The 57,671-nt window shown below is 63.2% G+C and carries 38 protein-coding genes and 6 pseudogenes (1 of these 44 running past the window's edge); 27 read left to right on the top strand and 17 right to left on the bottom strand.

Features of this window, described 5'->3' with window-relative positions:
* The 10 genes from IAE38_RS13370 to IAE38_RS13415 form a co-directional block, all read left to right on the top strand.
* The coding region (locus tag IAE38_RS13370) for a BapA/Bap/LapF family large adhesin (protein ID WP_201217948.1) at window positions 1-12,142 on the top strand (12,142 nt) is incomplete at its 5' end.
* Window positions 12,143-12,206: 64 nt separating this feature from the next.
* A complete protein-coding gene (locus tag IAE38_RS13375) occupies window positions 12,207-13,643 on the top strand; it encodes a TolC family outer membrane protein (RefSeq protein WP_201217949.1) in 1,437 nt (478 codons plus the stop codon).
* Window positions 13,640-15,802, top strand: a complete 2,163-nt coding sequence (locus tag IAE38_RS13380) for a type I secretion system permease/ATPase (protein WP_201217951.1) — start codon at window positions 13,640-13,642, stop codon at window positions 15,800-15,802. Before IAE38_RS13375 ends, IAE38_RS13380 begins: the two co-directional genes overlap by 4 nt.
* A complete protein-coding gene (locus IAE38_RS13385) occupies window positions 15,799-16,983 on the top strand; it encodes an HlyD family type I secretion periplasmic adaptor subunit (protein ID WP_201213837.1) in 1,185 nt (394 codons plus the stop codon). The genes IAE38_RS13380 and IAE38_RS13385 overlap by 4 nt, the downstream gene beginning before the upstream one ends.
* 72 nt (window positions 16,984-17,055) lie before the next feature.
* Window positions 17,056-17,955: a chemotaxis protein gene (locus tag IAE38_RS13390; RefSeq protein WP_028631630.1), complete on the top strand. Its 900-nt coding sequence runs from the start codon at window positions 17,056-17,058 to the stop codon at window positions 17,953-17,955.
* 83 nt (window positions 17,956-18,038) lie between these two features.
* Window positions 18,039-18,350: a hypothetical protein gene (locus IAE38_RS13395; protein ID WP_201217952.1), complete on the top strand. Its 312-nt coding sequence runs from the start codon at window positions 18,039-18,041 to the stop codon at window positions 18,348-18,350.
* Window positions 18,347-19,081, top strand: a complete 735-nt coding sequence (locus tag IAE38_RS13400) for a YkgJ family cysteine cluster protein (protein WP_201213835.1) — start codon at window positions 18,347-18,349, stop codon at window positions 19,079-19,081. The genes IAE38_RS13395 and IAE38_RS13400 overlap by 4 nt, the downstream gene beginning before the upstream one ends.
* Window positions 19,082-19,301: 220 nt before the next feature.
* Window positions 19,302-19,526, top strand: coding sequence for a hypothetical protein (locus IAE38_RS13405; RefSeq protein ID WP_201217954.1), 225 nt, complete (start codon window positions 19,302-19,304; stop codon window positions 19,524-19,526).
* Window positions 19,527-19,721: 195 nt separating this feature from the next.
* Complete coding sequence (locus IAE38_RS13410) at window positions 19,722-21,056, top strand: OprD family porin (protein WP_201217955.1); 1,335 nt, start codon at window positions 19,722-19,724, stop codon at window positions 21,054-21,056.
* Between the two features lie 143 nt (window positions 21,057-21,199).
* On the top strand, window positions 21,200-22,696 hold the full coding sequence (locus tag IAE38_RS13415) for a sensor domain-containing diguanylate cyclase (protein ID WP_201217957.1): 1,497 nt from the start codon (window positions 21,200-21,202) through the stop codon (window positions 22,694-22,696).
* On the opposite strand, the gene IAE38_RS13420 is transcribed toward IAE38_RS13415, so the two are convergent.
* Window positions 22,693-23,169: a ferritin-like domain-containing protein gene (locus IAE38_RS13420; protein ID WP_201217959.1), complete on the bottom strand. Its 477-nt coding sequence runs from the start codon at window positions 23,167-23,169 to the stop codon at window positions 22,693-22,695. The genes IAE38_RS13415 and IAE38_RS13420 overlap by 4 nt on opposite strands.
* 201 nt (window positions 23,170-23,370) lie before the next feature.
* On the opposite strand from IAE38_RS13420, the gene IAE38_RS13425 reads away from it, so the two are divergent.
* Window positions 23,371-23,595, top strand: coding sequence for a DUF3820 family protein (locus tag IAE38_RS13425; protein WP_201217960.1), 225 nt, complete (start codon window positions 23,371-23,373; stop codon window positions 23,593-23,595).
* Window positions 23,596-23,653: 58 nt separating this feature from the next.
* Here the strand turns inward: IAE38_RS13425 and IAE38_RS13430 are convergent, their stop codons facing one another.
* From IAE38_RS13430 to ptsP, 3 genes are read right to left on the bottom strand one after another with little or no spacing between them, the layout of a single operon-like run.
* A complete protein-coding gene (locus IAE38_RS13430; RefSeq protein WP_201217962.1) occupies window positions 23,654-25,390 on the bottom strand; it encodes a PTS fructose-like transporter subunit IIB in 1,737 nt (578 codons plus the stop codon).
* Window positions 25,387-26,334, bottom strand: coding sequence for a 1-phosphofructokinase (gene pfkB, locus IAE38_RS13435; RefSeq protein WP_201217963.1), 948 nt, complete (start codon window positions 26,332-26,334; stop codon window positions 25,387-25,389). Before pfkB ends, IAE38_RS13430 begins: the two co-directional genes overlap by 4 nt.
* Window positions 26,335-29,187: a phosphoenolpyruvate--protein phosphotransferase gene (gene ptsP / locus IAE38_RS13440; RefSeq protein WP_201163760.1), complete on the bottom strand. Its 2,853-nt coding sequence runs from the start codon at window positions 29,185-29,187 to the stop codon at window positions 26,335-26,337.
* 285 nt (window positions 29,188-29,472) lie between these two features.
* Here ptsP and cra point away from each other — a divergent pair, with 285 nt between their 5' ends.
* Together cra and IAE38_RS13450 are read left to right on the top strand one after the other, a co-directional pair.
* Complete coding sequence (cra, locus tag IAE38_RS13445; protein WP_201217965.1) at window positions 29,473-30,468, top strand: catabolite repressor/activator; 996 nt, start codon at window positions 29,473-29,475, stop codon at window positions 30,466-30,468.
* 2 nt (window positions 30,469-30,470) lie between these two features.
* Window positions 30,471-31,259 (top strand): TatD family hydrolase, encoded by a 789-nt coding sequence (locus tag IAE38_RS13450; protein ID WP_201213817.1) that lies wholly within the window; start codon window positions 30,471-30,473, stop codon window positions 31,257-31,259.
* Between the two features lie 25 nt (window positions 31,260-31,284).
* Here IAE38_RS13450 and ampE read toward each other — a convergent pair whose 3' ends face one another.
* The 3 genes from ampE to IAE38_RS13465 all read right to left on the bottom strand — a co-directional run bounded on the left by ampE (window position 31,285) and on the right by IAE38_RS13465 (window position 34,895).
* Complete coding sequence (gene ampE / locus IAE38_RS13455) at window positions 31,285-32,115, bottom strand: regulatory signaling modulator protein AmpE (protein WP_201217967.1); 831 nt, start codon at window positions 32,113-32,115, stop codon at window positions 31,285-31,287.
* Window positions 32,112-32,684, bottom strand: a complete 573-nt coding sequence (ampD, locus tag IAE38_RS13460) for a 1,6-anhydro-N-acetylmuramyl-L-alanine amidase AmpD (protein WP_201217969.1) — start codon at window positions 32,682-32,684, stop codon at window positions 32,112-32,114. The genes ampE and ampD overlap by 4 nt, the downstream gene beginning before the upstream one ends.
* Window positions 32,685-32,768: 84 nt before the next feature.
* Window positions 32,769-34,895: a DUF1631 domain-containing protein gene (locus tag IAE38_RS13465; protein ID WP_201217971.1), complete on the bottom strand. Its 2,127-nt coding sequence runs from the start codon at window positions 34,893-34,895 to the stop codon at window positions 32,769-32,771.
* 239 nt (window positions 34,896-35,134) lie between these two features.
* Between IAE38_RS13465 and nadC the strand changes: the two genes are divergently transcribed.
* On the top strand, window positions 35,135-35,983 hold the full coding sequence (gene nadC, locus IAE38_RS13470) for a carboxylating nicotinate-nucleotide diphosphorylase (RefSeq protein WP_201217973.1): 849 nt from the start codon (window positions 35,135-35,137) through the stop codon (window positions 35,981-35,983).
* A 33-nt stretch (window positions 35,984-36,016) separates the two neighbouring features.
* On the opposite strand, the gene trxB is transcribed toward nadC, so the two are convergent.
* The gene (trxB, locus tag IAE38_RS13475) at window positions 36,017-36,979 is read right to left on the bottom strand and encodes a thioredoxin-disulfide reductase (protein ID WP_201163755.1); all 963 of its coding nucleotides are present in this window, start codon (window positions 36,977-36,979) and stop codon (window positions 36,017-36,019) included.
* A gap of 332 nt (window positions 36,980-37,311) precedes the next feature.
* Here trxB and cysZ point away from each other — a divergent pair, with 332 nt between their 5' ends.
* Window positions 37,312-38,076 (top strand): sulfate transporter CysZ, encoded by a 765-nt coding sequence (cysZ, locus tag IAE38_RS13480; RefSeq protein WP_201217975.1) that lies wholly within the window; start codon window positions 37,312-37,314, stop codon window positions 38,074-38,076.
* Between the two features lie 21 nt (window positions 38,077-38,097).
* Here the strand turns inward: cysZ and IAE38_RS13485 are convergent.
* Window positions 38,098-38,340 (bottom strand): annotated as a pseudogene (locus IAE38_RS13485) (transposase); the annotation flags it as partial.
* Window positions 38,341-38,766: 426 nt separating this feature from the next.
* Here IAE38_RS13485 and IAE38_RS13490 point away from each other — a divergent pair.
* From IAE38_RS13490 to IAE38_RS24315, 6 genes and pseudogenes are all read left to right on the top strand, one after another.
* Window positions 38,767-40,137: a DUF2169 family type VI secretion system accessory protein gene (locus IAE38_RS13490; RefSeq protein WP_201217977.1), complete on the top strand. Its 1,371-nt coding sequence runs from the start codon at window positions 38,767-38,769 to the stop codon at window positions 40,135-40,137.
* Window positions 40,130-40,486 carry a DUF4150 domain-containing protein gene (locus IAE38_RS13495; RefSeq protein WP_201217979.1) on the top strand — a complete coding sequence of 119 codons (357 nt, stop codon included), beginning with the start codon at window positions 40,130-40,132 and terminating at the stop codon, window positions 40,484-40,486. Before IAE38_RS13490 ends, IAE38_RS13495 begins: the two co-directional genes overlap by 8 nt.
* Window positions 40,487-40,492: 6 nt before the next feature.
* Window positions 40,493-41,614 carry a hypothetical protein gene (locus IAE38_RS13500; RefSeq protein ID WP_201217981.1) on the top strand — a complete coding sequence of 374 codons (1,122 nt, stop codon included), beginning with the start codon at window positions 40,493-40,495 and terminating at the stop codon, window positions 41,612-41,614.
* Window positions 41,611-42,117, top strand: coding sequence for a hypothetical protein (locus tag IAE38_RS13505; protein WP_201217983.1), 507 nt, complete (start codon window positions 41,611-41,613; stop codon window positions 42,115-42,117). Before IAE38_RS13500 ends, IAE38_RS13505 begins: the two co-directional genes overlap by 4 nt.
* A gap of 117 nt (window positions 42,118-42,234) precedes the next feature.
* Window positions 42,235-42,697, top strand: a pseudogene (locus IAE38_RS23895) (IS3 family transposase); the annotation flags it as partial.
* A 199-nt stretch (window positions 42,698-42,896) separates the two neighbouring features.
* On the top strand, window positions 42,897-43,331 hold the full coding sequence (locus tag IAE38_RS24315) for a DUF7832 domain-containing protein (protein ID WP_442968291.1): 435 nt from the start codon (window positions 42,897-42,899) through the stop codon (window positions 43,329-43,331).
* A 325-nt stretch (window positions 43,332-43,656) separates the two neighbouring features.
* On the opposite strand, the pseudogene IAE38_RS13520 reads toward IAE38_RS24315, so the two are convergent.
* Window positions 43,657-44,176 (bottom strand): annotated as a pseudogene (locus tag IAE38_RS13520) (IS3 family transposase); the annotation flags it as partial.
* 198 nt (window positions 44,177-44,374) lie between these two features.
* On the opposite strand from IAE38_RS13520, the gene IAE38_RS13525 reads away from it, so the two are divergent.
* From IAE38_RS13525 to IAE38_RS13535, 3 genes are all read left to right on the top strand, one after another.
* Window positions 44,375-44,887, top strand: a complete 513-nt coding sequence (locus IAE38_RS13525) for a sigma-70 family RNA polymerase sigma factor (RefSeq protein ID WP_201217989.1) — start codon at window positions 44,375-44,377, stop codon at window positions 44,885-44,887.
* Entirely contained in the window at window positions 44,884-45,804 is a 921-nt protein-coding gene (locus IAE38_RS13530; protein ID WP_201217991.1) for a FecR family protein, read from the top strand. Before IAE38_RS13525 ends, IAE38_RS13530 begins: the two co-directional genes overlap by 4 nt.
* An 85-nt stretch (window positions 45,805-45,889) precedes the next feature.
* The gene (locus tag IAE38_RS13535; RefSeq protein ID WP_201217993.1) at window positions 45,890-48,310 is read left to right on the top strand and encodes a TonB-dependent siderophore receptor; all 2,421 of its coding nucleotides are present in this window, start codon (window positions 45,890-45,892) and stop codon (window positions 48,308-48,310) included.
* A gap of 89 nt (window positions 48,311-48,399) precedes the next feature.
* On the opposite strand, the gene IAE38_RS24320 is transcribed toward IAE38_RS13535, so the two are convergent.
* Together IAE38_RS24320 and IAE38_RS24325 are read right to left on the bottom strand one after the other, a co-directional pair.
* Window positions 48,400-48,831 carry a methyl-accepting chemotaxis protein gene (locus IAE38_RS24320; RefSeq protein WP_442968292.1) on the bottom strand — a complete coding sequence of 144 codons (432 nt, stop codon included), beginning with the start codon at window positions 48,829-48,831 and terminating at the stop codon, window positions 48,400-48,402.
* 108 nt (window positions 48,832-48,939) lie between these two features.
* Window positions 48,940-49,716, bottom strand: a pseudogene (locus IAE38_RS24325) (PAS domain-containing protein); the annotation flags it as partial.
* Between the two features lie 171 nt (window positions 49,717-49,887).
* On the opposite strand from IAE38_RS24325, the pseudogene IAE38_RS13545 reads away from it, so the two are divergent.
* Window positions 49,888-51,039, top strand: a pseudogene (locus IAE38_RS13545) (glycosyltransferase family 4 protein); the annotation flags it as partial.
* A 91-nt stretch (window positions 51,040-51,130) separates the two neighbouring features.
* On the opposite strand, the gene IAE38_RS13550 reads toward IAE38_RS13545, so the two are convergent.
* Both IAE38_RS13550 and IAE38_RS13555 read right to left on the bottom strand, forming a co-directional pair.
* Window positions 51,131-51,613, bottom strand: a complete 483-nt coding sequence (locus IAE38_RS13550; RefSeq protein ID WP_082428410.1) for a glutathione peroxidase — start codon at window positions 51,611-51,613, stop codon at window positions 51,131-51,133.
* A 145-nt stretch (window positions 51,614-51,758) separates the two neighbouring features.
* Window positions 51,759-52,244 (bottom strand): FKBP-type peptidyl-prolyl cis-trans isomerase, encoded by a 486-nt coding sequence (locus IAE38_RS13555; RefSeq protein WP_201163752.1) that lies wholly within the window; start codon window positions 52,242-52,244, stop codon window positions 51,759-51,761.
* Here IAE38_RS13555 and IAE38_RS23900 point away from each other — a divergent pair.
* Window positions 52,243-52,362: pseudogene (locus tag IAE38_RS23900) on the top strand (DUF3565 domain-containing protein); the annotation flags it as partial. The gene IAE38_RS13555 and the pseudogene IAE38_RS23900 sit on opposite strands and share 2 nt — an antisense overlap.
* A 94-nt stretch (window positions 52,363-52,456) precedes the next feature.
* A complete protein-coding gene (gene pta, locus IAE38_RS13560) occupies window positions 52,457-54,544 on the top strand; it encodes a phosphate acetyltransferase (protein WP_201217996.1) in 2,088 nt (695 codons plus the stop codon).
* A gap of 241 nt (window positions 54,545-54,785) precedes the next feature.
* On the opposite strand, the gene IAE38_RS13565 is transcribed toward pta, so the two are convergent.
* From IAE38_RS13565 to IAE38_RS13575, 3 genes are all read right to left on the bottom strand, one after another.
* Window positions 54,786-55,502 carry an OmpA family protein gene (locus IAE38_RS13565; protein WP_028631652.1) on the bottom strand — a complete coding sequence of 239 codons (717 nt, stop codon included), beginning with the start codon at window positions 55,500-55,502 and terminating at the stop codon, window positions 54,786-54,788.
* A gap of 102 nt (window positions 55,503-55,604) precedes the next feature.
* Window positions 55,605-56,297, bottom strand: a complete 693-nt coding sequence (locus tag IAE38_RS13570; protein ID WP_028631653.1) for a sensor histidine kinase — start codon at window positions 56,295-56,297, stop codon at window positions 55,605-55,607.
* On the bottom strand, window positions 56,294-57,671 hold the 3' portion of the coding sequence (locus IAE38_RS13575) for a response regulator (protein ID WP_201163750.1). The gene runs 230 nt beyond the window's last position; only the last 1,378 of its 1,608 coding nucleotides appear in the window; the start codon falls outside the window, past its right edge — the gene reads right to left on this strand; the stop codon is at window positions 56,294-56,296. The genes IAE38_RS13570 and IAE38_RS13575 overlap by 4 nt, the downstream gene beginning before the upstream one ends.

Consider the following 57,671-nt stretch of genomic DNA (forward strand, 5'->3'; position numbering starts at 1 on the left):
CACCTTTAGCATCACGCTGAATCCAGCCCAAGCCAACGGCGAATTGCTGGACGTAGTCGCCATCGAAAACGGCCTGTCTTCCCTGCCTGCCCAAATCACAGCCCCCGACATCACACCCCCGGCCACCCCAAGCGAACTGGCGATCAATGCAGATGGCACCCAGGTAAGTGGGCGCGGCGAGCCGGGCAGTACCATCCGAGTCCTGGCTGCCGACGGCACCACGGTGCTAGGCAGCGTCGTGGTGGGTGCCACCGGCAGCTTCAGCGTCACCCTGGCCCCGCCACAAGTGAATGGCGAGGTGTTGCAAGTGACTGCCACCGATGGCGCCGGCAACGTCTCCGGCGCAGGCAGCATCACCGCCCCGGATATCGATGGCGGCGACACCACCCCGCCGCTCGCGCCGACTGACCTGGTCATCGGCTTGGCCGGTGCCCTGCTGAGCGGCCGAGGCGAAGCCGGCGCCACGGTGCAAGTGCGTGACACCCAAGGCAACCTGCTGGTCAGCGGCAGCGTCAACGCGGATGGCACGTTCCAGCTCACTCTCGACCCTTCAGTAAGGGATGGCAGCAGCCTGCAAGTCGTGCTCACCGATGCCGCAGGCAATGTTTCGCCACCGGCAACGGTGGTCAGCCCAGACTTGCAAGCCCCGGCACAGCCAACCGACCTTGCCCTGGACGCTGGGGCCACTTTTACCGGCCGCGGTGAACCTGGCGCCACCGTAGAGGTACGCACAGCGGCCGGCGTATTGGTCGGCACCGGCAGCGTTGCAGCAGACGGCACCTTCAGCCTTACCCTGTCGCCAACTCAAGCCAAAGGTGAAGTGCTGGACGTACGCCTGGTGGACGCCGCTGGCAACCGCTCTGCGCCACTGCAGTTCGACGCCCCGGACATCACCCCGCCAGCCCCCGTCAGCAACATCGTGGTCGGCAACGCCGGCCTCACCCTGAGCGGTCGCGGCGAAGCCGGCGCGTCTATCGAAGTGCGCGATGGCAATGGTGCGCTAATCGGCAGCGGCGTGGTGGGTGTCAACGGCACATTCCTGCTCAACCTTGACACGCCTGCCCTGCCAGGCGCGCAATTGACGCTCGTGCAGACCGACCCCAGCGGCAATGCTTCTCAGGCGCTGGTGTTCGAGGTACCGACCCTGCCGACGCCTGCCAGCCCAACTGGCCTGGTCGTTGCCGAAGACGGCAGCAGCATCAGCGGCACTGCCCCTGCTGGCAGCCGCGTGCAAGTACGCGATGCCGATGGCACGCTGGTAGGCAGTGTGGTGGTTGGGGCCGAAGGCACCTTCACCGTCCCCCTTCAACCTGCCCAGGCCAACGGTCAGTTGCTGGACGTGGTGGCCGTCGACAGCAATGGCGCCGCGTCGCTGCCCGTACAGATCACAGCGCCGGACATCACCCCGCCACAGGAACCCGGTCAGCTGCTGGTCAGCGCTGACGGCAGTGTAGTGACAGGCCGCGCGGAGGCCGGCAGTACCGTACGCGTACTCGCGGCGGACGGCGTCACGGTATTGGGCTCGGCTGTGGTGGCTGCCACCGGCGCCTTCAGCATCGGCCTGACACCTGCGCAGGTGGCGGGCGAGCAATTGCAGGTCACGGCCACCGACACGGCGGGCAACACCTCCGCCCCCGGGTTGGTGACTGCGCCGACCATCGACACCGGCATCGATACCACCCCGCCCCAACCTGCAACAGACCTGGCCATCAGTGCCAACGGCGGCACCGTCTCGGGCCGTGGCGAAGCAGGCACCACCGTGCAGGTGCGCAATGATCAGGGGCAGTTGCTGGCAAGCGCGACCGTGCAGGCCGACGGCGGTTTCGTGGTGCAGCTGCAGCCGCCAGTGGTGGACGGTTCTGCGCTGCAGGTCACCCTGACCGATGCGGCAGGCAACGTGTCCACGCCGGTTTCGCTGAGCGCACCCGACCAGGTGCCGCCTGCGCAGCCAACTGACCTGGTACTCAGTGCGGGCGTCACCCTGACCGGCACAGCCGAAGCCGGCGCGCGGGTCGAGGTGCGCGACGCAGCAGGCAACCTGATCGGCAATGCCATCGTGCAAGGCTCAGGCACGTTCAGCCTCACGCTGACTCCGCCGCAGGCCAATGGCGAGGCACTGTCGATTACCGTGACCGACGCTGCCGGCAATACCTCACTGCCATTGGCCTACACCGCCCCGGACATCACCCCACCGGCCGCCATTACCGATGTGGTCGCCGGCGCCGGAAGCCTTGCCGTTGCCGGGCACGGCGAAGCGGGTGCCACGGTGCAGGTACGCAATACCAATGGCGACGTGCTGGGCACCGCCACGGTGGCTGCCAATGGCACCTTCGTCGTGAACCTGGGTACTGCGCTGATTGCAGGCGAGGCCCTGGTGCTGGTGCAAACCGACGCTGCTGGCAACACGTCCATTGCCACCAATGTGACCGTGCCACAGGCGCCGATACCAGCCAGCCCGAGTGCAATTGTGGTGGCCGCTGACGGTAGCAGCGTCAGCGGTACCGCGCCGGCCAATAGCCAAGTCGAAGTGCGCGACGCCCAGGGCACCCTGCTGGGCAGCGCCCAAGCCGGCGCCAACGGCGATTTCACCCTCGGCCTGCAACCGCCGCAGGCCAACGGTGAAACCCTGGACGTGGTAGCCATCGATAACGGTGGCAACCGCTCCCTGCCGGTGCAAGTGATTGCCCCGGACATCACCGCCCCCAGCGAGCCGACCGACCTGCAACTGAGCGCCAATGGCAGCGTGCTGACCGGCCGCGGTGAGGCCGGCACCACCGTCGAGGTCACCGATGCCCAGGGCACGCTGCTGGGTACGGCGCAGGTAGGCGCCAACGGCGTGATCAGCGTGCAACTGACCCCGCCACAAACCGATGGCCAGGTACTTGAAGTGGTGCTCCGCGATGCCGCCGGCAACAGCTCGAGCACTACTGTTACCGCACCCGACCTGGACGGCCCGCTACAGCCGTCGGGTTTGAGTATCGACACTGCCGGCCTGCACCTCACCGGGGTGGGCCAGGTTGGGTCGATCATCACCGTGCGCGCTGCAAATGGCGCTGTACTGGGTGTCACCACCGTCGGCGCCGATGGCCGCTTCGATGTCACCCTTGCAGCCGCGCAGCGCAATGGTGAAAACCTCACCGTCGAGGCGACCGACAGCCTGGGCAACAGCGCCGGGCCAGTGCCCTTCACGGCGCCCGATACCACACCACCGCTAGCCGTCACCGGTGCGGCGATCAACGGCGAAGGCAGCGTGGTCACAGGCACTGGCGAGCCAGGTGCGACAGTGAGCGTGCGCGCCCCGGACGGCACCGTACTTGGCACTGCCCAGGTGGGCGCCAACGGCGCCTTCGAAGTAGCACTGGTGCCCCCGCAGACCAACGGCCAGATGCTGAGCATCGAGCAGCGTGACCTGGCCGGCAACCTGTCTGTGGCCGTTGACCTGATGGCGCCCGACAACGAGCTACCGGCAGTGCCCGGTGAACTCACCCTGACCGCCGATGGCGTGTTCCTGGCCGGCATCGGCGAACCGGGTGCACGGGTTACCGTCACCGGCAGCGCTGGCGCGACCCTCGGTACCGCCGTGGTGCAGGCAGATGGCAGCTTCAGCGTTACCCTGTCACCGCCCCAGCTCAACGGGCAGACCCTGTCGGTGACCCAGGCGGACCCTGCTGGCAACCTCTCACCTGCAGGCACCCTCATCGCGCCAGACCTGGAGCCACCTTTGCCAGCAGATGGGCTGGCGCTGAACCTGGCTGGCACACTGTTGACCGGCCAGGGTGAAGCCGGGACTACCGTGGAAGTACGCAGTGCGAGTGGTACCTTGCTGGGCAGCGTGCAAGTAGATGCACAGGGCAACTTCGAGGTGTCACTCACCCCGCCACAAACCAACGGCGAAGTGTTGTCGGTGGTGTTGAGCGACAGCCAGGGCAATGTCTCCCCCTCGGCCACGTTCATCGCCGATGACATCACCCCACCCGCCACTGCCACCGGCCTTGCGATCAATCCGGGTGGTGACGCCCTGCAGGGCATCGGCGAGCCTGGTGCCACAGTAGAAGTGCGCAATGCCAACGGAGACGTATTGGGCAGTGTGCAGGTGCCGGCAGGTGGCAACTTCACGGTGCCGCTGTCGCCCGCCCAGCTGGATGGACAGTTGCTGAACGTGGTGTTGGTAGACGCTGCCGGCAACCCATCGCAACCTGGGCAGATCACCGCCCCCGACATCACCCCGCCTCAACTGCCTACCGGCGTGCAAGTGAGCGAAGACGGCATCGGGGTCTCCGGCAGTGCGCCGGGCGCAGCGACCGTGACCGTACGCGACAGCACCGGCCTGGAAATCACCGTGCCGGTCACTGGCGACGGCAGCTTCAGCGTCCCTCTGCCGACTCCGCTACTCAATGGTGAGCCGCTGACTGTAGTGGTCACCGACCAAGCGGGCAACGCCACCGCCCCCATCACCGTTACCGCCCCGGACACCACCCCACCGCTGCCGGCGACCGATGTCACCATCAGCCCCGATGGCGCTGTGGTAGGCGGCGGCGCCGAGCCTGGCAGCACGGTGGTTATCCGTAACCCCGATGGCAGCGAGCGCGGCAGTGAAACCGTGAGTGCAGATGGCACCTTCGTGGTACCGGTAGTGCCGCCGCTGACGGCTGGCGAAACCGTGAACGTGGTGGTGGTCGACCCGGCAGGCAACGCCTCTCCCAATGTGCCGCTGGCAGGCCCGACCGGCAATGAACTGGCCACCCCGAGCGGCCTGGCTATCAGCGCCGACGGGTTCCTGCTGACCGGCCAAGGCACCGTGGGGTCGCTGATTACCGTAACCTCGGCAGGGGCAACCCTCGGCACCGCCACAGTGGGCAGTGATGGCATCTTCCGCGTGTTCTTCCTGAATGCGCAGCTCAACGCCCAGACGTTGCACGTGACCGCTCGCGCCAGCGCAGGCGGGCAGCCTTCGGTGCCTGCCACCGTAGTGGCAGAAGACACTACGGCGCCGGACGCCCCCACCGCCATTGCAATCGACCGGATTGGCAGCACGCTGACCGGCCAAGGTGAGGTCGGCGCCACTGTCAGGGTCATGGATGGCCAGGGCAACCTGTTGGGTACGGCGACCGTGGGCGCCAACGGCTTGTTCACGGTCAACTTGGTCCCTGCGGTGGTCAACGCACAGAACCTGGTCGTGACCCAGGCCGATGCTGCCGGCAACGTGTCGCTGGCCGCTACCTTGCAGGCACCCGATCTGCAGGCCCCACCGGCCGCCAGCAACCTTAGCCTCAACAGTGCCGCCACTGTGCTCAGCGGGCAAGGCGAGGCCGGCGCCACCGTCACGGTACGTGATGCCAGCGGCGCCGTGCTGGCTACCGGTACGGTCAACCAAAGCGGGCAGTTCCAAATCACCCTGCCCAGCGCCCAAACCACCGGCAGTGCCCTGCAGGTGACCCTGAGCGATGCTGCGGGTAACGTGTCCGGCCCTGCCAGCGTGCTGACGCCCGACCGCACTCCGCCTGCGGCGGTGGGCAACCCGCAGCTGAGCCTGGATGGCCGGCAGTTGTCCGGCAGCGGTGAGCCAGGCGCCACAGTGCAGGTGCGCAACGCCTCCGGCGCCGTACTGGGCACTGCCAGCGTGGGTACCGATGGCCGCTTCACTGTGGTGTTCGATACGCCGCAGGTCAGTGGCCAGGCGATTGGGGTAACCCAGGTAGACGCAGCCGGCAATACGTCGACCGCCGTCACGCTGCTCACCCCGGACCTGACCCCGCCCGCTGCGCTGACCAACGTAGCCCTGAACAACAATGGCCTGACCCTCACCGGCCTGGGTGAAGCAGGCGCCACGGTTACCGTGCGCGGCATCGACGGCACCATCATCGGTACCGGCCTGGTCGCGGCCAATGGCAGTTTCACCCTGACCCTGGATAGCGCCCAGCTCAATGCCCAGCGCCTGAGCGTGACCCAGACCGACGCCGGCAACAACACCTCGCCCGCCGTGGCGATCACCGCACCGGACTTCACGCCACCGGCTGCGCCCGCCAATCTGCTGTTGGCGGCCAGTGGGTTGCAACTCACCGGCAGTGCCGAGGCAGGCAGCACGGTGGCCGTGCGCGATGCCACTGGCAGTGTCCTGGGCTCTGCTCGGGTGGCCAGCAACGGCACCTTCCAGATCACCCTGGATACGCCACAGACCAACGGGCAGACCTTACAGGTAACGGCGACCGATGCCGCAGGCAATGTGTCGCCCGTGGCCACCTATACGGCCCTGGACACCACGCCGCCAGCAGCGGTGACCAACCTGGCCGTGTCGGCCGACGGCACCTCCCTGGTAGGCCATGGTGAAGTGGGGGCCACGGTCAGGGTCAGCGCCGCCGACGGCACCCTGCTGGGCACTGCCCAGGTCGCAGCGGATGGCCGCTTCAGCGTCACCCTCGACCCAGCCGCGCCTGTAGGCACGCTCTTGAGCGTGGTGCAGGCCGATGCGGCGCAGAACCTCTCGGTTGCCCAGACCATCACCGCACCTGGCGTGCTTGCACCGCAGACACCCGAAAACCTGACGCTGGCCGCCAACGGCCTGTCGGTATCGGGCACGGCCGCCAGTGGCACCACGGTCAGGGTCTATGGCTCCAACGATGAATTGCTGGGCAGTGGCCAGGTAGCCAACGATGGAACCTTCACCGTCAACCTGGGCAGCGCCCAGGCCAACGGCGAGGTGCTGCGGGTAGACGCGCTCGGCACCGATGGTGCGGTATCGCTGCCTGCAACCCTGCAGGCCTCTGACACCACTGCGCCGCAACCGCTGAGTGCACTGGTGCTTTCCAACGACGGCCTGGTACTGACCGGCCTCGGTGAGCCCGGTGCAACCGTGACCATTACCGGCGCAGGCGGCGTCGACCTCGGCACCGCTGTGGTGACCGCCGATGGCCGCTTCAGCGCCACCCTGCTGGTGGCCCAACTCAACGGCGAAGTGCTGAGCGCCAGCCAGACCGACGCGGCCGGTAACGAGTCCAACAGCGTCAGCCTGGTGGTGCCTGACCGCATCGCACCCGAGCCTGCCCAAGGCCTGGCATTTGCCGGCGGCGGTTCGCTGCTCAACGGCACGGGCGAGGCAGGCGCAGCGGTACGGGTATTGGCTGCCGACGGCAGTGTGCTGGGCACCTCGACCGTGCGCGGCGACGGCACCTTCCAGGTCAGCCTGGCGGCGCCCCAGGCCAATGGGCAGCAAGTGGAAGTGCTGCTCACCGATGCGGCCGGCAACCAGTCGCTCCCCAGCGTCATAACGGCACCGGACACCACACCGCCGGCTGCCCCCGGCGAGCTCGCCATCTCCAGCAACGGTGTCACCATTACGGGCCGTGGCGAAGCCGGCGCGCTGGTCACGGTGAAAAACGCCGAGGGTGAAACCCTTGGCAGCGCCACGGTAGACGCCAGCGGCCACTTCACCCTTGACCTCAACCCCGCGCTGAGCAATGCCGAATTGCTCAGCTTCACCCAGGCAGACGCTGCCGGTAACGTATCTGCAGTGGCGACCCTGCAAACGCCGGACTTCACCCCGCCTGACGCCCTCACCCAAGTCACCATCAACGCCGACGGCAGCGTGATCACCGGCCGGGGTGAGGCCGGCGCCACGGTCACCGTCAGCAACGCGGCCGGCGTACGGCTTGGCACGGGCACGGTGCTTGCCGATGGCAGCTTCCGCGTCGAACTTTCCCCTGCGCAAATCGACAACCAGGTGCTGTCGGTGCAACAGGCCGACCCACCCGGCAACGTCAGCGAACCGGTCAGCGTAGTGGCACCAGACCTGACCCCGCCGGCCGCAGCCACGGCGTTGCAGCTGAGCGTGGCGGGTGACACGCTGGGCGGTATCGGCGAACCGGGCGCCACCGTGCGGGTATTCGTCGGCACCACCCAGATCGGTACCGGCCAGGTGACACCAGCCGGCATCTTCACCGTGCAACTGGACGCCGCCCAGCTCAACGGCCAGGTGCTGCAGGTAACCCTGACCGACGCGGCGGGCAACGTCTCCCCCATCAGCAACCTCACAGCCCTGGACATCACCCCACCGGCTGCCGTGGTAGCCACCATCAACGACAGTGGTACCCAGGTGGTGGGCACGGCCGAGGCCGGCGCGCGCGTCACTGTGCTGAACAATGCAGGCGACCTGGTCGGTCAGGCCGTGGTGGCGGCTGACGGCACCTTCGTGTTGGCATTGGTGCCGGCACAGGTCAACGGCCAGACACTCTCGGTGATTGCCCAGGATGCCACCGGCAATCCATCACCGGCCCTGGCACTTGAGGCGCCTGACCTGACACCCCCGGTACAGCCGTCAAACCTGGTGCTGGCCCCCTTGGGCGCGACACTCACCGGTACTGCCGAGGCAGGCAGCACCATTAGCGTACGCGGCCCGAACGGTGCCGAAGTCGGTACTGTGCAAGTGCCCGAGGGCGGGGCCTTCACGGTTGCGCTGAACCCTCTGCAGAACAACGGCCAGTTGCTCACTATCGTGTCTACAGACGCGGCCGGCAACGAGTCGATACCCGCAACTCTGCAGGCCCGGGATACCTCCCCGCCTGCCCCCGTCACCGACCTGGCGGTGGACAACACGTTCACCGTGATCACGGGCCGTGGCGAACCTGGCGCCACCGTCACCATCAGCAAGAACAACCAGGTGATCGGCACTGGCGAGGTAAGCGAGGCAGGTACGTTCCAGATCGTCACGCAGCCAGCCGCAGGGTCGGTGGCCAGCCTGGTGATCTACCAGACCGACGCGGCGTCCAACACCTCTGCCAGCGTGACGTACATCACCCCCTTGGCAGCGCCACCGGTGCCGCCCACCAACGTGGTGCTGGCCGGCGACGGCCTGACGCTGACGGGCAACGCGCCTACCGGTACCGGCATTCGGGTTTACGATGCCGCGGGCAATCAGATCGGCGTGGGCGGTGCCACCCTCAACGGCGCCTTCAGCCTGCAACTGAATACGCCGCAACTGAACGGTCAGCAACTGACGGTAACCGCCGTGGCGCTGGTGGGGGGCGAATCGCAGCCAACCTTCGTGGTGGCAGCGGACATCACCCCACCGGCCAGCCCGGTGGTGATCGCACTGTCGCCCAATGGCCTGGTACTGACCGGCAGCGGCGAGGCAGGTGCCAACGTCACCGTGCGTGATGCCAGCAACGCCGTGCTGGGCACTGCGGTGGTGAATACCGCCGGCAACTTCAGCGTCAACCTGAATGCTGCCCAGTTGAACGGCCAGGTGTTGAGCCTGAGCCAGGCCGACCGAGCAGGCAACGTGTCTGCCAGCACCAGCTTCACCGCTGCCGACGTGCAGCCCCCCGCCGCCCCCACCAACGTTGCCATAAACGGCACAGGTACTGTACTGACCGGCAACGGTGAGGCGGGCGCTACCGTGACCGTGCAGGGCCCTGGTGGGCAGCTGGGCAGCGGCCTGGTGCAGGCCAATGGCGCCTTCAGCATTACCCTGACCACACCACAGAACGACGGCCAGTTGCTGGTGGTGCGCCAGGCCGATGCTGCTGGCAACCTGTCGGGCAGTGTCAGCCTGGCCGCCCCGGACACCACGCCACCGGCCGCACCCGTGGCCACCATCAACGCCCTGGGTACTGCGGTAAGCGGCTCTGGCCAGGTGGGTAGTACAGCCACCGTGCGCAACAGCGCAGGCACCGTGCTGGGTACCGCGACGGTGGGCAGCAACGGGCTGTTCGTGGTCAGCCTGGCCGCTGCGCAAATCGACAACCAGGCCCTCACGGTGACGCTCACCGACGGTGCGGGTAACGTCTCGACCAGCACTGCGCTGACCGCGCCAGACCTCACCCCGCCCGCCGCTGCCGGCAACCTGCAGTTCAGCGCCGACGGCAGCAGCCTGACCGGTACCGGTGAAGTGGGTGCCACGGTCACTGTACGCAGCGCCACCGGCACAGTGCTGCAGACCGGCACGGTGCAGGCCAACGGTACCTTCACCCTCACCCTGAACCCGCCACAGGACAACGGCCAAGTGGTGTCTGTCACCCTCAGCGACCCACGCGGTAACCTGTCCGGCAATGTCACCGTAACGGCCCCTGATGTGGATGCCAACGCGCCAGTCATTGCCAGCGACAACCTGGCCACCGCCGTGGTCAACCTGGCGCCGGTGGTGAGCACGCGGGTGTACCAGGACACGTTCAGCACCTTGCTCGCGGGCTTCAGCAAAACCTTCACCTGGACCGTTGCAGCCGGGACCACGGCTGACCCTACCCTGACACTGAGCACCGACAGCGCGCTGGCACTGCTGGACAACGCCACTTTCACCCTGCAGGTGAAGAATGCCAGCGGCAACTGGGTAACCCTGGCAACCGGCAACAGCCAGGGCCTGCTCGACCTGGTGCTGCTGCCGCTGGGCCAGGGCATACGCGTGGGCATCGGCGAACTGCTGGCCGGCGACTATCGGCTGACGGTAGGCAGCGGCGGTATCGGCCTGCTGACCACCGTGACGACCGCGCTGGAGGTGCAAACCACCAGCCTGACGCAGTTCACCGGTACCGGCACTGCCGCTTCGGGCAACGTGATTACCGATGTGGGCATTGACGGCAGCGTGGACGCGCGCGGCCCGGACAGCGAAGCGGTACTGCAGGTGCTCAAGGCCGGCAGCTACATCAGCGCAGGCAGCGCCACCACCGTGCAAGGGCTATACGGCACGCTGGTGATCCGTGGGGATGGCAGCTACACCTACACCCCCAACGGCAGCCCCGCCAGCGTTGGCAAGGTGGATGTGTTCAGCTACCAGCTGGTGCACCCCAACGGCAAGTCCGACACGGCCAACCTGTATGTGCGCATCGACAGCCCGCAGGCTACCGAAACCTGGAATGACAACAACTACGCAGCGCCTGCCACCGTGGTGGATGCGGTGAACGACGTAGACAACACCAACATCAGCCTGGTCAACCTGCAGACCTCCAGCAGTACCACCTTCGCGGCGCTGTCGCTGCCAGTGCTCGGCAGCCGCTCGGCAACCTACACCACCACCGTGGCGGCCAATACCTCCGCCGACCTGCAAGTGGTGCTCAACTCCACCAACCTGTTGGGCCTGCTCAATGGCACCACGCTGGAGCTGCTCAAGCTCAACCCCACTACCGGGCAGTACGTGACCGTGCAGACCGTGGCCGGTACCTCGCTGCTCAGCCTGCTGGGCGGGGGCGCCGGGTACACCTTCCAGAACCAGGGGGCGGGTACCTACCACGTGCGCGTAACGGCCGGCGGTATCGGCCTGCTCAGCTCGCTCACTACCACCGTCAATGCCACGGCCACTCACCTCAACGAGTTCGTGGTCGGCAACTACACGCCTGTGTCAGGCAACCTGCTGACAGACGGCGCGGGGGCAGACAACCTGGGCTCGCCACTGACGGTGCTCAGCGTGCTGACCGCAGCCAACACCTTCACCCTGCCCGGCTACAACGGTGCCAGCGTGCAGGGCACTTACGGCACCTTGGTGGTGTTTGCCGACGGCAGCTACAACTACACGCTCAACGCCGGGCTGACCTCGGCGGTGGTCGGCCAGAAAGAAACCTTCACCTACGAGCTGACCCACCCCAATGGCACCACCGACACGGCCACACTCACCATCAACCTGGACCCAGTCACCGGCTTCACCACCAGCAGTGCCTTGGTGGCAGATGCCAGTGACGAAGGAGTCGCGCTGAGCACCCTGGCGGCGGCTACCGCCGGTGAGGTGGCCGTCGACAGCGATGATGGCAGCAACACGGCGGTGGCCAGCCACGCGGATACTGGCACCCAGGTCACCCTGGATAACGGCTTCGTCAGCGTGGATACCGGCACCGGCAACGATGCCCTGCTGTGGGGCGGTGGCGATGCCAGCATCGACCTGGCCAACCTGGCCGGGCAGGTGCATGACCTGGAGGTGATCGACCTCAACGCTACCAGCGCCGTGGCGCTCACCCTCAGCCTGGCTGACGTGGTGGCGGTGACCGACAGCGCCAACGACACCCTGATCATCAAGGGTGACGAGCACGACACGGTGCTGATGACCGACACCTGGAACCGCATCGGCAACCACAGCCTGGACGGTATCGACTATAACCAATACACGGCCCAGGAGGACCCGAGCCATCAATTGTGGGTACAGAACGGTATTCATGTGGTTTGAGGCCGTTGCACACCCGCCGGGTTTACCCGGCGGCATGGATGATGATCAGCAGTAAGGACACTCAGTGAAGCGAAGCAGTGCGCTGTCACCGTTGTTGCTGGGGGCCTTCGGGCTCCTGGCCATGAACCTTTACCCGGCGGCCCAAGCCGCCGATGACCTGGACCCGACGTTGCGCCAGATTGGCCCATCGCTGTTACGTGATGCGCCAGGTGCCGTACCCACCCGCCCCGCCACAGGCATAGTGCCGGTAGCCAGCGCACAGCGCCTGGGGTTGTCCGATGCGGTGCTGCAGGCCGCGCAATGGCACCCGAGCATCGCCGAGGCCATCGGCGACCTCTACAAGCAGGGCGAGGGCATCAACGTCGCCCGAGCGGGTTATTACCCGCAGATTTCCGGTGGTATCCGCACCGGCTATGACACCGGCTATGGGGGTGACCGCAACAGCCAGGCGGTAAACCTTTCGCTCAAGCAGATGCTGTACGACTTCGGCAAGGTGGACCATGCGGTCAGCGCCGCCCAGGCCGCTGCCGCCCGTGCCCAGGCCAACATCCTGCTGGTAGTGGACGACCTGGCGCGCGATACCGCCTATGCCTGGATCGAGGCCCGCCGCTACGAGCAGTTGATCGCCATCGCCCGCGAGCAGATCCGCGGGGTCGGTGACATTGCCACCATGGCCCGTCAGCGCAGCGACATGGGTGCCAGTACCCGTTCCGACGTGGTGCAGGCCGAGTCCCGGGTGCAAAGCGCCCGCGCCGTGCTGGAAGAATACCGCTCGCAATACGAACGCTGGCGTTCCACCCTGGCCGCCTTGCTGGGGCGCGTCACGCCCGTGTCCCTCACCGAGCAGCCGCCCCCGGAACTGGCCCAGGCTTGCCAGCGCCCGGCACAGGGCGACGAGCGCCTGCCCGGTGTGCTGATGGCCCTCGCCCAGCGCGCTCAGGGCCAGGCCGAACTGGCCCAGGCCAAGGCCGAGGCTTACCCGACAGTGTCGTTGCAGCCGCAGGTCAACCACTACCTGGACAACGACTACAACCGCGACAACGGCCGCCTGGACCGAACCCAGGCCGGTATCTACCTGAACGTGGAGGTGCCTATCTACCAGGGCGGGGCCATCAGCGCGCGCACCCGGGCAGCCGGCTATGCGCTCACCGCCGCCGACTCCGCCGAAGACGCCGCCCGCCTGCAGGCGCGCCGTGGGCTGGCCGAGGCCATGGCGCAAACCTCCGGCCTGGGCCGCCGCCTGGGTTCGCTGGAAGCGCGCCAGGTCAGCATTCAGGAGGCGCGCATGCTGTACGGCCGCCAATACCTGGACCTGGGCACCCGGCCACTGCTCGACCTGCTGAACGCCGAGCAGGAAATCTACCAATCACGTTTCGAGCTGGCCGGCACCCGCTCCGATCTGCTGCGCCTGGACGTAGACTGCCTGTACAACACCGGCGCCCTGCGGGCCGCCCTGGGCCTTGAGGGGCGCAATCTGCAAGGTGTGGAGATCCAGCCATGAGCGACCCGATCAACGTGACGCTGCCTGAACAGGCCGCGGCCCCGGCACCCGCACCCCGCGCAGACCTGGGCCCGTGGCTTGAGGTGATGCTGCAGGTGGCCCACCACTACCGCCTGGACGTATCGCCCCAGCGTATCCGCCTGGCGGCTGACGAGGATGCCCGCCCGCTGGACGAAATCCTGCGCCACATGGCGCGCCAGGTGGGCCTGGCGCTGCGCTTCGTGCGCTTCGATGCCAAAGGGCTGCGTCAGTGGCGCACGCCGCTGGTGCTGGAGCTGGACGATGGCCAGCTGGCGGTGGTGGAGTCGGTCACCCAGGAAGACGAACTGGCCGTGGTGTTTGCCGGCGATCAAGGCCTCGCATCACGCCTGCCACGCGATACCCTGGTGGGCAGAATCACCCGCGTCGCCCTGCTGCGCCCGGCACGCCCGCTGCGCGACGTGCGCACCGACGACTACACCGCCCCCTACGACCGCCACTGGTTCGCCCGCATCGTGCTGCGCGACCTGCGCCCCTATGGCCAGGTGATGGTCGCCTCGCTGGTGGCCAATGTGCTGGCGCTGGCGGGTGTGCTGTTTTCCATGCAGGTGTACGACCGGGTGATCCCGGCCGAATCGCTGCCCACCCTGTACGTGCTGTTTGGTGGTGTGGTGCTGGCGCTGGTCTTCGACTTCAGCATGCGCCTGTTGCGGCTGAAGGTGACCGACCTGCTGGGCAAGCGTGCAGACCTGCGGGTGAGCGACCTGGTGTACGGGCATGCCCTGCGCCTGCGCAACTCGGTACGGCCCAAATCCACCGGCTCGTTCATCTCGCAATTGCGCGAGCTGGAGTCGGTGCGTGACCTGATCACCTCCAGCACGGCCACGGCGCTGGCCGACCTGCCCTTCTTCCTGTTGTTCCTGCTGGTGTTCTGGCTGATCGGCGGCGTGCTGGTGTTCGTGCCGCTGGTGGCCTTGCTGGCCATGGTGCTGCCTGGCCTGCTGGCGCAGCGGCGCCTGGCCCGGCTGGCCAATGCGTCGATGCGCGAGTCGTCGCTGCGCAATGCCATGCTGGTGGAAAGCGTGCAAGGCCTGGACGAAATCAAGGCACTGCAGGCCGAAGCGCGCTTCGAGCGGCAATGGAACCAGTACAACGCCGCCTGCGCCCACACCAACCTGCGCCTGCGCACACTCACCAATGGCCTGGTGGCCTGGACGCAGAACGTACAGGGCGCGGTGTTCGCCGTGGTCATCGTCATCGGCGCGCCCATGGTCATTGCCGGGGACCTCACCACCGGCAGCCTGGTGGCCGCGTCCATGCTGTCTTCGCGCATGATGGCCCCGCTGGCCCAGCTTACCCATGTGCTCACCCGCTGGCAGCAGGCCAAGGTGGCCCTGCAGGGGCTGGACAAGCTGATGCAGTCGCCCGTCGACCACCCGGAGGGTGAGGCACGGGTGCACCTGCCCGCCATTCGCGGGGAGTACAGCCTGCGCCAGGCCACCTTCCGCTACAGCGAAGACACCCCACCGGTGCTCAACATCGCCCGGCTGGACATTCGCCCAGGCGAACGCATTGCCGTGCTGGGCCGCAACGGTGCAGGCAAGTCGACACTGCTGCAGGCCCTTGCCGGCGCAATGGACCTGAGCCAGGGTGAAGTCAGCCTGGATGGCATCGCCATGGCCCACCTCGATCCTGCCGACCTGCGCCGCGACGTGGGGCTGCTGGCCCAGTACGCACGGCTGTTCCACGGCACCCTGCGGGAAAACCTCACCCTGGGGGCCGGCCAGGCCAGCGACCAGGAACTGGTGGCCGCGCTGGCTGCCACCGGCGCCCTGGACTTCGTGCGGCGCCTACCCAAAGGCATGGACCACCTGATCCTGGAGGGCGGGCTGGGGTTGTCTGGCGGCCAGCGCCAGGCCCTGGTGCTGTCGCGCCTGCTGGTGCGCCAGCCGCAGGTTCTGCTGCTGGATGAGCCGACCGCCTCGCTGGACGACATCACCGAACGCCGGCTGCTGGATAACCTGGACCGCTTCTGCCAGGGCCGCACCCTGGTGATCGCCACCCACCGCCTGAGCGTGCTGCAACGGGTGGACCGCATCGTGGTCCTCGATGGCGGGCGGGTCGTCATCGATGATGCGCGCGAAGCCGCGCTGGCCAAGCTGCAAGGAGCGCAGGCATGAGCAACCATGAACTCCCCGCCTCTTACCTCGATGGGCAGGACGACCAGGCGGTGTTCCGCGCCAGCCGCCTGATCACCTTGTGCGCACTGATGCTGGCGGCGTTCCTGGCCTGGGCGGCCTGGTTCGAAGTAACCGAAGTATCCACCGGTACTGGCAAGGTCATCCCCAGTTCGCGGGAGCAGGTGATCCAGTCGTTCGAAGGCGGCATCGTCGCGCAGATGAGTGTGGCCGAAGGCGACCTGGTCGAGCGCGGCCAGGTGCTGGCCCAGCTCGACCCAACCAAGACGGCCTCCAGCGTAGGCGAGAGCGAGGCCAAGTACCGCGCGGCAAAGGCCAGCCAGGCGCGCCTGCAGGCAGAGGTCACTGGCAAGCCCCTAGTGTTCCCGCCCGGCTTGCGCGAATCGCCGGAGCTGATCGATGCCGAAACCGCGCTGTACCAGACCCGCCGCCGTGGCCTGGAGCAGACCCTGGCCGGCATCGAGGACTCGCTGCGGCTGGTGCGCAGCGAGCTGAAAATCACCGAAAACCTGGCCAAGATGGGCGCTTCCAGCCGGGTGGAGGTGATCCGCCTGAACCGCCAGCGCTCGGAACTGGAACTCAAGGCCACCGAAGCGCGGTCGGACTACCTGGTGCGCGCCAGGGAAGAACTGGCCAAGGCCAGCGCCGAGGCCGACAGTTTGTCGGAGGTCATTCGTGGGCGCAGCGATTCGCTCACCCGCCTGACGCTGCGCTCGCCGGTGCGCGGTATCGTCAAGGACATCGAGGTCAACACCTTGGGCGGCGTGGTGCAGCCGGGCGGCCAGGTGATGAAGATCGTGCCGATGGACGAACGCCTGCTGATCGAAACCCGCATCGCACCGCGCGACATCGCCTTCATCCACCCAGACCAGCAGGCCAAGGTAAAGATCAGCGCCTATGACTATTCGGTGTATGGCGGCCTGGAAGGCAAGGTGGTGGGGATCTCGCCCGATACCCTGCAGGACGAGGTAAAACCGGAAATCTACTACTACCGGGTGTTCATCCGCACCGAGCAGGACAGCCTGCAGAACAAGGCTGGCAAGCACTTTGCGATCGTGCCGGGGATGATTGCCACGGTGGATATCCGCACCGGCGAAAAGACCATCCTCGACTACCTGATCAAGCCGCTCAACCGGGCCAAGGAGGCGTTGCGCGAACGTTAGTCAATCCACCCCTAAAGCCTGCACGGAACAGGCCGATAGCCTGTTATCCCCTGTTCGCCACCGAAGGTCACCATGGCCACGCAAAATGCCCGCGCGGACGCTTTGTCCCTGCTGCTGTTCACCCTGCGCAGCGGCAAGCTGATGGCAATCAACCTGCTCAAGGTCAGCGAAATCATCCCCTGCCCGGCGCTGACCAAGCTGCCTGAATCGCACCCGCACGTGAAGGGCGTGGCCACCTTGCGTGGCCACCCGCTGTCGGTCATCGACCTGTCCCGCGCCATCGGCGAGATGCCGCTGGCCGACCCGAACGGTGGCTGCCTCATCGTCACCGAGATCAGCCGCTCGCGCCAGGGCCTGCACGTGCAGGCGGTAAGCCGCATCGTGCATTGCCTGAGCACCGACATCAAACCCCCGCCCTTCGGCTCGGGCAACCGCTCGTTCATCACCGGTGTAACGCGGGTGGATAACGCCCTGGTACAGGTACTGGACATCGAAAAAGTCATCCACGGCATCGCCCCGCCTGCGCCGGAGCCTCACCCAGGCGGGCTCAGCGAGGAAGATGCCAGCCTGCTGGCCGCTGCCAATATTCTGGTGGTGGACGACAGCAACGTGGCCCTGCAGCAGTCGGTGCATACCCTGCGCAACCTGGGCATCGAATGCCGCACCGCGCGCAGTGCCAAGGACGCCATCAACGTGCTGCTGGAACTGCAAGGCACGGCGCAGGAAATCAACATCATCGTCTCGGACATCGAGATGAGCGAAATGGACGGCTACGCGTTCACCCGCACCTTGCGCCAGACCCCGGACTTTCAACACCTCTACGTATTGCTGCACACCTCGCTGGACAGCGCCATGAGCAGCGAGAAGGCGACCCAGGCCGGGGCCAACGCCATCCTTACCAAATTTTCTTCCCCGGAGCTGACCGACTGCCTGGTGGTGGCGGCGCGGGCCGTGGTGTTCGCCGAGCGCTGACCGGCTGCGGCCACACCCGACTTGCCGTCGGGTGTGACTGGGGCATAATTCCCTCTCAGCCAGCGACCTGTGGGAAGCCATTCATGAAGTGCCTCAGCTCCATTGTGATCAGTTGCGCCCTGTTCAGCGGCGGTGCCCAAGCCTCCAGCAACGAGGCCTGGAACGAACACCGCCAGCAAATGATCAAGGCGTGCCTGGCCGCCAGCCAGTTCAAGAACGCCCATGCCCGCGGCAAGCCTGCAGAGTTCGATGACCGGGTGGCCATGAGCGCCCTGCTGATTGAAGGCGTGTACCCGCAAAAGCACATGAAGCAGCGCACCGGCACCGAGCTGTGCCTGTACGATCGCCGTCAGCAGCAGGCGTACGTCAGTGAGTGGAGCCCGCAGAGCAAGTGACCGACAGCCTACGTTTCGCCTGCACCGGTTGTGGCAAGTGCTGCACCGGGCATCACGTACCCCTGACCTTGAGCGAGGCCCGCCAGTGGGCGGATGCGGGTGGGCAGGTGGTGGTCCTGATCGAGGCGTTCGTGACGGACGGCCCAGGCATGCCGGCAGAGCAGCGCGACCATGTGCTGCGTCGCTCCCACCCGGTGCCGTGCGGCAGTGGTGAGGCCCGGGTGTCGGTGACCTTCGCCGCCTTCAACCCAGGCCGTTGTCGCAACCTGGATGACAACGACCTGTGCACCATCTACGAGCAACGGCCGCTGGTGTGCCGTATCTACCCGGTAGAGATCAACCCGCATATCCCGCTGCGGCCGGAGAGCAAGGACTGCCCACCCGAAGCCTGGCAGCAGGGCCCGCAACTGATTCACGGCACACAGTTGCTGGATGCTGGCCTGGAGGCGTTGGTGCAGGCATCGCGCCAGGCTGACCGTGACGACATCGCCGCCAAGGTTGCGGTGTGCCAGAGGCTGGGCATGACCACCAGCGCGGTGAAAGGCAATGGCTTTACCGCCTACCTGCCCGACATGGGCGCTTTCGCAACGGCCCTGGCGCAGGTTGCAGAAACCGACGGTGAGCACTGGACCTTGCATGTGGAGAATGAAGCACTGGTTTCAGACTTGCAGGCCTGGGGGATGCAAACCACCAGCGAACCGCCTGTTTATTACGCTTTTATCGGGTTCTGAACGCCCCTATTGGTCGCGCGCGCCTGCCCCAGGCGTAACGGGCGATGGGCTTGAAAGGCTCTAGCCCGCGCCTTCACGCCTTGAACGCTACCTGTTCGACGAAGATAGTTACCTTTCATGCAAGAGTGCTTATCCAACTTCGCTCTGTTTCCAAGGCCGGTGAAGGGCTAACTTCAGCCCTGTCCTCATTAACACTTGCACCGCAAGAAGGTAGTTACAAATGTCCAACAGTATGGGTATTGCCAGCGTCTTCGTCCTGTCTTCCCTGTTGTTGTCACCCCTGGCCATGGCCGAAGAATCCCCGGCGTTCGTCGCCCGCAATGCAGCATTCGCCAGCACCCACGAAGAGGCTCGCGAAGCCGTTGCCACACAACAGCTGGATACCGTGAAAGGCGCAAAACAGACCGCTGCAAAAGCTACCGTGGATGCCAATGCCGACAGCTGATGCCGCTGTGCGGAGGTGGGCCCTGGGTGACATGGCCAGGGTTTGTGTCGATATGTTAGCCTTTGAAAGCCGCTGCCGATCAGCGGCTTTTTTTATAGGCGCTGGTTTTCTGCCCGGCCCTATCGTCTCTTGATATAAAGCGCAACTATCGACAACAAAAACTGCCCCACCGACAGAAACAAGGAGCTTGTCCCGGTGCCTTCCGCGTTCCGTTTTACCCCGTTGTTCATTGCATTGACTGCAACTATTCCATGCGCCGCCCAGGCAGATGACAGCCCGGGCCAGGGTTTTGTAGAAGGCTCGTCCCTGAACCTGAACCTGCGCAATGCCTACTTCAACCGCGACAACCACAACCCCGGCGTTCGCGACAAACGTGAATGGGGCCAGGGTGCCGTGGCGCGTTTCGAATCGGGCTATACCCCCGGCACGGTCGGCTTTGGTCTCGATGCCCACGCCATGTTGGGGCTGAAGCTGGACGGCGGTGGCGGTTATGCCGGTACCAGCATCCTGCCTGCCCATGTCAAAGCTGATGGCGAACTGGGCGCCGCCCCGCGTTCATTCTCCACCGCGGGGGCTGCGGTGAAGCTCAAGGCACTGGATACGGAACTGAAAGCCGGCGACCTGTTCCTGACCAACCCGGTGATCGCCGGTGGTGAAACCCGCATGCTGCCGCAGACCTTCCGCGGCGTCAGCCTGAGCAATCACAGCATCGACGGCCTGTTGCTCGAAGGTGGCCAGGTGAGTTTCACCAAGCCATACAACCAAAGCGGGCACCGCCGCATCGACAGCTACTACGGCACCCTCGACGGCCACGACAAAAGCCGACACCTGAGCTGGGCCGGTGCCGCCTGGACCGGCACGCCAAGCATCACCACCAGCCTGTATGCCGCCGAGCTCAAGGACATCTGGAACCAGTACTACGCCGACTTCGACTACACCTACGTGGTCAACGAGCAGCTCAGCCTCAACCCCGGCGCGCACTTCTACCACACCCAGAACACCGGCAGGGCGTTGCTCGGGCGCATCGACAACAATACCTACAGCCTGCACCTGACGTTGAACGCCGGGCACCACAGCGTGACGGCGGCCTACCAGCGGGTCAACGGTGACACGCCGTTCGACTACATCAACCTGGGTGACAGCGTGTACCTGGACAACTCGCGCATGTACTCGGACTTCAACGCGCCCAACGAGCGCTCGTGGAAGCTGCAATACGGCTACGATTTCGCCGGCCTGGGCGTGCCTGGCCTGAGCACGTCGCTGTCGTACTCGCGGGGCAAGGCAGACCTGACCAAGGCCGACCAGGGCAATACCCACTACGACTACTACCGCGCCGACGGCAAGAACGCCACACACTGGGAGCGCGACCTGGATGTGAAATACGTGTTCCAGGAAGGTGACTTCAAGGACCTGTCGGTATTGCTGCGCTACGCCACCCACCGTGGCAGCCAGGGCTATGCGTCCATCGACAGCAACAGCGACAACGATGAAGTGCGGGTTATCGTCGACTACCCGTTCAACGTGTTCTGACCTTGGTCTGCCGCCCCTTGAACTGAACATGCGGCAGTGCTGAACACTGCCGCATGGGGATTCTGTCGGGCAAACTTGTCCGACAATCCACAGTTCCCTAGAATGTCGCCGCCGCGAATGGCCCTGCCCCTGCAGTAGCGAACATGCCAACCCCCTCACCGCGTTTCGCACTTCACAGGTCACACCCCGAACTGGCGCTTACCCTGGGCAGCTGCGTGGCCGTGCTGGCGATCGTAGCCATCGTCAGTTACCTGCTGGCCCGTGAGCGGGACAGCGTGGAGCTGTCGGCCGTGCGCTCGGCCAACAACATCGTGCAGCTGATCGAAAGTGACATTTTGCGCAATGCCGAGCTCTACGACCAATCCCTCAAGGGCCTGATATGGGCCGTTGGGCGTAGCGAGCTGCCGAGCATACCGGGCCCGCTGCGCCAGCGCCTGCTGTTCAACGAAGCGTTCGTCGACCGCAAGCGCGGGGACGTGCTATGGCTGGACAAGCAAGGCGATGTGGTGGGGGACTCCACCAGCACTGTGCCACGCAAGGCCAATTTCGCCGATACCGGGGTGTTTCAGGCCCACGCGCGCAACGACAGCCTGGGCTTGCTGGTTGGCCCACCGTTCAAAGCGCGGCTGGGTGGGCTGGACTGGTGCATCAGCTTCAGCCGGCGCATCACGGGGCCTGGTGGCGAATTTGCCGGTGTTGCCGCCGGTGCCCTGCGCCTGTCTTACTTCGTGGACCTGTTCCGCAGGTTGGACATTGGCGCGGACAGCAACATCAACCTGTTCAATACCGATGGCCAGCTGCTGGCGCGTCAACCCGCACGCGCGCAGGACCCACCCATCGGCAGCAATTATGCAGACCGACCGAATTTTCGCCGCATGCTCAGCCAGCAGAGCGGCAGTTTTACTGCGGCGTCGGCAACCGACGGTCGCCCGCGCATGTACACCTTCGCCAGGGTCGCGCAACTGCCCCTGATCGTGCTGGTGGTGCATTCTGCCGACGACGTATTCGCCTCGTGGCGCCGCACCGCCATCATGGTCAGTGTCGCCACGGGCCTGCTGTGTGCAGGCATCCTGTGGCTGACGCTGCTGCTGGGCCGAGAACTGCGTCGGCGCCACCAGGCTGAACAGGGCCTTGCCGCCCTGGCTGCGACCGACAGCCTGACCGGCCTGGCCAACCGCAGGCGGCTCGACCAGGTGCTGCGCCAGGAATGGGCGCGTACCCAGCGCAACCGCAAGCCACTCGCCGTGCTGATGGTGGATGTGGACCATTTCAAGGCATTCAACCAGCGCCACGGCCATGCAGGTGGCGACCATGCCCTGCGCGAGGTAGCCAAGGCCATCGAGGCGTCGATCAGGCGGCCTGCCGACCTGGCAGCACGTTACGGCGGTGAGGAATTTCAGGTGGTATTACCGGAAACCGACGAGGCGGGGGCGATGCTGCTGGCAGAGAGAATACGCGCCCAGGTTGAGCGGCTGGCGCCGTTTGGCCAGGACACACAACCTGTCACGGTGAGCATTGGCGTCAGTGCACACACGGCAAACACCCAGCATGACCTGGCAGGCCTGCTGGGTGCTGCGGATGAAGCGCTCTACAGGGCTAAAGCCAATGGCCGCAACCGTGTCGAGGGGCCTGGCCGTTAAGAGCCAGCGCGGGCGGAGTCACGCAGGGCTTTCACTTGGTCGTGGTTGCGCTGTACGCCTTGCAGTTGCTTCTCAACCAGCGCATAGGCGGTGTCGGTAGCTGCACGGCCAAGCTTGACCAGTTTTTCGCGGGCTTCTTTGTAGGCCTTCAGAGCGTGGTCTTCACCACGTTCCACTTCGTTGAGAACAGCCTTTTCGTCTTTGCCGGTGAGCATGGACTTGAAGTTTACCCAGCCACGGTGCAGGTCACCGCTGACGCTGGTGGAAGTCTCAGGGTCGCCGCCCAGGCGACGCACTTCGCTTTGCAGCTCTGCTGCTGCGTTGGCGCACTCGCCAGCACGTTGGCCGAAGAATGCCTTGAGCTCAGGGTTCTTCACATCGTCGGCCGATTCACGGAAACCCTTCTCGCCGTCTTTGCTGTACTCGATCAGGTCGTTCAGTACATCCACAACGTCTTTGTTCGGGTTGCTCATGGCAAAACTCCTTGGCAGGTGGTAGTGCTCTAGATAAGAGCAGCGATCGTGCCAACCTGACCAATAAATAAAACTCTATATATATCAATGATTTAAATGATGACCGTAAACTCTCGGCAGCGGCGTTCTGCATGATTGCGACTTTGGCGCTCGTGCAGATTGCAGTATCGTCACCGCATCAATCGGACCCCGTGAACAGACATGAACCCAGAAACCCTGGAATTACTCGTTACCCGCACCATGCCGTTCGGCAAATACCAGGGTCGCGCCATCGCTGACCTGCCGGGAGACTACCTGGCCTGGTTTGCCCGAAAGGGTTTCCCGCAGGGGGAACTGGGTGGGTTGCTGGCATTGATGCACGAAATCGACCATAACGGCCTGGGTGAGCTGCTGGTGCCATTGCGGCACAAGCATCAATCACGCTGACGCGTCCATGCCTTGGGGCGGCGGAATGGCCCCAGGGCATGGGTGAAAAGTGAACGGGTCAGCCTTTGGCGGGCGCCACGGCCAGTTCTACCTGCTCGCTCTTCTTGATTACCGCGTAAATCACTGCCGTCACCAGGCTACCCGCCACAATTGCCAGCAGATAAAGCAAGGCATGGTTGATGGCATTGGGGATCAGCAACACGAACAGGCCACCGTGGGGCGCCATCAGCTTGCAGCCAAAGTACATCGACAACGCCCCGGTGAGCGCGCCGCCCGCAATGCTGGCGGGGATCACCCGCAGCGGGTCCTTGGCGGCGAACGGAATCGCACCTTCAGAGATAAAGCACAACCCCAGCGCCAATGCAGCCTTGCCCGCCTCCCGCTCGCTTTGCGCGAACTTGCGACGCGCCAGGAAGGTGGCGATACCCAGGCCAATCGGCGGCACCATGCCCGCCGCCATGGTGGCCGCCATGGGTGCGTAGCTGGACGAAGCCAGCAGCCCGACCGAAAACGCGTAGGCCGCCTTGTTGATCGGCCCGCCCAGGTCCACGCACATCATGCCGCCCAGCAGTAGCCCCAACAGGATGGCATTGGTGGTGCCCATGCTGTCGAGGAAGTGGGTAAGGCCTTCGAGCATGGCCGCCACCGGCTGGCCAACTACGTAGATCATCACCAGGCCAGTGAAGAGGCTGGCCAGCAACGGGATGATCAGGATTGGCTTGAGCGCTTCCAGGCTGGTGGGTAGCCGCGCCCAGCGGGCAATGGCTTTTGCGCTGTAACCGGCCAGGAAACCCGCCACGATACCGCCGATAAAGCCTGCGCCCAGGGTACTGGCCAGCAGGCCGCCAATCATGCCGGGGGCCAGCCCGGGGCGGTCGGCGATGGACCAGGCGATGTAACCGGCCAACAGCGGCACCATCAACTTGAAGGCGGCTTCGCCACCGATCTGCATCAAAGCTGCAGGCAGGGTACCGGGTTCCTTGTATGCCTCGATGCCGAACACGAACGACAGTGCAATCAGCAGGCCGCCCGCCACCACCATGGGCAGCATGAAGGACACACCGGTCAGCAGGTGCTTGTACACCCCGGTTTTCTCGCCCTTGGCCGGGGCGGCAGCTGCCGCATCGGCAGCCCCTTCCACTTTCGCCTCGGCCAAGGCCTTGTCCAGGGTGGCTCGCGCCTGCTTCAAGGCGATGCCGGTACCGCAGCGGTAGATGCGCTTGCCGGCGAACCGCGCCGTGGGCACTTCGATGTCGGCGGCCAGCAGCACTACATCGGCCGCCGCGATGGCATCGGCAGACAACGGGTTGCGCGCGCCCACCGAACCTTGGGTCTCGACCGTAAGCTGGTAGCCCAGCTGCTGCGCAGCCTGCTGCAAAGCCTCCGCTGCCATGAAGGTATGCGCAACGCCGGTCGGGCAGGCGGTGACGGCCACGATGCGTACGGCGCTATGGGTGGCGAGCGCGGTTTCGGGCGCAGCGGCAGCCAACAGGCTGGCATTGGCGGCGGCTTCATCCAGAAAACCTTCGCGGTCGGCCAAGGCCTGGGACGGCGTACTCTGGTAGACACGCTTGCCCACAAAGCGGCTCAGGTCCACAGATCCGGTGCTGACCACCAGCACCCAGTCGGCCTCGGCGATCTGTGCAGCGCTGAGCTGGCGCTCCGGGTGCTCGGTGTCCTGCACCTCGACGCTGGTGCTCCAGCCGCGGCGCTGGGCAGCGGCGGACAGCAGCCGCGCACTCAGCACGCTCGACACCTGCCCGTTGGGGCAGGCGGTGACAATGGCAATGTTCATCGGCAACCCTCTTGTTGTTCTGTCAGTTGCACCCCGGCTTCCAGGTGCGCCAGTTGCGCCTGGTCGCGGATGCCGAAGCCCACCTGGGTGACGGCCTGGGCCGCGATGGCGGTGGCCCGGGCCAAGGTTCGGGCAGGGGCCTCATGCTGCAGCAGGCCGTGCACCATGCCCGCCACCAGTGAATCGCCGGCCCCGACGGTACTTGCCACCGTCACCTTGGGCGGTACAGCGGCCAGGGTTGTCCCTTGGCTGAACCAGCGCACGCCCTGCTCGCCGGCAGACACCACCACGTGCTCGATACCGGTTGCCAGCAAGCGCTGGGCAGCTTCGCCCTGCTGCGCGGGCTCATCCACGGCCAGGCCGAGCACTTCGCCCAGTTCTTCGGTATTGGGTTTAACCAGCCATGGCGCGCTCTGCAGGCCTGCACGCAGGGCCTCGCCGCTGCTGTCCAGGGCCACTTTCAGGCCCTGCGCCTTGAGCGTGTCGAGCAGTTGCCGGAACCAGTGCGGGTCTACGCCACGGGGCAGGCTGCCGGCGACCACCACCGCATCATGGCCGTGCGCCACTTGCAGCAGCAGACGCAACAGGGCGCTGCGGGCGGCGTCGTCGATTTCAGGGCCTTGGCCGTTGATGTCGGTAACCCGGCCGTCGGCTTCGACCAACTTGAGGTTGCTGCGGGTTTCACCGGGCACGCGCACGAAGCAGTCGGCAAAGCCGCGCCAGTCGATCAGGGCTTCAAAAGCCTGCAGGTTGTCCTGCCCGAGGAAGCCGGCAACAGTTACGCTGTGCCCCAGGTCGGCCAGCACCTGCGCCACATTCAGGCCCTTGCCGGCGGCGTGGCTTTGCTGGGCGAGGCTGCGGTTGACGTGCCCGGGGCGCAGGGTGTCCAGGCCAATGGTGATATCCAGTGCCGGGTTCAGGGTAAGGGTCAGTATCTTGGCCATTCAGTAACGCTCCACCAGCGCACGCACCGCTGCGGCGCTGTCTTGTTGCAAGGCCTCCTGCGCCAGGGCGCGGGCCGTCGAATAATCGGCCTGGCGCACCAGTGCCTTGACCTCGGCGATGCTGCGCGAAGCGACGCTCAGCTCGTCCACCTGCAGCCCCAGCAGCACGGCAACCGCTTGCGGGTCGGCGGCCAGTTCGCCGCATACCCCTACCCATTTGCCATGGGCATGGGCGGCGCGTACGGTCATGTCGATCAGGCTGAGCACTGCCGGGTGCAGGCCGTCGGCCTGGGCCGACAGGCTGGGGTGGCCGCGGTCGATGGCCAGGGTGTATTGGGTCAGGTCGTTGGTGCCGATGCTGAAGAAATCCACTTCGCGGGCCAGTTGCGGCGCCAGCAGCGCTGCCGACGGCACCTCGACCATGATCCCCAGCTGCAGGTCTGCCACCGGTATTTCCGCCCGCAGGCGCTCGACCATGGCCCGTGCCTCGCGCCACTCATGCACCTGGCCGACCATGGGGAACATGATGCGCAGCGGGCGGTTGTCGGCGGCACGCAACAGGGCGCGCAGCTGGTCTTCCATCACCTGTGGGCGCTGCAGGGTCAGGCGCACCCCGCGCACACCCAGGAAGGGGTTTTCTTCGGCAGCGATCGGCCAGTAGGGCAAAGGCTTGTCGCCGCCCACGTCCAGGGTACGCACCACCAGCGGGCGGCCGCCCAGGCCGTCCAGCACCCGGCGGTACTCAGCCTCCTGGGTGGCGACGTCAGGTGCCTGGGGGTGGGCCATGAAAATCAGCTCGGTACGCAACAAGCCCACGCCTTCGGCGCCTTGGTCGACCACCTTGGCGATGCCGCTGCTCTCGCCGATGTTGGCGAACACTTCGATGGCGTGGCCATCACGGGTGACCGCAGGTTCCAGGCGTTTCTCCCACGCCGCCTGCAGGCGTTGCTCGCGCAGGTCGCGCTCGGCCAATGCCCGCTGCAGGTCTTCTGCCGGCGGGGCGACATTGACCACGCCGCGCTGGCCATCCAGCAACAGCGGCGTGCCGTTTTCCAGCAGCAGCATCGCGGCACCTGCACCCACCACTGCCGGAATGCCCAAGGCCCGGGCCACGATGGCACTGTGTGCGGTGGCGCCCCCTTGAGCGGTGACGATACCGGCGACCCGTGCCGGGTCCAGGCGGGCGACGTCAGACGGGCCGACCTCGGTCATCACCAGCACGTAGGGCTGGTCAGGCTCGGCCTGTGCCTTTATGCCACACAGCTGGGCGAGTACCCGGCGGCCCACGTCGCGCAGGTCGGCCGCACGCTCGGCCAGCAAGGCATCATGCAGGGCCTCCTGCTGGCTGGCGGCGGCTTCGATCACGGCCATCCAGGCAGCGGCGGCGCTCTCGCCCTGCCCCAGGCGCTGTTCGACGTCATCGGTCAGGGCCGGGTCGGCGAGCATTTCCTGGTGGGTGACAAAAATCTCGCCGATGCTCGCCTCGCTGCGTTGCACCAGCGCCTGCAAGTCGGTGTTCACACTGGCAATGGCATCGCGCAGCTTCTGGCGCTCGGCGCTGCACGACTCGCCACGCAGCGGGTAGTCGAAAGCGCGTTCGGTGACCACATGGGCTGGCCCGCAAGCGATGCCCGGCGCAGCGCCCACGCCCTGCACACGGCTGCCCGGCGCGGGCGCCCGCAACACCTCTGGGGCCGGGGTGCTTACCGGGGCCGGGCTGGTTGGCAGCGGCTCGACGTCTTCACCCAGGCCCTGTTCGATGGCGGCAAGCAGCACCGGCAAGGCGTCGGCAGCAATGTCAGGCTCGGCCACCAGTTCCAGTTCCTGCCCACGGCGGGCGCCCAGGCTCAGCAGCTTGCTCAGGCTCTTCACCGACACGGCGGGCTGGGCACTGTCGACCAGGCGTACGCGGATCTCGCCTTCAAAGCCCTTGGCCAACTGCGCTAGCACCTTGGCCGGACGGGCATGCAGGCCATGGGGGTTGGCCAGCACGATGCGCGCGCTGGGCCAGTCTGCTGGCGCCTCGCCACCCAACACCTGGAGCACGGCCCGGCTGCTGGTCGCCTGGTACAGCGTCTGGCCACGGCCTTCGATCAGCACTTCGCACAGGCGTTCCAGCAGGGCCTGGTGCGCCGCACCCAGGCTGGCCAGGCAGAACAGGCCGTTGAGCGGCTGGTCGCGGTAACGCAGCGGCTGCTGCGGGGTCACGAAGGCCAGGCCTGGCTGGCGGACCTGGCGCTCGCTGTGCAACCACCACAGGCCTTCGCCCAGGGGCAGAGGCTCGGCCTGCTGCAGCACGGCGGCAAAACCGCTGTCCACGCACTCGGCACGCTGGAGCAGGCGAGCGCCGCGCCAGGCCAGTTCGTCGAAATCTTCAGCGGCCAGGTTCAGGCCCACCAATTGGGCGTCCAGCGCCAGTTCCTGAGGGGCGCCTTGCAGCAGCTTGAGCAGCGCGTCGGCCGTGCTGGCCCGGCGCAACGCCTCGGCCAGGTCGGTTTCGCCCAGGGCGCGGGTCAACAGTTGCAGCAGCCGCAGGTGCTCGTCGGAGCGGGCAGCAATGCCAATGGCCAGGTAGACCCTCTGGCCATCACCCCAGTCCACACCTTCGGGGAACTGCAACAGGCGCACACCGGTGGCGAACACCAGATCGCGGGTTTGCGGGGTGCCATGGGGGATGGCGATCCCCTGGCCGAGGAAGGTGGAGCCTTGCGCCTCGCGGTCCTGCAAACCTTGCAGGTAACCGTCGGCGACCAGCCCGTCAGCAACCAGCCGGTCCGCCAGCAGGCGCAATGCGTGCGCCTTGTCTGGGGCCGTCTGGCCCATGGCTATCTGCTCTCTGGCGAGCTCGAGCATGACCTTCTCCTTTTGCAGTTCCCGAGGTGGGTACTGGAGTATTGTTGTGAAATTCACGGAAATGGCCAGCTCAACAGCCTTGCACAGAGGGCAGCCGAGGCAGAAAATTCGGAGGCTGAAACGTTTAACCTGACCAGGCGGCCACGTTACTCGATAATCTTCCGAGGAAAAAGCCCCATCCTGTCGGACAATTGCGACAATAGTCGTCTGCGCCGCAAGCCACCCGCCAGGCAGAATGCCCGGCCAACGCTTATAGCCAGCCCCGGTAATAACAAGGAAAATTCGGTGAAACTCAGCGATATCGCCCGTCTGGCCGGTGTGTCCGTGACCACTGCCAGCTACGTCATCAATGGCAAGGCCGAACAGCAGCGCATCAGCAACACGACCGTGGAACGGGTTCGTGCGGTGGTGGAGGCCCATGGCTTTACCCCCAACCCCCAGGCGGCCGGGCTGCGCAGCCGGCATACCCGTACCCTGGGCTTCATCCTGCCGGACCTCGAAAACCCCAGCTACGCCCGGATCGCCAAGCAGCTGGAACAAGGCGCCCGGGCCCGCGGCTACCAACTGCTCATTGCCAGCAGCGACGACCAGCCTGACAGCGAACGGCAACTGCAGCAGTTGTTCCGGGCGCGGCGTTGCGATGCCCTGTTCGTCGCCAGTTGCCTGCCGCCCGAAGACCAGAGCTACCGCGAACTGCAGGACAAAGGCCTGCCGGTGATCGCCATCGACCGTAGCCTGGATCCGGCACACTTCTGCTCGGTGATCAGTGATGACCGCGATGCCAGCCGCCGGCTGGCAGCCAGCCTGCTGAGCGCATCGCCCAACAGCATCGCGCTGATTGGCGCGCGCCCGGAACTGTCCGTCAGCCAGGCCCGCGCCGGCGGTTTTGATGAAGCCTTGCAGGGTTACACCGGCGAAGTGCGCCGTTATCAGGGCGATGCGTTCAGCCGTGCCTGCGGCCAGCAACTGATGCAGCAACTCATCGATGACCTGGGTAGCCTGCCGGACGCCTTGATCACCACGTCCTACGTACTGCTGCAGGGGGTGTTCGATACCCTGCAGGCATGCCCGCCCGGGGCCCGTCAGCTACAACTGGGTACCTTTGGCGACAACCAGTTGCTGGACTTCCTGCCGCTTCCGGTCAACGCCATGGCCCAGCAGCACGGCCAGATTGCGGCGACGGCGCTGGAGCTGGCATTGGCCGCTATCGAAGAACAACGCTACCAGCCCGGGGTACACGCGGTTGGCCGTACCTTCAAGCAGCGCATCACCCAGGCCTGACCATGCGCCTGATCGATACCCACACCCACCTGGACTTCCCCGACTTCGATGCCGATCGCGCAGGCCTGCTGGCCCGCGCGACGGCGCGTGGCGTAACGAGGATGGTGGTACTGGGGGTGTATCAGGCCAATTTCCAGCGGGTGTGGGACCTGGCCTGCGCCGACCCGCGCCTGCCCGCAGCGCTGGGGCTGCACCCGGTATACCTTGAGCAGCATCGGCCAGCCGACCTCGAGCACCTGCGAGGGTGGCTCGAGCGCCTGCAGGGCGACCCTCGGCTGTGTGCGGTAGGTGAGTTCGGCCTGGACTACTACCTGCCGCACCTGGACAAGGCGCAGCAGCAACACCTGTTCGAATCGCAGCTGCAAATGGCTTGCGACTTCCAGCTCCCCGCCCTGCTGCACGTGCGCCGCAGCCATGCCCAGGTGATCGCCACCCTCAAGCGCTACCGGCCGGCACGGGCCGGTATCATTCATGCGTTTGCCGGCAGCTACGAAGAAGCGCGCGAATACCTCAAGCTGGGGTTCCGCCTTGGGCTCGGCGGTGCCGGCACCTGGCCGCAGGCGCTGCGCCTGCGCAAGACCCTGGCCAGGCTGCCGTTGGACGCCGTGGTACTTGAAACCGACGCGCCCGACATGGCCCCTGTTATGCACCCGGGCGTGCGCAACAGCCCGGAGCACCTGCCAGACATTGCCCAGGCGTTGGCCGAGGTGATGGGGGTGGAGGTGCAAGCGCTGGCCGATGCCAGCACCCGCAATGCCTGCCAGCTATTCGGCTGGCAGGCGTTGCAGTAACGCCGGGTATAGCGCTACCTGCAATTCAGAGCAGCACGGTCAACAGCGCGAACACCGCATACCACAGCACCCCACAACGCAGCACCAGCTCCCACAGGCTATCCAGCCGGCCGAGCCCACGTTCGGTGTCTTCTTCATCGGGGATATCGTCAGCAATGCGCCCAACGCGGGCAACTAGGTGCGCAGCGCTGATGTGCCAGTTCAGTACTTCATGGAGCATCACCCGGGTGACCGCGACAAAATTGCCCACCAGGGCAAAGCTCAACGCCACCACACGCACGGGTAGCCAGTCCATGATATGGCGCAGCTGTTCTGCACGGGTTTGCAGTGCAGGTTGCCTGCTGTGCTCGGTGCACAGCGCCAGCAGCCGATAGGCCAGCGCGGCGGCGGGGCCCAGTACGAAGTACCAGAAAATGACGGCGAAAAAGCCTTGGTACACCTGCCATAGCAACTGGCTCTGCACCCGCTCCATCAAGCTGCGCGGCCCGTCGGCCACCAGGCCAAGGTCGCGCTCTGCCACATGCAGCGCCGCCTGGTCATCGCCCCGGCGCCAGGCATCACGCAACAACCCCAGCGGCGCTTTGACGTCGCCACGGCCCAGGCTGTAGATGAGTACCAGCAGGTGCACAGGCAGGGCCAACAGGCCATAGGCGACCGGCTCTAGCACGTGCAGTAGCAGCACCAGCAAGGCGACCGGTGCCAGCACCACGGTAGCCAACACCCACCCTGGCTGCCGCTGGCCGCTGCGCTCAAGCCGCGCCAGTTCGCCCAGGAAGAAGCCGTCGCGCTGCACCCCGTGGCGCATGGCCGAAAACTTCTCGAACCACAGCGCCATCAACAACACCAGAAAACTCATGCCTTGCCCTCGCCGTAGTGCAGCGCCTCGCGGTAGCGCGACCAGTCGAATGCAGGGCCTGGGTCGGTCTTGCGCTGCGGGGCAATGTCGCTGTGGCCGGTAATGCGATCCACCCCAATGGCAGGCCAGGCGCTGCGGATAAGCCGGGTCACCTGTTCCAGTACCCGGTACTGGGCATCGGTGTAGGGCAGCTCGTCGGTGCCTTCAAGCTCGATGCCGATGGAAAAGTCGTTGCAGCCTTCGCGCCCGTCGAAGCTGGACACACCGGCGTGCCAGGCGCGGTCGCACAATGACACGAACTGCGTCACGGCGCCGTCACGTTCGATGAACAGGTGCGCGGATACCGTCAGGTGGCAGATGCCTGCAAAGTACGGGTGCTCATCCGGGTCCAACCGGTTCTGGAAAAACTGCTGCACCTTGCCACTTCCAAAGCACGCAGGTGGCAGGCTGATGTTGTGGATAACCAGCAGGGAGATAGGCTCGCCCTGCGGGCGCGCATTGAAATTTGGCGAGGGGCAGTGCGTGATTCCGTCTCCGTGGAACCAACCACTGGCACGGTCCAATTGCATGGGGCAGATCCTGAAAAGCGCCAGACAGGGGCACAGTATGCCCTGCGGCCATCGCCATTGGCATGTGAATGATTGTAATGCGGCCTACTTCAGGTCATGCAGGCTTTTGATCACCGCATCGAGCGCCCGGTCGAACAAGGGTCCGTCGTCCAGCACCCGTACGGTGCCCTGTTGCAGGCCCAGGCCCAGGCCGGCGACGTCCCACTCGCGCACTTTCATGCCGGCGTGGTTGGCGAACACCAACCTGTCGCGGCTATCGATGCGGGCTACCAGCTTGCAGCGCTGGGCTTCCTGTTCGTCCAACACCTCAATCCAGGTACCGATACGCAAACCGTTCACCTGGCTCAGCGGGCCATTTGCCACGCGAGGCATCACGGCGCCTTCCTCTTGCGCCGCATCGAGCATGATGTCTTGGGCAACCAGAACATCATCCTCCGAGGGCAGTTGTTCGCCGGCGCAAGCGCGCAGGTGCAGCTGTTCCAACTGCAAGAAGAAGTCGCGGGTTGTGGCCGAGTCGGTCGCCACGCTGGCAAGGCCCTCACGCAGTGCTTTCAGAAGCGCGGGCACCTGCTGCACCAGCGCTTCGGGTTCATAAGGCGGGGTTACGCTGGCAAGCAGCGTGTCCAGGGTGTGTACTGCCGTGCGCCAGGCCCACGACGCCTCACCCTGTTTCAACCACGCCAGCATCAGCACCTGGCTCCAGTGCTGCACCAGCATGTGCACCACGCCCTGCGGCAGCACACGCCCGCGCAAGCGCTGGTTCAGCACCGCTTGAACCTGCCGCCTGGCCTGGAGGGCCTGGACTCGCCCCTCTTCGGCGTCACGCGTGCGCTGCTCGAACAGCTCGTTACGGCGCCGCTCGTGCTGGTTCTGGCCGAGGAACTCTTCAAGCAGCTCGGCGAACAGGCGCGGGTCTTCAGCGAAGTCGTTGAGAACGCGCTGCACAATCCGCTCCACTCGCAGTTGCAGGGTGCCACCCAGGCCGTTCTTGTCGTGGTTGCAACCCAGGCTGGCCGCGGCGATTTCGTTGAGCAAGCGCCGGGCCGGGTGGCCAGGCCGGCTTAGCACGCTCTTGTCCAGCAACGCGACCTTCAGCAGAGGAATTTGCAGGCGCTTGAGCAGCGAGCGAAGAACAGGCGGGAGATTTTCATCGCAGCCGATAAACGTGAACACGCGGCCCATGAGGTTGATCATGTCTTCGTCGGCCGGGTGAATTCGCCGGCGCGTACCACTGCGCACGCTCACCCTCAGCAGCAGTTGCTCAAGCTGCTGCCCCAGTTCGAACTCGTCGATGGCTTCTGGGCCTGGCACGTAATGCTGCAGGTGTGACAGCAGTCGCAGCACGTCGGCGGTGTCGACGGGCTGCGCGTTGCCGTTGGCCTGCAACCGCGGGGCAAACAGCCCGCGCGATCGCGCCAGCAATGGCTGCAAGGTGTCGAACAGCAAATGGCCGGAGGCATCGGCGGCTATCGCGCCTTCACCTTCGTCCAGCGGCTGGCGCACTGGCAACTGGCGGTCCTCGGCACGGCGGCGCGGGCTGGGCGGCAAATGGCTCAATACCCCGGCGGCGGCCATCAACCGGTTGACTTCGTCATAGATGACGTCCGCATCACGCAGCACGTAGCGCTCGAACAGCTTGAGCAACACATCCTTCACCCGTGCTGCCACGCCCAGGCTACGGACCGCATCGATGAAATAGCCACACAGGGCGGCAGGCGCCAGCGGGTTGAGCTGTTCAGGCAGGGGCCACTCCAGCAGGGCCTGAAAGCGTAGCCCCATGTGCTGCAGCGCGGTGGCGTCGCGAGCATTGACCCTGGCAACCATGGCGTCGATGGTGGCGGTGAGTTGAGGATGAACCGCACGGCGTACGGGCGCAGGCACCATCAAGCCACCCACCAGGTCGTTGTCGCCCAGGCGGGCGAAGCGGTCATGGAAGGTGTCTATGACCCCGCGTTCAATACTCTTGCGCTTGAGGCGCAGGTCGCGCATGGCTTCGAAGTACAGGTGCTGGCCGCCGCGATCGGCCGCCTTGTCTGCCATTTCGAACAGCGTGTCGTCGGCATTGTCGAACAGGTCGTGCAGGCCTTGGCGCAGTTGCAAGGCGGCCTTGTCACGCACCTGCAGCAACAGCACGGGCAGGCCGGCCAGCGGCGGGCGTCGTCCTTGATCGCTGGCTGCCGCCAGAGGCACAACCTTGCCCTCTTTGCGCATCCTGTACTCCTTGCAGGGTCTGGCCGTTCATGGCCCTTGATCGTCAAAGCTATGACGCCAAATAACGGACGCCATTATCAGCAAAAAATTCCACTGCTGCCAGCACCGTTTTCCTAGGGACAGTGACCTGCATTTATCAGAAATGACTCCCTGCACGTGACCAGAGGTTGTCGCCCATGCGGCTGTACACACCTGCGCCCTGCCCTATAATCGCCGGCATCTAGCTTGTGGAGCCGAACATGCCGAACCTACGCCTTGCCGACCTGACCGCTGAAATCGAAGCCAATGTGCGCCGCGCGTTGCTGGAGGACATCGGCAGTGGCGACATCACCGCGCAGTTGATCCCGGCCGAGCGCCTGGCCAAAGCGACCATCATCACCCGTGAGGCGTGCGTGATCGCTGGCACTGCGTGGGTGGATGCGGTATTCCGGCAACTGGACCCGCGCGTTGCGGTGCATTGGCAAGTAGCCGACGGTGACCGTGCCCAGGCCAACCAGCCGCTGTTTCACCTGGAGGGGCCGGCGCGGTCGCTGCTCAGCGGTGAACGCAGTGCCCTGAACTTCCTGCAGATGCTGTCCGGCGTGGCTACCCGTGCCCGGCTGCTGGCCGACCTGGTGCAGGGCACCCAGGTGCGCCTGCTGGACACCCGCAAGACGCTGCCGGGGCTGCGCCTGGCGCAGAAGTACGCAGTCACCTGCGGCGGTTGCCACAACCATCGCATTGGCTTGTACGACGCGTTCCTGATCAAGGAGAACCACATTGCCGCCAGTGGTGGCGTGGCCGAAGCGGTAACCGCCGCGCACCGCATTGCCCCAGGCAAGCCGGTGGAGATTGAGGTAGAAACCCTGGACGAGTTGCGCCAGGCGCTGGCGGCGGGCGCCGACATCATCATGCTCGATGAGCTGAGCCTGGACGAGATGCGCGAGGCGGTGGGGATCACTGCAGGCAAAGCGAAGCTGGAAGCCAGCGGTGGGGTCAGCGAGGAAACCCTGCGGGAAATTGCCGAAACGGGCGTGGACTATATTTCGATCGGTGCAATGACCAAGGACGTAAAGGCGGTCGACCTGTCGATGCGCCTCAGCCTGTAGCACGGGGCCGCCAAGCGGCCCCGGCTTGCCAGGTCAGAAGGCGGCGTTGGCCAGGCCGTCGAGGTAACGCTCGACGTCCAGCGCGGCCATGCAGCCTGCACCCGCCGACGTGATCGCCTGACGGTAGACGTGGTCGGCTACGTCGCCAGCGGCAAACACACCTTCTACGTTGGTGGCGGTAGCATTGCCTTCGCGGCCACCGCTGACCACCAGGTAACCGTCCTTCAGGGTCAACTGGCCCTCGAACAGCGAGGTGTTCGGGGTGTGGCCAATGGCGATGAACACACCGTCGACCTTCAGCTCGTCGCTGCTGCCGTCGTTGTTCTTCAGGCGGGCACCGGTCACACCCATGTTGTCGCCCAGCACTTCGTCCAGCGTGGCGTTGAGCTTGAGCTCGATCTTGCCTTCGGCAACGCGAGCGTGCAGCTTGTCGACCAGAATCTTCTCGGCACGGAAGGTGTCACGGCGGTGAACCAGGGTCACCTTGCTGGCGATATTGGCCAGGTACAGCGCCTCTTCCACGGCAGTGTTGCCACCACCTACCACGGCTACCGGCTTGTTGCGGTAGAAGAACCCGTCGCACGTGGCGCAGGCCGACACGCCCTTGCCCATGAACGCTTCTTCGGAAGGCAGACCCAGGTAGCGGGCACTGGCACCGGTGGCAACGATCAGGGCGTCACAGGTGTAGGTGCCGCTGTCACCTTTGAGGGTGAACGGCTTGTTGGCCAGATCGACAGCGTTGATGTGGTCGAACACGATTTCGGTCTCGAAGCGCTCGGCGTGCTCCTGCATGCGCTGCATCAGCGCCGGGCCAGTCAAGCCGTGGGGGTCACCCGGCCAGTTGTCGACTTCAGTCGTGGTGGTCAGCTGGCCACCGGCCTGCATGCCGGTGATCAGCAGCGGCTTGAGGTTGGCACGGGCGGCATACACTGCTGCGCTGTAACCGGCAGGGCCGGAACCCAGAATGATGACGCGCGAATGACGTACTTCGGACATGTCGAACTCCTGTCGAGCGGGCTGCGAGGCCGGCCATGATGGACCGGCCCGGCCAGCTGTGGAAATAAAAGGGGCCCGCGCAGCACCTTGGGGAAGGCTACGACGCGCAGGCCCGTAAAGCTGAAAGTTGAGCGCACTGTAGCGAGGTGGCAAAGATTAAGGAAATATCCTTCGACAATCCACCTCATAGCCATTGTCTATACGGTGAATTTGCCAGCTTTCCGTGGTCTACGGGTTTGTTACCAGCAGTTTCCCGCCAGCGTGTTGCCTTTGGTGCAGGCGGCAAACTCGGGTAAGGTCAGCGCGTTTTCAACTCTCTGCGGAGTACCCCGATGCAAGCCCCCGTCCTCTCCGGCCCCCAGTATCTGCGTGAAGGCCTGAAACTGGTGCTGAGCCCCAACCTGCGGCTGTTCGTGCTGCTGCCACTGGCCGTGAACCTGTTGCTGTTCGGTGGCCTGATCTACTTTGCCGGCCATCAGTTCAGCCTGTGGGTAGACACGCTGATGCCTACCCTGCCCAGCTGGCTGAGCTTTCTCACATACATCCTGTGGCCTTTGTTCGTGGCGCTGGTCATCCTGATGGTGTTCTTCACCTTTACCCTGGTGGCCAATGTAATCGCCGCGCCCTTCAACGGGTTTCTGGCAGAAAAGGTCGAAGTGGTGGTACGCGGCCAGGACAACTTCCCGGCGTTCAGCTGGGGCGAGCTGGCAGCCATGGTGCCCCGCACCCTCAGCCGCGAAATGCGCAAGCTGGGGTATTTTTTGCCGCGGGCCATTGGGCTGTTCATCCTCTCGCTGGTCCCGGTGGTGAACGTGGTGGCTGCGCCATTGTGGTTGGTTTTCGGCGTCTGGATGATGGCCATCCAGTACATCGACTACCCGGCAGACAACAACAAGATGAGCTGGCAGGACATGCTCGCCTGGTTGCGCAGCAAGCGCTGGCAGAGCCTGGGGTTTGGCGGGGTGACTTACCTGGCGCTGCTGATCCCTGGGGTGAACGTGCTGATGATGCCGGCGGCGGTGGCCGGCGCCACCTTGTTCTGGGTGCGGGAGAGGGGGAGTAACCGCGTCACAAAGCCGGCCAATCAGACCGCCTGATGATCACGCAAGCGATGCCCTTTCCAGATGGCGATCGAGGAAGGCATGGACGGGCTTATCGATCTTGCCGACTGGCCGTGACACCTGACGCTTGGAGATGCCGGTCATGCCCATGGCCTTGACTAGCTCGTCCACCGAACGCGTGGAAGCGCCTTGGATGTGGGCTTCCTGGATCACCGCCGCCATGTCCTTCTCGGCTGTGCCACGAGGCTCAAGAAAGCCTCGGAAATAGCCCCCCTGACGCGGTTTGGGGATCTTTGCCATCGCGGAACCGCAGCGCGAACAGCCCTATGCCGGGCACGCCCCACTAGCAACGCAGCGGGGCCATCCACGCTATAACATCTGCTTACACTTGCACGCTCGACGGAACGCTTTTTCGGGGGCATGGTCCCGATACCCCCAGCCCATACCGACGGGCGTAATGTTCGAACAACAAAAAATAGCAGGATCCAATCTTGCAGCTACGTCATCAGCCTTACGTGCGACATCCTGCAATTCGAAGGAGAGGTTACGCACGCTTGAAGTATCGACATCACTCTACCGCTCGAACCACCCGCTCCATAGCAACAACCTTAGCCAAGTGACTTGAATCACCTGATAGCGGTCGGCTGTGCGCTCGGCACGGCGTCCACCGCACTCAAAACTCACGACATGGATGTCAACTCTTCTTGATAGAGGGGATATTCCTACATGGAATTTCGCAACCTGACGCCATTTGACGTCATGTGCCTCAGCGCACTGGATTTGCAGCACACCGAACATCCCGTCATCGCCATGAAAGTGGGCTATCGTCTTCAGCCGGCAGCCGATAGCCCGGGTCAACTCTGCGCCGTTGTCATGGATCGTGATCCGCTACCCCTGTGTCGGGCCGACCAATACTACGGTGAAGAAGGCCGGAGTAGCGTTCGCGAAGAAAGCGACCTCGCCCCGTTCAAGCCTCGCTGCGATGTGATCATCAATGGGCATGCCCATGCGCCGGGAGGCAGACCAACCCAGTTCTGGGAGGCAGGGGTTCGCCTGAGCGCCCCTGCATCGCGACCGGTCTTGCACGTAGAACCCCCAAAACCTTGGCGACCGGGCGCGCCGCTGACCGAAGAACAACTGTACGCCTTCCGTGACGCCAAACGGGACGCTGAGCACCGAATGGCAACTGCTCCCACCCGCGAGGTGTTCTTGGACAAACGCCTCCGTTTTTGTGGGCCGCGCCGATTTGAAAAAGGTTTCTTCGGCTGGTCCATCACCGATCCAGAGCCTGCTTTGACCGTCCCGCTGCAGTGGGAGTATGCGTTTGGTGGAAGCAGCGTTATCTATCCGTCCAACGAGCAAGTGTGCAGCCCAGAGAATCGCCCCGTTCTCAATGAAGTCTGCTACAGCAATCCGCTTGGTCGAGGCTGGCTTCACGACCACCACATCAAAGCAGCACGCAACGCTGGCGAACTTATCAAGCAGTTGCCCGCTCCGCAGATCGAAGCTATCGACAGTCAACTCACGGGGCCGTACTTCTGCGAGAGGCGCGACGGGGACGTAACCGCCAGTGAAATGCGCGATGCCGCGGATAGCTACCCCATTCAACCTGCCGGATTTGGTGTTGTAGGGCGCCCATGGGCACCTCGCCTGGCGCTAGCCGGTACTTATGACGATGCTTGGCTCCAGGAACGCTCACCCGGCCTGCCCGAAGACTTCGATTTTGCCTACTGGAATGGGGCCCCGGTCGACCAGCAAATCGCCTTTCCGCCCCCAAATCTAAGCATTGAGCTGTTCAACCTGGTAGATCCCCGTTTGAGCAGCAATGGGCGCGCCTGCGTGGAGCTCCCGGGTCATCGCCCGTTTGTCCTGCTTCGCCTGCATAACGGCGTAATGCTTCCACTTCCCTGTCTAACTGACACGCTACTGATCGATACCGATGCGATGACGCTTTCGCTCACTCATCGCATCAGCTTTCCCAAGGGGATCGATCTGCGCGTGCTGGAAGCACGGTTCGAAGTAGACCCCAACGCGCCGCTGCTGAAGCGCAAATCCCGCAATTCCAGTGGGAAAGCGGGGGATGCCCGCCATGGCTGAGAACGTTATTGCTCGTAAGCAAAGCAAGTGGACGGTAGTGAGTATTGCCCCGGACGTTTGCAAGACCCCGATGGGGGGAGCGACACCCCCCGTTCCCTACCCCGTGACTGCCGAGCTGCAAATCGCGGAGGGAACAGCCAAATCCGTGCGGGCCAATGGGAAGCCCGTGGTGGTCTTTGACATGAGCCTCATTCCGACCACTCAGGGTGACCAAGCCGGTGTCGCTAACGGCATCAAAAGCGGCACAGTGGGTGCGAAGTGCTATCCCAAGGAGAAAAGCAGTACAGTTCGTGCGGAGGGGAAATTAGTTATCAGGCATGGCGACCTATTTTGGATGAATGGGAGCTGATGACTAATGGACAACTCAAACATTGATCCAGGGGTTCATCACCTCCGAGGCATTCATGTCCCACTTCCCAAGAATCCCAATAGCGTGGGCAGTTGGGATGACATGTACATCGAGGACGCGGGGAACGGCAAGGTTCGCATTGACGTATACGGCAAAGATCCTCAAGGAAACCCGCGTCATAGCGTGGACGAACTGGATGAAGAAACTTATGAAAGGATACGAGCCGATCTGATCCGAAAAGAGCAAGCGACGCTACCTGCCTTCTCGTCGATCAAATCAGGGAACACGATAGGTCGGCTGATCGGCGAAACAGCGCCGAGCACGTTGCCCGCAGTCCACGCAAATCCTCCGATAGAAGCAGAGACAGAAGATGAAGGCATCACAGGAGAGCAAATCCTAGATGGCATACAAATCGGACTAGACGTCATCGGTCTCACCCCTGTAATCGGCGAGGCAGCAGATATAATTAATGCTGGCGTAAGCCTCGCGCGAGGTGACATTGTTGGCGCAGGTCTGTCGTTACTGTCAGCGATCCCGTTCGCCGGCTACCTAGGCTCTGCTGGAAAAATAGGGCGTCATGGCACTAAAGCAGCTGCAATGGCATCCAATGTAACAAAAAGTTCTGAGCACATCGCAAGAAAGACTGCAGGTGGCGCAGGGAAGAACGCCTCTGGCGACGGAGCTAAAATCCAACCGAGAAAGCTTGACCCTGGCAGCCCCGAGCACAAAGCGGGCGCATGGGAAAGATATCAAAGTCGCGGAGGGAAGAAGGATCTAGACGCTTGGAGCAAACAGTATGACACCAACATGCGCAACTACCAGTATGGCCTGGCCCGAGAGGCGCAGTATCGAAAGACGTTGCGCGCACAAGAAGGCACCCTCCAAACCCCAATAACCAAACGTCAGATCGACATACTAAAGGAAAAAGAAATGTATGCAGGCCAACTTAAGACCGGCAAAGTAAGCCTCACAAAAGAAAATCAACTGGCCATTCAGAAAGATGCACTTCTAGTAGAGCAGGGATGGACAGTAGAACACATCCTTGAAAAAGGAGCCAGCAAACCCTACCTAGAGGCGCTTGAAAAAGCAGGAATACGATACAAAACCGGCCCACAGATCCCTCAGTGAGAGAACGCCTCGTGAACATAAATAAAATCGACGCAGAAGAAGATTTCGATGACTTCCTAATGGCCATGGACGACCAACTTGAGTGGCTAGAAGAACAGGCCTCAGAATTAAACCTAGAGCTCGGCATCTCAAAAAACACACCTGAACTTCTTGAAGCGCTGTTCGACAGAATGTCAGAAGGCATGAACGATGATAACAAGGACCGTCTGCTTGTGATCTTTGGCAGGTATCTTGGCGAATTTGTCCGCATCACTTACGGAGGGAAATGGACACTTCCCCTCGACGATGAGAAAAATATAAACTTCAATACCCCAGTTATTGTAGGACATTCTAAATTTGAGGGGCTTGAGTTCTCACCAATAAGAACCATGCGCGCCTACTCTCTCCGGAAGAAGCCCGGCATGATCAGAAAAATTATTCACAGCGACATCAGCCCGCAGATTCTTGACCTGAGCAAGGTAGCATCCAAAGAAAAATTGCCCGACAACGACAGAGAAAACTAGAATAGCGAACGTATAAAAGAGTAAATCACTATAGGAGCAAGAGCCCCCCGGTGTCAGGGTAGTTGTCGTGCCCCCCCGCTTTTTGAAAAGCACTCCGGGGGCGACAAGAGTATAGTCATGCCTTTCTATTCCGAAGAACGTAAAGCCGCACTGCTGAAAATGATGCTTCCACCACTGAACCTATCGGCGGCGGAGGTCGCCGAACGCGAGGGCTGCAGCGATATGTCTCTCCATTATTGGCGCAAGCAGGCTGCGGGCCAGAGGAACGCAATTGTCCGATACCAAGCAACCCGCTGAGAGTTGTTCAGCCGAAGCCAAGATGGCGGCCATCATGGAAACTGCAGCGCTTTCGGAGCTAGAAATCGGCGAATATTGCCGGCGAAAAGGCATTTTTCCTGAGCAGATAACCGATTGGCGTAATGCATTTATCGCCAGCAGCACAAAGCAGTCGACTGCTAAAAATGTGAGTGCGGGTCAGTCTCGAGCGGACAAAAATCGTATCCGTGAGCTGGAGCGGGAACTGCGTCGCAAGGATGCGGCGTTGGCTGAAGCCGCGGCCTTGCTGGTGCTGCGAAAAAAGCTCAATGCTTATTGGGACACGATCCTGGAAAGATCCGAGCAATTGAGGTTAAGGCCGGAGGAGCAAAGCGCTCTAAAAAGCAAATCTCCAAGGATGATGCCATGGCAAAATATGGCGGCGAGCTTATAGGAAAAAACGCCCCAAAAGGTGACGAATTCAAAGGCAACATAAAGATCCCAAACTAGGTAAGAAAGTAAACTTGAACATAAATTACGACGACGTCCATTGGCACTACAATAATAGCTTCCCAAAAGAACTGGGCGCTGACCACGCAAGAACTCATATAGCGATATTCCTAGGCTGGGCAATATCACGGGGACTAGAAGGTGAAACATTGAAATCGACATACCCCGAAAAATTAGAGAATTTTCGAAAAGGCGTAATCAATTCCAAAGTTATTCTATCGGATTGCTGCGACGACAAGATAACCAATGACGATCTATCCGACCTAGGAAATTCCTTCGCCTCAGCCTACTACGAGTCCATGTACCTTGATGACTACGTGGACCGCTCAGATGACGACCTCCCAAGCATTTACTACGAGCCATATACCGACAAAAAAATAGATGAAATCTGCAAACTACTAGACAACCGCTATCAAGAATGGCATGCCGGCAAAAGGTTCACACGATGAAGGGAAGCTCGACCGAACTATGCCAAGCACACATCGAGACATCCCCCTCAAATCGCCTGTAGGCCCTCATAACAAATTGGCACCCTGTAATTCAGCAAAGCCCGCACAAGGCATCAACCCCGCAGAGGGTGGGCACCTGAAAAATGATGTAAAAATGCGCACATTGCTCTTCCACATAAGACGGCATGAGCAAGCGAGACTTTGCATTACAAACAATTAGAAAAAAGAAATACACGTGACAGATTGGAACCCCTGGACACCTCACGCCAATCCAAACATGAGGAAACTACTGACTTGCTTGCGTTCAAGCACTGTGGGTTGTTACGTTGTAGTGGTCCATCAGGTACTGGCTAATGTCTCGTTGGGCTTGCTGCCCGGTCAGGTAGCCCGTGGTCGGTATCCACTCTGACTTCAAGCTGCGAAAGATTCGCTCCATCGGCGCGTTATCCCAGCAGTTGCCTCGGCGGCTCATGCTCTGGCGCATGCGATAGCACCATAGTCTCTGGCGGAATTGACGGCTGCCATACTGCGCCCCCTGGTCGGAATGGAATAGTAGCCCTTGAGGCTTACCGCGTTGTTCGTAAGCCACGTCCAGCGCTCTGACCACGAGGTCTGCGTCCGGCTTTTCTGGTAAGGCCCAGCCCCACCACTCGGCGTGCATAGAGATCCAAGACAATTGCCAGGTAGTGCCATTTGCTCTGCGCCCAAACGTAAGTGATGTCGCCACACCAGACCTGATTTGGCGCTTCGACATCAAACGCCCGGTTCAAAATATTCGGAATGTCTGGCCGCTCCACCGTCGCTTTCTTTTACGCATGCGACCCTGGCAGCTTGCTGACCAGTTCTGGCTCCGCCTGGGCGCGCTTCCACCAGTAACGGCTCACAGGCCCATTCCCGCTGATCCGGATCATCTTGCGGCCAAAGGTAGACGCACCCGGAAGTAAAGAATAATTTCTATATGGAAACTATTCCCATTTATTTTTTGGCTCGCTATCCTTCTTAGGTCCAAATCTCACCTGGCATGCACGGATCACGCGGCGGCAATGAACTGGAATCGAATAGACCTGCGCTGGGCGTATACAGACTTGCTGTTGAGTCTGGGCCGCCGCACAGGTTGCATCCAGCTGGCCCAGGATGTGTTGCACGACGCGTTCATCCGCTACCTGCTGGCTGACCGGCAGACGCATATCGAGCAACCCAATGCTTATTTACGGCGGGTTGCCCAGTCTGTACTGATTGATCATTTTCGCCATACCGCCCGCTTCTGTTCATTGGACGAGCCAGAGGGTTTGGCCGTGGCCGGCGAATCGCTTAGCGAGCATTTCACACCCTCTCCAGAACATCTGCTAGACATGCGCCAGCGCCTGGAAGCCCTGCAACGCATTATCGACCACCTGCCGCCGCGTTGCCGCGAGGTGTTCTGGCTAGCGCGTATCGAAGGGCACAAGCGGGTGGACATCGCACGCATTCTAGGGGTCAGCGTGACTGCCGTAGAAAAACATCTTGTTCGCGCGCTCCTGGATTTGCGCGATGCCAAAGAGATGCTCACGCCATGAGCTCGGTGCGTGAACAAGCGGCCAGCTGGTTCACCCGGGTGTTGCATGCCCCTGAAGACCATCCCGATCAGGAACAGCTGCGTTCGTGGCTGGCAGAAAACCCGCTGCACGCCCGGGAATACCAAGCATTCTGCGAGTTGTGGGGCGACTTCACGTCTACGGCCAATACCCTGGCGCTGGCCCAAGCAATGGCCCGACGCCAGGGTCGTCGTACTTTCATTCGCCGAGGTTTACTGGGACTGGTTGGCGTACTAGGTATCGGACTGGCATGGCGATATCGCACGCCATTGGCGTTCGAAGCTCAATATGCTACCGGTATTGGCGAGCGCCGCCGCGTCGGGTTACCAGATGGGAGCGAGCTCTACCTTGCAGCAGATACTCGTCTGCACGTGCGCTTTGATCGAGAGCAGCGGCAGGTCTACCTATTGCAGGGGCAGGTCATACTCGATGTTGCACACGAGCAGAGCCGAGTGCTTCGAGTTGATGTCGGCCTGGCTCGGGTAATCGTTTTGGGCACGCGGTTCGCAGTGACGCGCGACCCGCTCGAAATGCGCGTCAGTGTAGCGCGTGGTTCGGTGAGGGTGGAAAATGATGAAGGCAGTTTGGTCCTGGTCGCCGGCGATGTTGCCAGAAGCGTTAGCCACGCAGCGCCTCAGCAACTTGCCTTTGCCGCCAGCAATGCGTTCGCGTTCGAGCAAGGGCGTTTGATACTCGACCAAGCCGGCTTGGAGGAAATCGCTATCAGCCTGTCGCGCTATCACCGGCAACCCATACGCGTGCTTCCAGGAAAAGGCAATCCATCGGTCAATGCCGTCGTGCAGCTGGATGATGTGGAAGGTTTCGTTCAGGCGCTACCGGCCATTGCGCCGATTGAGGTCATTAGCAGGTCCGGTATCACCTATCTACGGGCCCGTTGAACTGCTGAGATTTTTTCATCGCGTAGGTTGGGGTTTTGCCCAGGCGGCCCGTCAGTAGGTAACTCCACCTCGCATGAGACCTTCCATGCCTTCCCCGAGCGCTATCAAACCTATTGCTCTGGCTATTGCCTTGAGCGCTTCCAGCCAATTATGGGCTGCACCGATCAATCTCGACTTACCAAGCCAGCCGCTGGCCACGTCGTTGCGTCAACTTGCGGAAGCAGCGCACCTGACGTTAGCGGTAGACCACAGTGTGGTCCTTGATCGTCAAGCACCTGCTGTACATGGACAACTCGAACCTTCCGCCGCGCTCGCTCAGTTACTTCAGAACAGCGGCCTCACCTCTAGCCAACAAGGCAATACGCTGGTTGTCACACGCCGGCAGAGCGGCACACTTGAACTGGGGGTCACTGATATCAATGGCGCAGCGTTAACTGCCACTACCGAAGGCAGCGGCGCCTACACAACCGGCGGGGTCACCATAAGCAAAGGCCAGCACTCGCTCCGTGAAACACCGCAGTCGGTTACGGTCATGACGCGGCAATTCATGGACGATCAGAACCTCAATACCATCGAAGAGGTGATGAAAAAGACTCCCGGCATCACCGTGTATGACTCGCCCATGGGTGGCAAGTATTTTTACTCCCGTGGCTTCCAGATGCTCGGTCAATACCAGTACGACGGCGTGCCTTTGGACTTGGGCAACAACTACGTTCAGGCCGACAGTTTCAGCAGCGACATGGCCCTCTATGACCGTGTGGAAGTGCAGCGCGGCGCCGCCGGGATGATGAAGGGATCGGGCGGTACCGTAGGCGCTGTGAACTTTGTGCGCAAGCGCGGCACCACCACGCCGCACACTCAGCTCACGCTGTCTGCCGGCAGTTGGGATAACTACCGAGGCCAGCTCGATACGGGCGGCCCGCTGAACGAAAGCGGCACGCTGCGCAGTCGTGCGGTGGTTGCCAAGCAAGACCGCCAGTACTTCTACGATCAGGGGGCACGTCAGGACCAAGTGTTCTACGGAGCGCTGGATTATGACTTCACGCCTGACACCACATTAGGCGTAGGCGTGGCATACGAAGATGTCGACGCCACCCCATGCTGGCATGGTCTGCCGCGCTATAACGACGGCAGCAACTCGAAACTCAGCCGTTCAACTTGCCTGGGCGCGGTCTGGAACGATTGGCAAAGCCACCGAACTACGGTTTTCACTGATCTTGCGCATCAGTTCAATGACGACTGGGCGTTGAAGGTCGCAGGTGTCTACAGCAAAAACAGTCAGGACATCAAGTACGCATTCTCCGAAGGCACGCTTACCCCAGGCGCGACCCCAGCCATGCGCATGTACTCGGGTTTGTTCGACTACGATCAAGTGGACTATGGGTTTGATGCGTATGTCGATGGTCACTTTGACGCGCTGGGGCAACGACATGAATTGATCGTAGGTGCCAACGCCAGCCGCTCGCGCAAGGACGACAGCTACCTGCTGATCAGGTTGCCACAGACCCAGAATCCTTTTTCGCCCAACCCGTACATTCCCGAGCCAGCGGATAGCGATTACGCGTCGAATTCATACAGCGGCGGGCCGGTGGATTCCACCACCCGACAGTACGGCGCGTACTCCACCCTGCGCTTAAAATTGGCCGATCCACTAACAGTGGTGTTGGGTACACGTGTGAGCTGGTACACGTCAGAAAGCGACTCCTATACCGTGGCATGGGATTACGCCGAGCACAGTAAAAGCACTGAAAGCGGTGAGGTCACGCCCTTCGCCGGCCTGCTTTACGATCTTGGTGACAATCTGACCGCCTACGCCAGTTACTCCGATATCTTCACTCCGCAAGGACAATTCCGAGCCGAAGGCGGCGCATCGCTGAAACCCATGGTAGGAGAATCGTATGAGCTTGGTATCAAAGGCGAATGGCTGCAGGGCCGCCTGAATACGTCGTTCAACCTGTTCCGCACCGTACAGAAGGATCAAGCACAGACCGACTACAGCTCAAGCTGCGCCTCGCCCGACGGTTACTGCTACGTAAATGCTGGCAAAGTACGGGCGCAGGGTTTCGAAGCAGAGGTCAGCGGTGAAGTCATCGACCGATTGCAGTTGCTGGCCGGCTACACCTACACGCAAACCAAGACGCTTGACAACATCAATGCTGCCAACGAAGGCGCGGTCTTCAACAGCTATGTACCGCGTCATTTGCTGCGGGTATGGGGCAATTACGAACTCAGCGGGGCGCTTGACCGTTTCAGTGTCGGTGCGGGTGTGGAGGCGCAAAGCGACAACTACCGCCTGAACAACTCCGGCACGATCAAGAACACGCAGTCTGGCTACGCCGTGTGGAATGGGCGTATTGGCTACCGCATCGACGACACCTGGTCCTTGGCGCTCAATGCTAACAACCTGTTCGACCGTCACTACTACCAAAGTATCGGCAGAGAGGGCTTCGGCAACTATTACGGCGACCCCCGTAACTTCATGCTGACAGTGAAAGCGGACCTATAGTGCAGCTGAGCGTTCAATCAGCGTCATGGTTTCGTAGTGGGGGCGCGCGCGCCCCTTATCTACACGTCGGAGGGGCGCGTTACAGCGTGCTACTGGCCAAGCCTGCTAGAAAACTGGCCCACAACATCCACAACCCGCTTGGCCCCATCCTGGATCTCGATGATCACGTTACCTGTCTGGTCCGCCAAAGCCATACCTTCCTCGGCCTGCCGCTTGCTGGTGTCGATGATTGCCACTGCGGCCTGAGCCAATTGCTCGTTCTGCTGGACCACCCGGGCGATTTCCTCGGTAGCCGTGCTGGTGCGTGACGCCAGCTGGCGTACCTCATCGGCCACCACGGCAAAACCACGGCCCTGCTCGCCTGCACGGGCTGCTTCGATGGCAGCGTTCAGTGCCAGCAGGTTGGTCTGCCCAGCGATATCGCTGATGGTCTTGATGATCGAGCCGATCACCCGCGACTGCGTGTCCAGCGCTTGGATACCTTCGGCGGCCTGTTGCATGGATGCCTCAAGCCCTCGCATCACACTGACGGACTGGGTGACCACGTCGGTGGCCCTGCGCGCGCTGTCGTCGGTATCGCGCGAGGTGTTGTAGGCCACATCCGCAGCACTGGCCACTGCCTGCTCCTGGTTGACCTGGTCGGTGATCACAGTGGCGAACTTCACCACCTTGTACAGCTCATCGTGGGCATTGAAGATGGGGTTGTAGGACGCCTCCAGCCAGATCACCCGCCCGTGGGCATCGATGCGCTTGAAGCGCTCGGCAATGTACTCGCCACGGCGCAGCTTGTCCCAGAACGCCTGGTAGGCCGTGGAGTTGGCTTCTTCAGGTTCGCAGAAGATGCGGTGATGCTTGCCGCGAATTTGGTCCAGGCGGTACCCCACCGCAGACAGAAAGCGGTCGTTGGCCGTGAGGATGTTGCCGTCGAGGTCGAACTCGATCACCGCCGTAGAACGCATCAGTGCCTTGATCAGGCTCTCATGCTCGCGGGAGGTGACGATGGTGCGGGTAAGGTCGCTTGAATGCAGTGAGAAATACTTGATGCGCCCATCGATGCCTTTCACGGGCTGCAGGATTGAACGCAGCCAGGCTTCCTGACCATCGCCACGCAGAAGGCGTACCGCACCGTGAAGGTGCTCGCCACGGCTGATGGCGGTCTTCAGCCGCTTGTAGAAATCCAGCGACTTGACGTGGGTGGGCACGATGTCTTCGATATTGCGCCCCAGCAACTGGTCGGCACGGTAGAGCATTTCGCTCTCGAAGTTGCCGTTGACCATTTCAATTCGCCCGTTAGGGTCGAGCTGCAGGACCAGCATCTCGCTGTCGAGGCTGCTCTTGATCTGCTCGACCGTCATGAGGTCTTCCCGCAGCTGACGAATTTCTTGCTTGAGCTTGTTGTTGAACATCACCGCTCTCCTGGAGCGTAAGGGCGAATACCCCTTTAATCGGCGGGCGCGGCAGGGTCTTGAGCGTCAGGCCAGCAATATTTCATAAAAATGAAGTGGCACAAAACAGGCGTCATCTTTACGTCATGTTCACGTCACATTGGCGCAACCCTGCCGGCGGAAACTTTCTTCATGAACACACCCGCCCTGCATATCGTCCTGGTCAGCGAAACCTTCCCACCCGAGATCAACGGCGTGGCCAACACCCTTGGCCGCCTTAGCGAGGGGCTGTGCCAGCGGGGCCACAAGGTGACGGTAGTGCGCCCCCGGCAGGCCGGTGACGGGGCGGCAGAGAGCGACCCCGCAGTGGTGCTGTGCAGGGGCTGGGCGCTACCTGGCTACCCTGGGCTGCAATGGGGCGAGGTGTCGATGCACAGGCTGTTGCGCCGCTGGCGCCGAGAACGCCCGGATGTGCTGTACATCGCCACCGAGGGGCCGCTGGGGCTCAGTGCCCTGCGCGCCGCCAGGCGCCTGGGGGTCGCGGTGGTCAGCGGGTTTCATACCAACTTCCCGCAGTACTCGGGCCAGTATGGCCTGGGCCTGCTGGCACGCCTGCTCACCCATTACCTGCGCTGGTTCCACCGGCGCACCGCGGTTACTCTGGTCCCTAGCCTCAGCCAGCGCCTGGAGCTGGAGCGCCGCGGGTTCGAGCGCCTGGCATTGCTGGCGCGCGGGGTGGATGCCGGCCTGTTTCACCCCGCCCGGCGCAACCAGGCCCTGCGCGCCGGCTGGGGGTTGGGCCCGGAAGACATCGCCGTGCTGCATGTGGGCCGGCTGGCAGTGGAAAAGAACCTGGGCCTGCTGGCGCCAAGCATGCACGCCTTGCAGCAGGCGCACCCCCAATGCCGTCTACGCCTGATCGTGGTGGGGGATGGGCCGCAGCGCGCTGCGCTGCAGCAGCAAATGCCTGATGCCATATTCTGCGGTGCCCAGCGCGGCGAAGCGCTGGCCGAGCACTACGCCAGTGGCGACCTGTTCCTGTTCCCCAGCCTGACCGAAACCTTTGGCAATGTGGTACTCGAAGCCATGGCCTCAGGCCTGGCTGTGGTCGCTTACGACGAGGCCGCCGCCGCCCAGCATATCCGCCACGGTCACAGCGGGGCGCTGGCCATGCCAGGTGACCAGGCAGCGTTCATGGATGCTGCCTGCTGGTTACTCGAAGAAGAAGAAACCCTGCGCCGCGTGCGCCTCAATGCCCGCCAGCATGCCAGCCACCAGGGCTGGCCGGCCATCGTCGAGCAGTTCGAAAGCTACCTGCACAGCGCTTGCCAGCAACAAGGCAGCCTACCCGCATGCGCCCACCGGGTTGGCGGCAGCTTGCTGGCCATACGCCGTGCAAACAGCGCCCCTCATACCGTCCACAACCACCCGGCAATCAGCCCAACGCTTTCTCGATCGCCTGCACCACTGCCGGGTCATCCGGCGCCGTGCGCGGCGAAAAGCGCGCCAGTACCCGCCCGTCCTTGCCCACCAGAAACTTCTCGAAATTCCAGGTGATATCACCCGGGAACTCGGCCCCCTCGCCCGCCAACAGCCGATACAGCGCATGGCGCTGCGGCCCGTTGACTTCCAGTTTGGCACCCAGCGGGAAGTTCACCCCGTAGTTAAGGCTGCAGAAGTCCTGAATGTCCTTGTCAGTGCCCGGCTCCTGCCCGGCAAACTGGTTGCACGGCAGGCCAAGTACGTTGAAACCGCGGTCACGGTAATCCTGGTAGAGATTCTCCAACGCTTTGTACTGAGGCGTCAGGCCACATTTGGAGGCGACGTTGACCACCAGCACCACTTGGCCTTTGAAAGGCGCCAGGGGCAGCTCACCGCCGTTCAGCGCGTTCAACTTCAGGTCGTGAAATGCACTCATGATGAAACCCCCTCTCAGGATGCCGACAACCCCGCAGGCAAATTGCGCCCACTAAAAAGGCGCTCGTCCAAACCGCCCGCTTCCCTTGGGAAGGCCGAACGGTTTGCCCGAGCGCCTGGCGACTCTCTGAGCTTAGCGCAGAAAATCAGTGGTGATGGCCACCTTCACCATGGATGTGACGGTGGGCAACTTCTTCCTCGGTGGCGTCACGCACTTCGACGACCTTGACCTGGAAGTTCAGGCGCTGGCCAGCCAGTGGGTGGTTGCCATCAACGGTGACGTCATCGCCGTCGATGTCGCGGATGGTGACGATCTGCATCTGGCCATCGGGCGCAGAAGCGTGGAACTGCATGCCCACTTCCAGCTGGTCAACGCCTTCGAACATGCTGCGGTTCAGGGTGCTTACCAGCTCGGCGAGGTACTCGCCGTAGGCGTCTTCCGGCTCGATGGCGACGTTCAGCTCGTCACCGGCCTGCTTGCCTTCCAGGGCCTTTTCCAGGCCTGGGATGATGTTGCCGGCACCGTGCAGGTAAACCAGCGGCGCGCCACCGGCGGAGCTGTCGATGGTCTCCCCGGCGTCGTTGGTCAGGGTATAGTCGATGGAGACTGCCTTGTTGGCGGCGATCAGCATGGGGCAAGACCTTTTGCAAAAGAATGTAGAACGGGCAAGTGTAACCAAGCCATCGCCCGAATGCGAACGCCCTGCAGACGAGCAACGGTCCACCAGTCGGATCATTGCGCTGCATCAGCACCCGGCATTGATGTGCAACGGGTGCGCACCGGCAACCGATAGCGCTACCCTTGACCGTTGATTCATTGCACCGCTTATCTTGAGAAGCACGCATGCAGACTTTTTTCATAGCGCCAACCGACTTCGGCGTCGGCCTTACCTCCATCAGCCTGGGCCTGATCCGCACCCTGGAGCGCGCCGGGTTGAAGGTCGGGTTCTTCAAACCGATCGCCCAGCCGCACCCAGGCGACACGGGCCCGGAGAGGTCCACCGAGCTGGTTGCCCGCACCCATGGCATCAAGCCCCCCACGCCCATGAGCCTGGGGCAGGTGGAGCGCATGCTGGGCGATGGCCAGCTGGACGAATTGCTTGAAGGCATCATTACCCTGTATCGGCAAGCCTGTGTCGGTAACGACGTGGTGGTGGTCGAAGGCATGGTGCCTACCCGTCATGCCAGCTACGCCGCGCGGGTGAACCTGCACCTGGCCAAAAGCCTGGACGCCGAGGTGATTCTGGTGTCAGCCGCCGAGCATGAAGTGCTCAGCGAGCTGTCTGGCCGGGTCGAGCTGCAGGCTCAGCTGTTCGGAGGCCCAAGGGACCCGAAAGTGCTCGGTGTCATCCTCAACAAGGTACGCACCGATGAAAGCATGGCGGCGTTCTCTACCCGCCTTCGCGAGCACTCGCCACTGTTGCGTGGCGACGACTTCCGCCTGCTGGGGTGCATCCCTTACCAGCCCGAACTGAACGCCCCGCGTACCCGCGACGTGGCTGACCTGCTGGGTGCCCAGGTTCTCAACGCCGGCGACTACGAACAACGGCGCATGAGCAAGATCATCATCTGCGCGCGTACCGTGGCCAACACCGTGCCGCTGCTCACGCCGGGTACGCTGGTGGTCACACCCGGCGACCGCGACGACATCATCCTGGCCGTCAGCCTCGCCGCCATCAACGGCGTGCCTCTGGCCGGGTTGCTGCTGACCAGCGACAGCAAGCCGGACGCTCGCATTCTGGGCCTGTGCCGGGGCGCGCTGCAGGCCGGGCTGCCGATCCTGTCGGTGAGCACCGGCTCCTACGACACCGCCAACCGCCTCAATTCGCTGAACCGGGAAATCCCGGTGGACGACCGCGAACGGGCCGAATTCATCACCGACTTCGTTGCCAGCCACCTCGACGCAGCCTGGCTGCACCAGCGTTGCGGCACCCCTCGGGAGCTGCGTCTGTCGCCAGCGGTGTTCCGCTACCAGTTGATCCAGCGGGCGCAACAGGCCAACAAGCGGATCGTGCTGCCCGAGGGCGCCGAGCCGTTGCTGGTACAGGCGGCGGCTATCTGCCAGGCCCGTGGTATCGCCCGCTGCGTGCTGCTGGCCAAGCCCGACGAGGTGGAGGCCGTGGCACGCGCCCAGGGCATCACCTTGCCCGATGGCCTGGAAGTGCTGGACCCGGAGCTGATCCGTGGCCGTTACGTGGAACCCATGGTGGCGCTGCGCAACAGCAAGAACCTCAACGCGCCAATGGCGGAACAGCAGCTTGAAGACCCGGTGGTCATCGGCACCATGATGCTGGCCCTTGGCGAAGTGGATGGCCTGGTCTCTGGCCTGGTGCACTCCACCGCCAACACCATTCGCCCGGCCCTGCAACTGATCAAGACGGCCCCGGGTGCCAGCCTGGTTTCCTCGGTGTTCTTCATGCTGTTCCCCGAGCAGGTGCTGGTGTACGGCGATTGCGTGATGAACCCACACCCCAGCGCGGCGGAGCTGGCAGAGATCGCCCGGCAGAGTGCAGCATCGGCCCAGTCGTTTGGCATTGCGCCGCGGGTGGCGATGATCAGCTATTCAAGCGACTCGGCCAGTGATGAAGAAGTGGACAAGGTGCGTGAAGCCACACGCATTGCCCAGGACGCGGCCAGAGAACTGTTGATTGATGGGCCGTTGCAATACGACGCTGCGGTCAACCCGGCGATTGCCCGGGACCTGGCACCGGGCAGCCAGGTAGCTGGGCGGGCGACGGTGTTCGTATTCCCAGATCTGAACACCGGCAACACCACCCACAAGGCTGTGCAACGCAGCACCGACGGTGTGAGCCTGGGGCCAATGTTGCAAGGGTTGCGCAAGCCGGTGAATGACCTGCCGCGTGGCGCGCAGGTTGACGATATTGTGCATACCATCGCGTTGACGGCCATACAGGCCAGTGAGGTGGGCTGAGGCGGTTGGGGCCGCTTTGCGGCCCATCGCAAGCTCATGGAGCTGCACGTAGCAAGCTGATCTGACAGGACCTGTGGGAGCGGCTTTAGCCGCGAACACCGGCGGAGCCGGTGCCATGCTCCGCGCTGGATGCTTCGCGGGTAAATCGGATCGCCGCACCGCCGCTCCCACAAGGGACCGCGCCTTGCTTGCCGACTTCAACTTGCCGGGCGACAGCGCAGCCCCTTACTGCCTAACAGCATCAAGGGTACTGCTGTACCTGGCCTTGTTGCTGGTCGTACTGCTGACCGGGGATTGGCTTGAGGTTCACTTCCACACGGCGGTTCTGCGCGCGGCCATTGGCATCGGCGTTGCTGGCAATCGGCTGGTCCGGGCCCATACCACGCACCGACACCCGCGAAGCATCGACGCCCTGCGAAGTCAGGTAGGTACTGACCGCCTGCGCACGGCGCTGGGACAGGTCCATGTTGTGCTGGCGGCTACCGGTGCTGTCAGTGAAGCCGACCACTTCGATGGTGTTCTGGTTGAATTGCTTGAACGAGCCTGCCAGGTTGTTCAGCGGCGCATAGAAGCTTGGGGAAATGTTGGCCGAATCGGTGGCGAAGGTAATGTTGCCCGGCATGATCAGCTTGATCTGGTCACCCTGGCGCTGAACTTCCACCCCGGTGTTGGCCATTTTCTCGCGCAGTTCGGCTTCCTGCTTGTCTGCGTAATAGCCATAGCCGGCAGCTGCGGCGCCAATGGCGGCGGCGCCGATCAGTGCGCCCTTGCCACGGTGGTTATGGTCGATGGCAGCACCGGCAACGGCACCTGCCAGCGCACCCAGGCCACCGTACTTGGCGGTCTTGCTCATGCCACCAGAGCCTTGCCCCTGGTTCTCGTAGGGGTTCTGGCCAGCACAGCCGGCCATCATGGCAGCGGCAGTTCCGACGATAATCAGGCGACGCATGTTGAACATGGGCAAGCTCCTACTGTAAGTCGTGAAGGCGGTAGATCTGAAACGGCTCTATGCCAGGGTTGGAGTGCCCCGGTAAAGGAAAATTCCATGAAGGAGTCTTCATCACGGCAGGAACAGTTTGAACAACCCGCCGCCCAGCTCGCCCCCGTTGGAGATCTCGATCCGCCCCTGCACCCCGTTGCTTTCATGCAAGGCGGCAATGCGTGCAGCAAAGTAAAGGCCCAGCCCCGTGCTGCCACTGTTGGAATCGATGCCCTGGATGTACTCCTGCTGCCGGTCGATCATGCGCTGTGGGTAGCCCGGGCCGTCATCGTTCACGCAGATGGCCAACTGGTTGTCCGCTTCCTCGATGGTAATCAACAGCGCCTGCTCGGCGAAGCGCGTGGCGTTGGTGATCACGTTGGCGATTACCGATGCCACCAGCTCGCGGTCGAAGAAGCCCAGCGGGTTATCGGTGTCGATGCGCCAGCTTGCCTGAATGGCATTGTGCTGCAGCACCTCCTCGTGAGCCGCCAGCTGGGCTTCGATGAAGTCGTCCAGCTCGTGGTAGTCGGGGCACACAGGCAGCTGGTTGACGCCCAGCTTATAAAGCCCCAGCAGTTGCACGAGCATGCCATTGAGGTGACGGAACTCGTGCTCCATCACGCCCTGCTCCACGCCGCCACGCAGTTCCTCGGGCAGGCGCTGTACCCACTGGCTGTGGGACTGGATCAGCGCGGAGAGCGAATTTTTCAGGTCGTGCACGGTGGAGGCGATCACCGTGGAAAAATCCAGCCCCTGATTGTCTTGATTCATGCGCCGAACACCCGGGTATGCAGTTTGCGGTAGCGGTCATAGCGGTTATCGCTGGCAGGAATGCCGGCCACGCTGGTCAAGGCGTCACGGCATTCCTGCATGATCGCAGGCTGAGGATTTTCACCGCCGATGCGCAGCAGCGCCTGGGCGGTATTGAGGGCGATGCTGATGTTTTTGGGCTGCAGGCCCAGTGCCTTGCGGAACATCTGCAACGCCTCGCCAAGCTGACCTCCCTGGTAACTGCGCACGCCCTGACGGTTGAGCGTGACGGCTTCGGTAATGGCGTTGAGCACGCTTGGGTCGTCGGTCAGCTTGCCCACTTTTTCCATGACCTTGGGGTCGTCGCCATAACTCTCCACACAGTTCCTGAGCACCACGGTGGCCGCTGCATCCTGACCCATGGCCTGCAACTGCCGGGCAACCGTGAGGGCAGCATCCACCGAGAAGAACTGGTTCATCTTTTCCAGACGCAACACCGCCTGCTCCGTCAGCTTGGCAGCGGTTTCAGGGTCACCGGCCTGCTGCAGGCTGGCGGCCTTCATCATCCGCGCTCGAACCTGCAAACCCTGGTCTTCAGGGTTTTCCTTGGCCACTTCACTGAGGGTGGTGTTGATCTCGACACGGGTACGGGCATCCAGACCGAACCCGGCGTTGCGGCTCATCAGTGCCTGGGCCAGGCCCAGGTTGTTCTCGGCGTCTTTGTAACGCGAGCTTTGCCCCTGGGTGACGGCGTGGCGGAAGGCCTTGGAAGCGCTGTCGAAGTCTTCGTTGGCCAGTGCCAGCTTGCCCAGCGTCGCCTGGCGCCTTACAGACAGCGGTGACAGGCGCACGGCCTCTTCCAGCAGGCCCTGGGCGCGTTTGGTTTCGCCCTGGGCTACCAGCACTTCGGCAATGCCGTCGTACAGGGCTGGCATGATGGGGAACGCCTTGAGCGCTTGTTCATACACCGCTTGCGCCTGGGCATTCTGCCCACGCTTGTGCATCAGGCTGCCCAATGCGGCGTACACCCAGGGCTGGGGGCGGCTGGCCAGGATGGCCTTGAGAAACTTCTCCAGCTCTTCGAACCGGTTGAGGTTGCGTAACGCATCGGCCCGGTAGCGCAGGCATAGCGGCGCCAGGCGCGGGTCTTTTTTGCACAGCTCTGCGCAGGCCGCCAGCACCTCACCAGGGCGATTGCGGTCCAGTGCCTGGAGGATGGGCTTGAGCAAGGTCTTGCGCTGGTACAGTTTCTCGACCCGCTGGGCCAGGCCAACCCGGTTAAAGGGCTTGGTCAGGTAGGCGTCCGGCTCATGCTCGATGGCGCTGAGCACAATGGCCTGGCTGCTTTCGGCCGTCACCATGATGAACACGCATTCATGGCTGATGTGCTTGTCG

This window comes from Pseudomonas sp. S32, assembly GCF_016648095.1.
GTDB lineage: Bacteria > Pseudomonadota > Gammaproteobacteria > Pseudomonadales > Pseudomonadaceae > Aquipseudomonas > Aquipseudomonas parafulva.

What these genes read in the sequence shown, in the direction of transcription:
- IAE38_RS13380 (WP_201217951.1), top strand. Translation starts at nt 13,640, where the DNA reads ATGAGCGACCCGATCAACGTGACGCTGCCTGAACAGGCCGCGGCCCCG.
- IAE38_RS13415 (WP_201217957.1), top strand. Translation starts at nt 21,200, where the DNA reads ATGCCAACCCCCTCACCGCGTTTCGCACTTCACAGGTCACACCCCGAA.
- IAE38_RS13405 (WP_201217954.1), top strand. Translation starts at nt 19,302, where the DNA reads ATGTCCAACAGTATGGGTATTGCCAGCGTCTTCGTCCTGTCTTCCCTG.
- IAE38_RS13420 (WP_201217959.1), bottom strand. Translation starts at nt 23,169, where the DNA reads ATGAGCAACCCGAACAAAGACGTTGTGGATGTACTGAACGACCTGATC.
- nadC (WP_201217973.1), top strand. Translation starts at nt 35,135, where the DNA reads ATGCCGAACCTACGCCTTGCCGACCTGACCGCTGAAATCGAAGCCAAT.
- cysZ (WP_201217975.1), top strand. Translation starts at nt 37,312, where the DNA reads ATGCAAGCCCCCGTCCTCTCCGGCCCCCAGTATCTGCGTGAAGGCCTG.
- IAE38_RS13555 (WP_201163752.1), bottom strand. Translation starts at nt 52,244, where the DNA reads ATGCTGATCGCCGCCAACAAGGCAGTCTCCATCGACTATACCCTGACC.
- IAE38_RS13390 (WP_028631630.1), top strand. Translation starts at nt 17,056, where the DNA reads ATGGCCACGCAAAATGCCCGCGCGGACGCTTTGTCCCTGCTGCTGTTC.
- IAE38_RS13450 (WP_201213817.1), top strand. Translation starts at nt 30,471, where the DNA reads ATGCGCCTGATCGATACCCACACCCACCTGGACTTCCCCGACTTCGAT.
- ampE (WP_201217967.1), bottom strand. Translation starts at nt 32,115, where the DNA reads ATGAGTTTTCTGGTGTTGTTGATGGCGCTGTGGTTCGAGAAGTTTTCG.
- IAE38_RS13430 (WP_201217962.1), bottom strand. Translation starts at nt 25,390, where the DNA reads ATGAACATTGCCATTGTCACCGCCTGCCCCAACGGGCAGGTGTCGAGC.
- IAE38_RS13550 (WP_082428410.1), bottom strand. Translation starts at nt 51,613, where the DNA reads ATGAGTGCATTTCACGACCTGAAGTTGAACGCGCTGAACGGCGGTGAG.
- IAE38_RS13535 (WP_201217993.1), top strand. Translation starts at nt 45,890, where the DNA reads ATGCCTTCCCCGAGCGCTATCAAACCTATTGCTCTGGCTATTGCCTTG.
- IAE38_RS13500 (WP_201217981.1), top strand. Translation starts at nt 40,493, where the DNA reads ATGGACAACTCAAACATTGATCCAGGGGTTCATCACCTCCGAGGCATT.
- IAE38_RS13385 (WP_201213837.1), top strand. Translation starts at nt 15,799, where the DNA reads ATGAGCAACCATGAACTCCCCGCCTCTTACCTCGATGGGCAGGACGAC.
- IAE38_RS13570 (WP_028631653.1), bottom strand. Translation starts at nt 56,297, where the DNA reads ATGAATCAAGACAATCAGGGGCTGGATTTTTCCACGGTGATCGCCTCC.
- IAE38_RS13495 (WP_201217979.1), top strand. Translation starts at nt 40,130, where the DNA reads ATGGCTGAGAACGTTATTGCTCGTAAGCAAAGCAAGTGGACGGTAGTG.
- IAE38_RS24320 (WP_442968292.1), bottom strand. Translation starts at nt 48,831, where the DNA reads ATGCGAGGGCTTGAGGCATCCATGCAACAGGCCGCCGAAGGTATCCAA.
- ptsP (WP_201163760.1), bottom strand. Translation starts at nt 29,187, where the DNA reads ATGCTCGAGCTCGCCAGAGAGCAGATAGCCATGGGCCAGACGGCCCCA.
- IAE38_RS13525 (WP_201217989.1), top strand. Translation starts at nt 44,375, where the DNA reads ATGAACTGGAATCGAATAGACCTGCGCTGGGCGTATACAGACTTGCTG.
- IAE38_RS13490 (WP_201217977.1), top strand. Translation starts at nt 38,767, where the DNA reads ATGGAATTTCGCAACCTGACGCCATTTGACGTCATGTGCCTCAGCGCA.
- IAE38_RS13425 (WP_201217960.1), top strand. Translation starts at nt 23,371, where the DNA reads ATGAACCCAGAAACCCTGGAATTACTCGTTACCCGCACCATGCCGTTC.
- IAE38_RS13565 (WP_028631652.1), bottom strand. Translation starts at nt 55,502, where the DNA reads ATGTTCAACATGCGTCGCCTGATTATCGTCGGAACTGCCGCTGCCATG.
- pfkB (WP_201217963.1), bottom strand. Translation starts at nt 26,334, where the DNA reads ATGGCCAAGATACTGACCCTTACCCTGAACCCGGCACTGGATATCACC.
- pta (WP_201217996.1), top strand. Translation starts at nt 52,457, where the DNA reads ATGCAGACTTTTTTCATAGCGCCAACCGACTTCGGCGTCGGCCTTACC.
- ampD (WP_201217969.1), bottom strand. Translation starts at nt 32,684, where the DNA reads ATGCAATTGGACCGTGCCAGTGGTTGGTTCCACGGAGACGGAATCACG.
- IAE38_RS13465 (WP_201217971.1), bottom strand. Translation starts at nt 34,895, where the DNA reads ATGCGCAAAGAGGGCAAGGTTGTGCCTCTGGCGGCAGCCAGCGATCAA.
- IAE38_RS13530 (WP_201217991.1), top strand. Translation starts at nt 44,884, where the DNA reads ATGAGCTCGGTGCGTGAACAAGCGGCCAGCTGGTTCACCCGGGTGTTG.
- IAE38_RS13395 (WP_201217952.1), top strand. Translation starts at nt 18,039, where the DNA reads ATGAAGTGCCTCAGCTCCATTGTGATCAGTTGCGCCCTGTTCAGCGGC.
- trxB (WP_201163755.1), bottom strand. Translation starts at nt 36,979, where the DNA reads ATGTCCGAAGTACGTCATTCGCGCGTCATCATTCTGGGTTCCGGCCCT.